Source organism: Myroides sp. 1354 (assembly GCF_030324495.1).
GTDB lineage: Bacteria > Bacteroidota > Bacteroidia > Flavobacteriales > Flavobacteriaceae > Flavobacterium.
On sequence record NZ_JACAGN010000011.1, the window covers coordinates 82,758 to 128,377 of the forward strand.

A 45,620-nucleotide genomic window follows, 5' to 3' on the forward strand; every position below is an offset into this window, starting at 1 on the left:
GGCAGATTGCCATCTGCCCCTACTTATCTCCTTGCCATTCCGCGTAAAATTGGGCTAAAAAACCTTCCATATAACGGTGTCTTTCCGCTGCAATTCGCTTTCCAGCCTCTGTATGCATTAAATCTTTCAACAGCAGTAATTTCTCGTAAAAGTGATTAATTGACGTTCCTTTATGTGCTTTGTACTCTTCTTTGGTCATACCAAATCGAGGTGCTTGCTCTGGATCGTGAATTGGGTTGTTCTGGAATCCTCCATAATTGAAAACACGGGTGATTCCAATAGCTCCTATTGCATCTAATCGATCAGCATCTTGAACGATTTCCAATTCTTTCGACGTGAACTTTTGATTGAAATTCCCTCCTTTGAAAGAGATGTTTTCAATCCCCTTGACTACATGATCTACTACTTCCGATTGATAATCCAACGATTCCAACCATTCCTTTGCTTTACGAGGGCCGACAGTTTCATCTCCGTTATGGAATTTGCTATCCGCTATATCGTGTAGCAAAGCTATCAATTGCACAACATCGGCATCGGCATCGGGTTCGAATTGTAAAATATTGAGCGCATTATTGTATACACGTTCAATGTGAAACCAATCGTGTCCTCCTTCGGCATGCTTTAGCTCTTCTCTAACATAGGCAATAGTTGCTTCAATTTTTTTATTCATGTTTTACTGTAAACTGTTCACCGTCAACTGCAAACTATTTAATAATAGCAGGTTGTACCCATTTAAAAATATGTTCTTCTTTACCAACACTCATTCTTTCCGCAATGCGCAACATACGTGCAGGTAATTTCATCAAGTATTCTCTTGCTTTTTCTGCATCATCATTTAATCCAGTAAGTTTTGCAACTTCCCAACGATCGATTAATTTCTGCATGATTTCCACATAGTCAATTGCAGTATAGACTCCAATGCGTTGTGCTGAATCAGAAAACAATTCAAAGGCATCTCCCATCTTTCCTCCTGACTCGCGAATCAAGTTAGCTGGCATCGTAATTTTGCGCTTCATCATATCGACAAAAGCCAATAACATTTCACTTGGATCAACTTTAAAAATACGGTCTACAAATTCCGAATAAGCATGGTGGTGACGCATTTCATCTCCCGCGATTAAACGACAGATCTTCGATAATTTATGATCGCCATATTGTTTGGCTAATTTTGCCACACGATTGTGCGAAATATATGTAGCTAACTCTTGAAAACTTGTAAATACAAAGTTTTTATAAGGATCTCTGTCTGTTCCTGGATCGAAACCATCGTTTAATAAATATTGGGTTGTAATTTCTACTTCACGCATATTTACACGACCTGACAAATACAAGTATTTATTCAATAAGTCACCATGTCTATTCTCTTCACCAGTCCAGTGACGAATCCACTTTGCCCAACCATTGCCACTTTCACCTTCTCTTTGGTTTACTCCATCTACATCCATCAACCAAGATTCGTACGTAGGCAATGCTTCTTCCGTAATGGTATCTCCAACTAAAACTACCCAAAAATCATAGGGTAATTCTTTGGCGTATTCTCTCAGCTCTCTGACTTCTTCTAAAAAATTTTCACTTTCCGAATTGGGTAGTAAATCAGAAGGTTGCCAAATTTTCTCCACAGGTATTAGATAATCATCGACGAAGCTATCTATATTTTTTTCCAAGAAGTGCATCACTTCTAAACGAACATTGTGTGTTGACATTTCAATTTGTTTTTACTTCGCAACTAGCTCTTCGGTTTGGTTTAGTTTGTTTGGGAGTAACTGCGAGAATTAGTATTTTTCTATTCTATTTTAGACTTTACGATGGCCTCTGTTTTAGCAAAGAGTTCTTCAAAAGAATAATCGCTAATTTTCATTGGTTTATGTGCATAAAGACTAATTTTGGCTCCTAATCCTAACGGAAATTTTCCAAATCGGAACAATTTCCACGAATTATTAATCGTCAAGGGAACAAGATAAGCATCTGGTGAAAACTTACATAACATTTTAACCCCATTTTCTGAAAAACGTTTGGGATGACCGTCTCGACTTCTTGTTCCTTCAGGGAATATTACAGCTGAGCGGTTGTATTTTGAGATATATTGACCTAATCCACGAATAACAGTTAAGGCTTGTTTTGCGTCTTTTCGATCGATTAAGACTGACCCCCCGTGTTTTAGATTATATGATACACTCGGGATGCCTTGTCCTAATTCTTTTTTACTAACAAATTTGGGATGATTCTGTTTAAAGAACCAAATAATCATCGGTATATCGAACATACTTTGATGATTGGCTACAAAGACAATAGGTTTGTCTGTAGGAAGTTCTTCTTCTTTTGATACACGATAAGATGTACCTAAGATACCGGTACATAGCATGATCCACCACACCATGCAATCTACTACTTTTTTATGGGCTTTATAACCAAAGAGATTAAATGCTACCCATTGTAATCCATGAAAGAATAGGAGTACAAGTAATAAACAGATAACAAATAGTACAGATAATGGATATGAAATTATTTTTTGCATTAGCTCAATGTATAACTTGAGCAAATATACACTTTTAAAAAAAAACCACCTTATAGAAGGTGGTCTCTTTTTAGCAATATTCTTTGTATGCGTCGATCAAATTTTCAGCGATCATCTCTGCTGGATGTCCTTCAATGTGATGTCTCTCTAACATGTGAACTAACTCTCCGTCTTTAAACAAAGCCATAGAAGGTGAAGATGGAGGGAAAGGGAACATATGTTGACGTGCTGCATCAACAGCATCTTTATCTACACCTGCAAAAACCGTTACGATTTGCGCTGGTGTTTTTTCTCCTCTTAAGCTCATGATTGCTCCTGGGCGTGCATTACGCGCCGCACAACCACAAACTGAGTTTACCACTACTAATGTAGTTCCTTCTTTACTTAAAGCAGCTTCTACTTCGTCTGCTGTATATAATGCTGAAAATCCTGCATCAACTAACTCTTGACGCATTGGTTTTACTATTTCTTCTGGATACATACTATTACCTTTAATTAAAATTGTAATAACAAAGTTACACTTTTTCTCTTATTTTGTCCACTTTCAATGCTAAAGTATTCCCAAGATGCACTACGCTTTCTTTTTGGGTTTCTTTTTCATTTTATTCAACCAAATAAAAATCCCAGTAATTGGTAAGGAGGTAGCGATTAAACAAGTGATAAAATAGATCACTTTAGAAAATAACCCATAAATATCTCCAAAGTGCAAGGCTCTAATTGAACTCGCCAACTTCTCTCCCATTGATTTATCTGCAAAGATTTCTTTTTTGATTACTTCTCCAGAGTATTGATCGATAAACACGCGATCATTTACCGTTTCATTCCATCTCGCCAAGTCATTTTTATTGATTTCATAAGCTCCCAGAGAATCTTTTGGCAAGCTTACCGCCAACGTGCGATAGTCATATGCCATTTCTTTATTAGCAATAGCAAGCGCTTCTTCTAAACTAATGGTGGATTTATCTTGCAGTACGGATTCTGGTTTTACTTCATCACGTCCTCCAAAAACTTTAGCTCCTAATACACTACTTAAACCATTTCTATACCATTCAAATGACCAACACAACCCCGTCAAGGACATAATCAATACAATCAATAAAGTATAAAAGCCAAGCGTATTGTGTAAATCGTGATTGATGCGCTTCCAATTGGCATTAAACTTAATTTTAAACCCGGGTTTAATGCTCTTCCATCCTTTAATCTTTTTAGGAAACCACAAGATTAATCCTGAAATAGAAAGGAAACAGAAAATAATCGTCGCAATTCCTACAATTGGGCGTCCAATTGAAGAATCGAGTAATAACCAACGGTGTAATTTGAAAACGGTCATGAAAAACTCATCTCCAGGTCCTTTTCCTGTACCTAGGATCTCTCCTGTAAAAGGGTTAACATGTACGGCCTCACCTCTTTTTCCTTCTTCTCCTTTACTTACGGTAAAAACAAATGGTTTTCCCTCTTTGCTCACTAAAGTAATGCGTTGTACTTTTCCTTGTGTTGATGCTTCAACAAGCTGTACCAACTCTGCAACGGGTTTAGCTTGCCTCTCATTTGGTGCAACAAACGCATAGCGATTTGGTTCAAGCCATTCTTGAATTTCCGTCTTAAACGTGTAAATGGTTCCTGTTAAACAAACTACAAATAACACAAGTGAACTCGCAATACCTAACCACAAGTGGAGGTCATTCATCAATTTGCGAAAAGGAGAGGTCTTCTTTGCTTTCATATGGGATTTAAAAACGAACAAACACGATTTTATAACATAAAACCGTGTTCGAACTTATTATTTCAATTATAATGACACTAATTAAAGGGTAATTCTAGAATCTATACGTCAATTGTGCGGCAAAATTTCTAGGTGAAATTTCGTTAATATATCCTCCTCTGAAATAAGAAGTATATCCTCTTTCATTGAATAGATTATTCATAAATACACTTAACGTAGCGTTTTTGTAAGTATAAGCTGCCTGTGCATTTACTGTAGTATAGCTAGGCATATCAAATGGTCTTACGTTTACGTTTGTATTGTGACTATCTGTTGTACGGCTGTATTCATTCACTGGACGTTTTCCAACAAAGTAAACACCTGCACTTACTGACAATCCGTTTAACGTACCTTGATCAAATTTATAGCTCACCCATCCGTTTGCTGTATGTTCTGGTGCGTTCATTGGTGCAGATCCATCTACATATTGGGGGCTGTCTTGGTATCTCGCATATAAGTTAGCATATCCCAACATTACTTCTAAGTTGTTGGTAATTTTACCATTGATTTCCAACTCAAATCCGTTGCGTTTTAAATCACCCGCTAAGATGCTTTCTGTTTTAGATTGCTCATTTGTTTCTGGGTTGATATAAGGGGCAACTAAATTATTTTGATTGATGAAGAAGTATGTAAAGTTCACTCCTAAATGATCGTTATACCAGTTTGATTTGAAACCAAATTCAAATTGTTTGATATCTGAAGCTCCTGCATATCCTCCTCCGTGTAATAATTTGTTTGATTGTCTCAAACTACTTGTTGTAGTATAGGAAGCAAACGTACTGATGTTTTCTTGTGGTTTGAAGATTAATCCCAACATTGGATTCCAACGATCCACAGTAGCATTTTCTGTTGTATTTCCATTTAAACGGCTGTAGCGAAGACCTAACATTGCACTTAATTTATCTCCAATTGCGATATAATCTTGTGCCATAAAACCAATGGTTGGAGACATCGTTCTTGTTGTTGCAATATCTCCGTAGATGATATTATCAGGCAACATATTGTCGATAGGTCCTAATACGTTGATATCACTTCTAAAGTCAACTAAAGCGTCATTTCCTGCTTTATCTTTCCCCCATACTTTACCTGCTGCAGATCCACCGATTGTTTTGGTTTGTCTGTAATCAAATCCTATTTGGAAGGTGTGTTTTAAGATTCCTGTAAAGATGTCTTTTCCGATTAAATCTGCTTGGAATACAGAGTTATAATCATCCGATTGTCCCATAGAAACCGTGCGTTTTATATCTCCATATTGACTCCAATCATCGCCAATTTCCTTTTTAGGCTTTACCGTTGTTACGTTTGTAGAACGCCCATATTCATTGTAGATTGATGCTGTATATGAAGTTCTAAAGCTCAATTTTTCTGTTAATTGTCTTTCGAAACGGGCTACATAATTTTGCATGGTAATCTTTTTAGAATCTCCTTTGAAACCTAAAAATTTATTATGTGGCATTTCATACAACTCATTTGCATAGTCAGGCCCTAAATTTACCGTTCCTTTATCATATACATAATCTCCATTTAAGTAATCCATCTCAACCGTTAACTTGGTTTTGTTATCGATTTTCCATGTTAGGGATGGATTAATGTAGAAGTGTTCGTTATTTACAAAGGTTCTCCAGCCATCATTTCTTTCGTATGCACCATTAAAACGGAAAGAAACCGTTTCTTTTTTGTCTAATACTTGCTCAAAGTCAACAGTAGGTCTCACTTGACCATAGCTTCCAACTCTAAACCCAACTTCTCTGTGGTTTTTAAAGTTTGGCGTTTTAGTTACCATATTGATTACTCCTCCAGCAGCACCTAAACCATTTCCGATTCCTTGTAATACTGCAGCAGAACCTTTGATTACCTCAACACTTTCAACACCTTGCATATCCGCAATTGCTGAAGCCGTTCTAAAATCAGAGTCCATTCCAACTCCATTTCTCAATACGGGTGTTCCTCTGAATCCACGCATAGACATACTTTCTGATGGTCCTCCATACGTTGAAAACTGGGTTACCCCAGCTACGTTACGCGCTGCATCTGTAATTGTCAACGCTCCTTGTTCTTTAATTACGTGTTCAGAAACAATACTAATAGATTGAACTTGATCTTGTAATCCAAGTGGTAAACGCGTGATATACTGAAGATTTTTTACATTCTTGTTACTTCTACCATATACAGTGATATTTTCCAATTGGCTATCAGCCACTAAAAGAAAATTCACAATTTCTTCATTTTTTGCTAGGGTAATTTCTCTTTGAGAGGTTGAATATCCAACAAAAGAAGCTTTCATCGTGTGCTTTCCTTTCTGCACATTATTCAATTTAAACTCTCCGTTTTCATTGGTTTGAACAGCTGTTTGCCCTTCTCCCAATACAACCGTTGCAAAAGGTAATGGTTTATTAACCTCATCTACAACTCTTCCTTTGATTGTGATGTTTTGAGCGAAACTTACCATTACTCCGCAAATGGTAACTAACAATGTCGTATACGTCTTCATTCTGAACCTGTGTTATTTAGACTTATTAAAAACGCCACAAATGTAAAGTGATTCTAAATAATCCACAAATTTTATTTAGACTTTTTTTATATAAGATTTTTAAAGGAAAATCAATTAATACCGAACACTTTTAATAAAGACATAAAATATCGATCAAAATTTGAGAATATCGCACTAAAACCAATAAAAAGCACGCTCAATATGCTGTATCTCAGGAATAGACTTTCTTATACTAATAGCTACTATATCGAAGCGAACCTCTTCTTTTCGCTTGGATTGTCGAACAAAAGCATCTGCTGCAGTAATCAATCGATTGATTTGAGGTTTTTTTAAAAATTCTTGAGGCAACCCAAAATCGGTAGTGCTTCTCGTTTTTACTTCAACGAAAACTAAAAAAGAATCCACCTCCGCGATGATATCTACTTCGGCATTTCTGTACGCCCAATTTCGAGCTATAATTTGATAACCTTTTTCTTGTAAAAAATCAACGGCTAAATCTTCACCTAACTTTCCTAATTCACTTGCTTTACTCATATATTGTTTTTAACTAAAAGCGACAGTCACCTGATTGTCTTGTACTTCTAGTTCAACAATAGTGCCTAACTTTAAAGCCCAATTGGAAGATCCATGTCCGGCAGGGAAATTAAAGACAACGGGGTAGTGGTATTCTTTCACTATATCTAAGATAATTTCTTGTGCATTATATCCGAAGGGAATTGAATTATCGTGCATATCTGTCATTCCGCCAACAATAAGCCCAGCTAAATCTTGTAAAATCCCGTTGCGTTTGAGGTTGTGCATCATGCGATCAATGTGATATAAATATTCATCCAAGTCTTCAATAAAGAGAATCTTTCCCTTGGTATTTATAGATGAGGCAGACCCCAATAAACTATACAGGATAGAGAGATTTCCTCCTACTAATTCACCTGTTGCCTTTCCTTGCTTATTTGCAGGATCTGCACTAATGGTATATGATAGTGTTTCACCAAACAAAGCTTTGTGAAGTGAAACCTTGGATTCTTCTTTAGCTAAAGGCACACTAAAAGCCATAATACCGTGAATGGTTGCTATATCTAAATTATGAACGTGACTGTGCAGGGTAGTTACATCGCTAAATCCAACAATCCACTTGGGTTGTTGCACTAAAAGCGAAAAGTCAATTGCATCAATGATACGCACCGTGCCATACCCTCCTCTTGCGCACCAAATCGCTTTGATTTCGGGATTTTTCAATTGTGCATTAAAATCATCTACACGCTCTTGATCGGTTCCTCCTAATTGAAAATTATCCAATCCGATGGTTTGCCCTAAAACGACTTCCAATCCCCAAGATTCTAAAAGTGCTATAGCGGGTTGAGCTTCTTGAATTGAAAATTTTCGAGCGGTACAAACAATGGCTACTTTATCGCCTTTTTGCAAATAGGGAGGTATTATATTACTCATGATAACTATATTCAGATTTAAAAATCAAAACGCAGCTGTACGGCCACGGGTTTTTTAGTTGCTTTTCTATTGTTTAGATTACTCAAAGATACACCAATCAGGCGGACAGAATTCTGCAATTTTTCTTGATAAAGCAATTCCTTTGCGCAATCGAGAATAATTCCCGCATCGGCAATAAAATACGGAAAGGTTGTACTGCGTGTTTGCTGTACAAAGTCGGCATATTTTATTTTTAACGTGATTGTTTTACCCGCCAACCCTTGTTTTTTTAATCGCAGACTCAATTCTTCAACGATATGGGCGAGTTTACTTTCGAGGTAAACTTCTGAACTCAAATTTTCATCAAAGGTGCGTTCTGTTCCCACGGATTTAATCAATCGATCTGGGCTAACAGGCGAGTTGTGAATGCCACGCACAATATAGTAATAGGCTTTTCCTGCTTTACCGAAATGTTCTTCTAGGAATTCTATGGATTTGGCCTTTAAATCTCGTCCCGTAAAAATGCCAAAATGATACATCCGATCTGCGGTCTTCTTGCCAATACCAAAAAACTTTTTAATTTCGAGAGCTTCAAGAAACGATTCTACTTCTTCGGGATTAATCGTTTTTTGTCCATTGGGTTTATTGTAATCGCTTGCTACCTTGGCTAGGAATTTATTAATTGAAATCCCAGCCGAAGCGGTTAGATGGGTGCGTTCGAAAATTTTTTGTCGAATCTCTTGTGCGATTAAGGTAGCACTTGGACAACCTTTTTTGTTTTGGGTTACGTCTAAAAACGCTTCATCTAATGCCAAGGGTTCCACTAAATCCGTATATTCATGAAATACGGCTCGAATTTGTCGGGAGACCTCTTTATAGCGATCAAAACGAGGCGGTACAAAGATTAAATGAGGGCATTTTTTTTGTGCCAATACTCCACTCATCGCACTTCTCACGCCATATTTTCGCGCCTCATAACTCGCGGCAGCCACTACGCCTCTCTCGCTACTTCCTCCCACAACAATAGCCTTTCCTCTCCATTCCGGATTATCCAGCTGTTCTACTGAAGCGTAAAACGCATCCATATCAATATGTATAATCTTTCGATTCATCTCAAGGCTAATTTGGTCAAAATTAATTGAAAAAAATCAGTTTATATTCTTAAAAAAAATATCGTTTTTTTTTAACTTTCCGATGATAATACAAGTGCTATTACGTAAATTTGTATGTATTTTAAATACTTTTTGAGTAAGTATGCGTTATTTCTAACAACTAAACGTTATAGATACTATACTGTTATTTAATTCGAAAAATACAATCATAAAATGAATGAATTTTTAGCGCAGGCCTTTATATTTTTATTTGCCGCAGTAATTTGTGTCCTCATTTCTAAGAAACTGGGAATGGGTTCTGTTTTAGGTTATTTATTTGCAGGAGTTTTAATTGGTCCTTTTGTCTTGGGATTTGTTGGAAAAGACGGGGCTGATATTATGCATGCAACCGAGTTTGGTGTAGTGATGATGTTATTTCTTGTGGGACTCGAATTGGATCCTAAAGAATTCTGGAAAATCCGAAAAGAAATTATTGGATTGGGAACCGCACAAGCCCTCGGTACAACGCTTATAACCACTGCTGTTTGCTATTTTGCCATTGGCCTTGGTTTGGGTACTTCCATTACGATTGGATTTGTCGTTACCATGTCGTCTACGGCTATTATTCTACAAACCATTTCGGAAAAGGGACTCAATAAATCCAATGTAGGAAAATCGAGCTTTGCAGTTTTGCTCTTTCAAGATATCATGGTAATCCCAGTAATGGCTTTGATTCCGCTCTTAGCTGTTTCGAAGAAAATACCGATTTCAACAACCAATAGCAGTATGCTAGATGGTCAACCCGTATTGATGAAAACCATGGCCATCCTTGGCGCAATCACAGTTATTTTCTTGGTTGGAAATTATATCGTCAATCCGCTTTTTAAATCGGTTGGGCGTTTGCAAATACGCGAAATTTACACGGCTTCGGCTCTATTATTAGTTATTGGAGTATCCTTGTTAATGCAACAAGTAGGACTTAGCCCTGCCTTAGGAGCATTTATTGCTGGGGTAGTATTAGCCAATAACCCGTACAAACATCAATTAGAAAGTGATATTGAACCCTTTAAGGCCCTCTTGCTCGGTATTTTCTTTATCGCCGTGGGATCGACCATTAACTTTGAGATTATTTCCAAAGAGCCCTTAATCATCCTTTCTTTATTAGTTGGATCCATGGCCATCAAAGCCATTGTATTATTTGCTATCGGAAAATGGAAAAAGTTCCCAAAAGATCAATCTTTCCTATTTGCTATTTTACTTTCGCAAATTGGTGAATTTGCCTTTGTCATTTTAGCTCTGGGCAAAACCATCAATATCATTGATCAAACTTGGTATGATTACCTCTTAGCAACAACCGCTTTATCTATGGTGGTAACACCGATCTTAATGTTGTTGAATGAAAAGTGGATAAGCCCGTATTTAGGATTGGCTTCCTCTCCTACCACAAACCAACCTTATGACGATTTATCGCATATCAGTGCCGATAAGAAAATCATCATTGCTGGTTTTGGGGATTTTGGAAACACAATCGGGCGTTTATTACAAGCGAATGACATTCCTACCCTTGTACTAGATAATGATGCAGAACGCGTGGATCATTTGCGTAAATTGGGTTTTAATGTTTACTATGGTGATGCTACTTCTATTAATATTTTAAAATCGATTGGAGTAGAGAAAGCCGATTATGTCATTGCAGCGATGGATCCGCCGGATGTCAATCAGCATTTGGTTGAAGTATTACACAAAAACTTCCCTGATGTAGAGGTCATTATTCGCGCGAAAAACAGAAAGAACGCCTATGAATATTTACAAGACGGCTTTACGGAAGTCTATCGTGAGAACTTCTTTACGGCGGTTTACGTTGGAACAGTCATGTTAGAAAAGCTAGGACTAAGCCACGAAGAAGCGAGAACACAGAGTGAACTATTCATCCGAAGTGACCGTGCATCGTTGAGAAAATTAGCGAAGAACATTCACAATTTAGAAGACTATATTACCGTATCCCGACTCGAATTTGAGCAGCAATCAAACTTATTAAAAGACAGTTTGCGCCATAAGAGAGAAGCAAAAGATACAACAGATTATACCGATTAATAGGAAACAAAAAGGGAGATGTATTGTACATCTCCCTTTTGTATTTTCGTTGTTTTTACTAATTTTTATCTGGTGTTTTTTCCGAAACAGTTGTCACCGTATTTCCTGTTGGAATAAAAAATTCCATTGGAAAGCTCTTAAAGTATTTCAATACAGCCCAAGCGAGTTCTCTTGTTTCTTTGAATGGTATATTACGAGAGCGGAACGCTAAGAGAATAGATAAACCAAAGCTCACAATAAAGTTCATGAATCCGATCAACCACATTCCGATGAAGGCCCATACTAACATGGAAGTTGGCGCTTCAAATCCAGATCCATAATATCCAATGGCAATATTTCCACTGACGAATGTAATATGTCGAATATCAATATCTAACCCGATAAAAGTTCCAATAGCCCCACAGGTACCCATGAATAGACCAAAACAGATATTAGATACTATTCCTGGCCATTTGGTATCAACCCAATTGGCAATTTTTGTTGAACGTTGAATCCCGAAATTATATTTTAACCACGGATGTTCTTGAATGCGATAAAAAACGCGGTTGTGTTTGTTTCTATTGGATACATTTCCTGAGATAATTCCTGATAAGAATAAGAAAATACCCGCAATACCAGCATGGAACAACGCTTTTGACTCAATCGGATCAGCGTCAATTAACATGCCTTTCCATTCTTTTTGTGCAATATTCACCTCAAATACAGAATCAAATCCCCACATCAATAACAACGCAATAGGAAAAGCCAAGATTACGTTTCCAATAAAGGCAATAAACTGAGAACGCACTAAACGCGCAAACAGTTTTGCAAAGCCGATATGCTTATCCGCACTGTCAACATGTTGTTTTTGTCCGTCCTCAATGGCTTTGATAATCGCAGCCGCCGTCATAGCCGGTTGTTTGGTTGCTAAGGTAAAGCCCAATAAATAAATTAAACAGAACCCCAAGGCATAATTCAAACTATACAACATGGCATGACCAAAGATACTAGCATCTAATTTATGTGCTAATAACTTCAGAATACACATAAAACCAACGATAATACCCGCCCCCATGGCTCCTCTAAACATATGCCAATATTCTCCTGCGGTCTTGGTAATATAGTGTTCACCTGTTTTAGCCGTATGCTGCGTAATTTCATACGATATCAATTGTGTACTTTCCTTAATCAGTCCAGACACATTGTACTTATAACAGTTATATCCTATCAACTTACGCGCCAATTGGATGGTATTTCTTTTCTTCTCTAAAGCGGTATCTTCTCCTTCAATAATAATTAGCGAAAGCAAAACATCCACTCGTTGTAATTGCTGTCTTAAACGCAATAAACTCTGGTTAACCTTAATAGAGATTCCGTACTTCGAGCTGTTCTTAAAAGCTTGATTAACGAAATCCAAACATTGTTTATGGAATATTTTAATCTGCTTGCAGTTGATATCACTAAGCGTCAAATAGTCGATATTGCCTTTTAAAATACTAGAGGCTACTTCCATAAACTCTTTTTCTAAGGCTAAAAAAGGACTTTCAAAGTGAGAATATTCAGGGACCATGCTGATAATAGAACTTTCCATAGCTCTACCACTCATGCGTTGGGTGATTAATCCAATAGAATTCAACAGCTCTCCCATCACAGATTCATCTGATATTTTAGTAAAAATATCAGCGAAATTCAATTGATCGAATAATTCTAACAATTGTTCCTCCGGAATCAAGTCTACCCATGCAGCGTCCGTATGCTTGTGAAACACTTGGTTTAACACATACTCATAGGTATCTTTTTCGGGTTGATAGGGTAAAACTTTAGCCCATAAACGCTTTTTAACCTCATAAAAGAAATCTGAATCTTGTAAAATCCCCGCATCCGATATCATTCGGCTGAAACGTCTATTAGAAAGTAACTCTTTCAAATATTCGATCAAAGCTAACCGTTCAACTTCGTGCGTTTTTAAATAAGACGTAAAAGAATCTATGGAAACTCGATTTGTTTTTTTTATATTTCGCGGTCGAAAAATATGTACAAGATCAACTAAGAAAGAAATATCTTCGCTTGTATATATTTTACCATCAACTACATATTTATTAAAAAGCTCCTCAATTCCTTGAGGTGATTGCAATATGTATCTTAATTTCATCTAAAAATATATTTTTTTCTGATTAGTTCAATAGAAATATCTATAACTTGGCATAAATTTACGCCTTTATTTTATATCCCATGATTGAAATCGAAAGAAAATTTCGTACCAAATGTACAAATTTTGAACGTTTAGCACATTCAAAAAGCACCATTGCACAAGGATATCTCAATAGTGATGCGGAGCGAACAGTACGCGTCCGTTTAAAAAATAACAAGGGATATCTAACCATTAAAGGAAAAAGTAACGCTACTGGAACATCGCGTTTTGAATGGGAGAAGGAAATAGACTACCAAGAAGCAGAAGCTTTATTAACTTTATGTGAAGACCATGTAATTTCCAAAACACGATACCTCATCCCTGTAGGTAAACACCTCTTTGAAGTGGATGTCTTTCACGGAAAAAATGAAGGCCTCGTTATAGCAGAAGTGGAGCTCCAAGATGAAAACGAAGTTTTTGAAAAACCGGAATGGCTAGGAGAAGAAGTGACAGGTCAATTGGAATATTATAATTCGTATTTGTCCAATCATCCTTTTACTACTTGGAAATAGTGAAAGATAAAAAAATAATACCCCCATTAATCAAGTGTTAATGGGGGTATTTTTCACATGGAAATCAACAATTTAAAAAAAATAACAACACGTTATTCCGTTTATCTATTTATTTGAATCCATCCAGTACGCATCTTAGCATGTGAAACTAAAACATAGTAGTATGTACCAGAAGGCAAATTATTTCCTCTTTTGTCTTTCCCAGCGAATTCATCTGTATACAAGCCATTAAAACTAAATACTTCGATTCCGCTGCGATTATATACTTTCAAATTCGTTACGCCGTACTTCGAGAGATCTAAGCGATCGTTAATACCATCTCCGTTTGGAGAGAATCCCTTCGGCAAGGGACATTCTTCATACATTACACGAAAACTCGATTGATCAAAACACGCTACTTTACCTTTGCTTGTTTTGGCATAGATGTAGATCAGCTGATCTTCTACAATCACCTCTCCTGGTTGCAACTCTCTTCCTTGTCCTTCCGCTTCTGTAAAATACTTATTTCCTCTGGGTAAAAGAGGTAAAGTATAAAGCTCACAATACAGAACTTGATCTTCTATTCTATGAGCAGCAATCAATTCGAGAATTTCAATGGTAAAACTACTCTGATAAGAACAACCCTCTTGCACAGCATAAACGTACAACAGATGCTTTCCTACTAAATCAAAAACATCCCCTGCTTCATAGCGCTCACCCTGTCCGTAAGGCTCTGTATAATAAGCTTCCCCTTCGGCCAATTCAGGTAGTACATAACTTTCACAAGCGAGAATTGGAGTTACTTTTGTTGCCATTAAAATCTTATTTACTCCTAAAGAGAAAGTAGTATACGTAAAACAATGGGTGTTTTTATTTTCCATTTTCGCATATATCATTGTTGGCTCTATAGCTGTTGTGGTGTAAACAGCAGGTAGTGGATTGACATTGCCCAACAAGTCTCCTTCTGAAGCAAAGTAACTGAGAACAAAATCCTCTGATTTAAACTTCCCTATCATTTGTTTTTCATTTTGGGACAAATCATAGGTATAAACAAATCCAGGTTCTCTATTGCACACATAGAGATTCTCTGGTTTTGTAATGGGGTGTTTCTCTTTAATAAAATGAAATTCCTTATCAATGATTTGCTCTTTGCCATTACAATGCAAATAGGTAATACGTCCTGTGTAGGTCACAGTCTTATCAATAGATACTTGAATATCCTTTTGATCCGTTAGGAATTCCCCATTCTTCAACCAGCTGAAGCTAGCGATTGATTCTCCATTAGGCACAAAGCGCCAAGCCTCATTGGCTGCAGTCCACGTACCTACATTTCGATTTGGCGGTACTGCTGCTGCCGTTCCCGTGGCATTTTGAATTCCCACAACACCTAATCCCCCGTTGAAATTGGCGCAACTCGGTCTATTCTTAATGTAGACTTCAATAATATTGGTTCCTTCATACAATACAATTTGAGAGGTCTGTGTCGTTCCCTCGATATCATTTACATCATAAGGACATCGCGTTGCATCAAACAACCCTAAATGATAAATATTAAAGACTAAGGCACGACAAGGAAAAGTTCCTAACACTTGATAATTTACCGAATAATCAGCAGGTGAATTGTTTGGCAACAAATCTTGCATCACCCCAAAAATAGTATTTACATAGGGGATGGTATTGGCATTCGCACTATTGGTTGGCAATTGAACTCTAGGATTCATCGCATACCCTGAAGATGAATTAGGAGCATACAATCCATTTTCAGTATGGCCTTTTACGCTGAATGTAATCATCCCATTGGTTCCTATTAATACTTTATTATACGACTTGCCATAAAAGCAAAAATCAAAACCTAAATCAATAACATTCGACCATTTATCATCTTCTGTTAATGGAATCAAGTCTCCACCAACAAATGGATAAGGAGGTTTGTATTCGATAGCTTCTACTATATAATCAGAGGTATCCTTAATATCATAATAGTTGGCGATTAAGTCTACGCTGACACTTTCATCCTCACAAATGACATAACTTCCATCTTCTGCTTGAGGCAAATCAATCGGTTCAACTTCAATATTGGCACAACCAGGAGGATTAAAAATATTAAATAATACGGGTGAGCTCCAACTCCCTTGATCTGACTCTGAACAGACAGCGCGTACATACACCTGATAGAAAGCGCCTTCAACAGCATCTCTAAAAATATACCTTGGATTATTTTCTACTCGAATTCCCGTGCTTAATGGTGTAGGAGCAAGCTGATTCGATTCCACAATATAAACTTCCCATTGTCTTTCTTGTCCGAGGGGTGTCCATGTAATTTCAATATTCGTCGAGTTGGACATTCGAACAGCCTCTACCTTGGTGACGTCTTTACAAGTAAAAGGCTTAATCCATACATTGTCAATAGCGGCAGGCGGTTGTTCTCCACTGCGATTATCTTGTTGCCATTCAAAAACGATTCGCACATCTTGACCGGCAAAGGCACGAATATCCATTCGCTTTTGAAATCTTTGAAATTCACTGTTGTTAAAAAATCCTCTTTCATCCACTGCAAGGGCTTGGTTAGAACTTGCCACACTGACATCTGCTTGCGGAACATACGATAATGGAACAATCCACGCCTTCACAAAATCAACTCCTATATTTTCTCCTGTTCTTCTGTCATATTGTTGTTCTCCTTTAGAACGCCAGTCAAAACTAATGTCCAACTGCTCTAAATTTGCAGGAATATGTACATTTTTATAAGCGTGTACAATTTGGGTTTTATTGAAAGTATATTTGTTGTTTACTCCATTGTCATTGGATATATACAAGGCTTTTGTTCCTCCGTTATTCACCGCGTTTCCAATCACCCACTGATTCGGTAATGAATGCGTAACCCCGATCTTCAGTGTTCCTTCAAAATCCTCATAGTAAGGCAATGGCGTTACAGATACTAAAGGTGTAGTTGCAATAAAGGGTCCTGACCATAAACTTGATTCTTCTGTACTACAAGTAGAACGCACCCAAACATAATACATCGTCCCTTCTTCTAAATTTTCAAATGTGTAATGCATGTCTGTGCTCGTATGGGTTGGTACAGTTGCATCATTAACTGTTGTATTAGGATCTGTCGTTAACAAAAGGTCATAACCCATTGGTTCACCAACCCCAATCCAGCTAAAGTCAAAACCTCCGGTTCTAATAGACCCGATAGTCCCATTGATTGGCGGTAAACAATTCTTGATAAAGAATTCGATATTGTCTATTGCAGCAGCGGGATTTTCTCCACTACTTGTATCTTGTGTCCACTCAAAAATGATACGCATGGTACGACCGAGATAGTTTCGAGCTGGAATAGTGATATGTTCTCTTTCGAAAGTTCGATTGCCTGAGTAATATTCTCTTCCCAATCGCACAGCATTGCGATTATCCGTTTGTACGAGTACACCCGCACGTGGAGTATAATCAGCAGAAACGAACCATACGCGGAAATTATCATAACTTCCTTCACCTAGATTTCGCCAATCAAAGTTCAATAGTAACTCCATACCTGAGGCAGGAATAGCAAAATCTTTGTAAATATGAGAGGTTTGTCCTCGACCTGGTACTGTTTGTAGGTAATTATTACTCAAACCGTTATCATTGGAAATATAAAGCGCCTTTGTGCCTCCATTTTGAACTGCTTGACCTATAACCCATTTATTATGGGTGTCATTTTGATATCCAAAGCTTGGGTTTCCTTCAAAATTTTCTGTATAAGGCAATGCAGCTGGGTTCAATTTGGTTTGCACGACAATTGGCCCTACCCAGAAGCTCTTCTCTTGTCCACAAACGGAGCGCACCCACATGGTGTAATAGGTTGATTCTGCTAAATCTGGAAATACAAAATTAGGATTTATTGAACGATAGTTCGCTTGTGTAGTAGCTATTGGTACTTCATTTGTTGTAGACAAAAACAACTCATAAGAGCGAGCTCCACTCCCACTCCATGAAGTAGCAATCGTATGACTTGTCACTTCTCCTGCGACAAAATCTCTCGGTGGACTACAAGTGACTACTTCTATCTTGAGGTTATCAATTGCAGCGGCGGGTTGATAGCCTCCGCTATTGTCTTGTTGCCATTGAAACACAAGTCGATACACTTGCCCTTGTAATTCACTTACCTCAACGACAAACTGTTCTCTTTTGAAAGTTGTTTGTTGACCAAACATAGCATGACCTACTGGAATTGCTCCTGCTGTACTTGTTGAAATGGTTGTGCCTCCGATTGGCGTATAAGAAGCAGGCACCAACCAAACACTGAAGAAGTCATAATCTGCTTCTCCTAGACAGCGCCAATCAAATCCAATCGCCAATTCTTCAGCATCTGAAGGAATCCTAAAATCTTTATACGCCTGTACTACTTGATCATAAGCGGTATAATAGGTATTTGACACGCCTTGATCCTCACTTATATATAGTCCTTGTGTACCTGATGCAAATGCAGCAGTACCTATATACCAACGATTATTGCGTTGTGTTGTAAAATCAAATACAGGATTGGATTCAAAATCTTCCATATAAGGTAACACAACAGGTGTATTGGGCAATCTGATTTCTTGAGGGCCAATCCAATCACTTTGATCTGAATTCGCACAAGCCGATCTTACCCAAACCCAATACGTTTGACCAGGAGTTAAACCTGTAAATGTATAGGTCGAAGTAACGGTTTGATGCGTAGGGTTTGTTGCTTGGGTTGGAGCTGGCGTTTCCATTTCACTTAAAAACAGATCGTAACTTCCTACACCTGCGACTTCTTCCCATTGAGCTTGAAATCCTTGATCGGAGACATTTTGTATAATTAGTGCTGTTGGTGTTGCACAAAAGGTTGTAGCCAATGTTAGATTATCGATTGCAGCAGGAGGATTCGCTCCACTATATCGATCTTGTGTCCATTCAAAAATCAAACGCATGGTTTGTCCTGCGTACTGTTGTCCGTCTATCGTAATTGCTTCCGTTGAAAATACGGCAGCATTACTATACGTTGCTCTACCTAAACTAATTCCACCACTATTTACAGCAGTAATTGGTACTCCCGCTTGAGGAGTAAAAGTTACAGGTACCCACCATACTTTGAATGCATCATATCGATCCTCTCCTTTACACATCCAATCAAACGATAAGGTTAAATCAACGGCACCGGTAGGAATAGCAAAGTCTTTAAAAATATGCGATGTCACATTGTGTGGTACATCTGTCGTATACGTATGGGTTTGTCCGCCATCATTGGAAATATACAAAGCTGCTGTTCCTCCATGATGGACAGCGTTTCCAATCTGCCATTGATTAATTGTATCATTGACAATACCGTAATTCTGTACTACTTCAAAATCATCAACAAAGGGGAGTTCTACTGGAATTAACGTTGTTTGTACGGACAATGGACCCATCCATCTTGACGCATCTGTTCCACAAATCGAACGAACCCAAATATAATAGTTCGTTGCTTGACTTAAATTTTCAAAGGTATAATTGGCGGTATTCGATGTGGCTGTTGCTACCGTTGATGCAATAGGCGCCTCATTGGATGTTCCTAAATATATTTCATATGCTTGTACATTCGTTCTCGCTTGCCAAGAAACGGCAATCGTATGTGCGGTAAAAGTTCCCAATTGCAGCTCTGTCGGTTCACTGCAATACATTGGACTAATACTTACATTGTCAATCGCTGCAGGATTCTGACGTCCATCTCGATCATCTTGTTGCCATTCAAAAACCAAACGCACCGTTTGTCCTTGAAATTGACTTACATCAACGTTTTTTTCGAATCGACTGAATGTGTTATTTAAATATAATTCTTCCGCATGGAGAGCCATAGCTTGTACCTGATTTTTGATCGATTCACCTGCTTGGGGCAGATAAGAGAGAGGAACTATCCATGCCGTTAAGAAATCTGAGGGATTGTAATTACCCGTATTCCAATCATATCCTTTTTCTCCTTGGGCACGCCAATCAAAGGCAACCGACAACATATCAACGGCTGGGGGTATTTCTATATTTTTATACGCATGAATAATTTGACTTCCCTCGTAACTATAGGTGTTGGTTGTTCCTCCATCTTTCGTGATATAGAGGGATTGAGTTCCTCCGTGATTCACTGCCTGACCAATATGCCATTGATTCGGTTGACTATGTGTAAATCCCCATGTGGTAGCAGACTCAAAGTCAGTCGCATAAGGTAAAGGAATACTCGATACTAAAGGTGTTTCTACAAAATAAGGTCCCACCCACTGACTCGTTTCTCCTTCTTGACAACTTGAACGAAGCCAAGCATAATACTTCGTTGTTTCGTTTAAATTCACAAAGGCATAGGTCGTAGTACTCGTTGACGCTAGTGGAGGAGTAACCGCTGTGGGAATTACATTTGGATCTTCTGTTAGGAAGACTTCGTAACTTGTGCTATTCGCTGATGTAGTCCAAGAAAGGTCAAAAGCTCCAGCTCTCACGTTGGAGATTTGCGCATTTGTTGGAGACAAACACTTAATCGCAGTGACTTGTAAATTATCGATGGCTGCTGCTGGATTATTTCCTTGACTCTCATCATTTGACCATTCAATAATCAAACGCATCGTTTGACCAGCAAAAGAGACAGCATCTACCACTACTTGCTCATGCAGAAAGTCGGTAGTTGCAGCATAACCATCGCGCCCTACGCGAATCATTGCACGATCCCTCTCGTTGATTTTCGTTCCTGCCTGGGGAGTGAATGTACTAGGTACTAACCAAAGTTTAAAATGATCATACGAACGCTCTCCTACTCCTTTCCAGTCAAAATCAAAAGCTAATTGTAAAGCATCAGCTGGAATAATCAAGTCTTGATAAACATGTGACACTTGCCTTCTTCCAATATTAGGATTGTAATCATTCGATTCTCCTTGATCTTTAGAAATATACAGCGCTTTATTCCCTCCGTGATTCACTGCTTGACCAATATGCCATTGATTCACCTCGTCATTCACAAAAACAAAAGATGGATTTGCTTCAAAATCTTCTCTATATGGCAATGTTTGCGCTATTAAGTGTGTTTCCACTTCTAAAGGCCCAATCCATATACTCGTTTCATCCGCACAAATGGAACGCGCCCATATAAAATAGGTTGTAGCGGGTTGTAATTGATCAATAACCAAATGATTGGTTGTTGCAGTATAGTTTGTTGCATTTGCACTTGAAAGAGAAGCTTCAGTGCTCATGCGAATTTCATATTGTTGACTATCATTCGCTATCCATTCTAAACGCATGGATTGAGCCCCCAAGGCATTGAGTTGAAAATCCATTGGAGGCGCACAAGACACTTCTTCCAATTTCAAGTTATCAATTGCTGCCGCTGGTTGTGCTCCACCACCGCTTTCTTGTTGCCATTGAAAGACCAAACGATACACTTGCCCTCCTTGTCCAGCAACAGGAACGATGATGGTTTCTTTTTTAAACACAGGATTCTCCTGATAGTAGACCAAACCAATTTGTCGAACTCCTACCGTATTTGCATTCATTTTCGTACGTGGAGCTGGGATATAATCCTGAGGAACCAACCAAACACTTAAATAATCTTCTTCACGCTCTCCAACCGATCGCCAATCAAAAGAAATAGCGATATTTTCCGCTTGTTGTGGCACTATAAAATCTTTATACACATGAGACACCTGATCGGAATACAAGGCGTATTCATTCGTCTCTCCCTCATTCTTACTAATATATAACGCTCGATCAGCCTCATTTTTCGCTCCCCCTCCAATTACCCATTGATTGGTTCTATCATTGCTAAAACCCACTAAAGGTGCATGTTGAAAATCTTCCGTATAGGGCAAAGAAACAGGCGTCATTGGTAAGTGAATCGCAAATGGTCCTGCCCAATTACTTTGGGCATTAAAACTATTTTCACAATTAGATCTTATCCAAACATATACGTTTACTTGATTATGGGGTAAATCCAACGTCAAAGAAGTATCTGTTACCGTATGCGTTGGATTCAGAATCCCAACGCCTTGCTCACTTGATGCACGGACAACTAAATCATACGAAATAGCATTTGAAACCACTTCCCATCCTAAAGTATAAGAAGATGTGGTAACCTCTTGCAATTGAATTTCCTCTGGGGGATAGCAAAAAGCGAATGCAGCAACCTTACGCTGCTCGATCCGCTTTAATACATCATCGATTTTCACAATCCGAAGATCCAATTTATCCCTATTTACTTCCGTATTCGCTTGTAGGTTATAGCCCCACATAACAAAAAAAAGTAACGTTACTAAAAAGGTATTACTTACCTTTATCTGGCTCATATACTCTGTGTTTTAATTTAGACCAAATATAAATAGCAATTAAAACATTACAAATAGAGCCGTTCAAGTCGTTATTAGCAGAGTAGTATAGGAATTAAACTAAAAAAAATAAAAGCATAAAAATACCAGCCATTCTCCCACTACTTCTTAGAATAATTCACTGTTTTTAAGTATAAAAACAAAGTTGTTAACGTTTTACTTTTATTTATCTTTCAAAAAAAGACAGTACACATCATAAAAACGACATCTTTTATCTTAAAATCACCCGTTATTAAATAAAGAATAACGTATAAAAAAGAAGGACGCTCTCCTTATTTGATTCATCTAGTACACAAAATAGAAGAGTGAATCCCAGTTTTTGGTCCTAACACCAATAAAACCAAGGATTATATCTTACAGATACAGCAGTGGAAAAGTCAATTTAGGTTGATTTCTTCTCAGAAAATCAGGAAGTTTAATTTTTTTTTCAAAAAAAATCATTTTTTAAAATTTAGGCCCAAAGCAAAAAAAAAGATGTGCGGTGCACATCCTCGACTTGTGGAAATTTTCCACACTTTTATTACACACTTTTCTACTAATTGAATCACAACATCTTAGGTTGAATTCGATAGGAAAAATTCTTTTTGTTCTTCAATTGGTCCTTTTTTTGTTTAAGTGGCGAGATCAAAACCCTTGTGACAAAACGAAAAAAATGAACAAAACGTTTATTAGATATCTTCGACCATGCGTTCTACCTTAACATCTAAGACACCTCGTCCTAAATTATCCGTCAGATCCATAAAGGCGCGTTTAGAAAGATCGACTGTACGTCCTTTAGTAAAAGGGCCACGGTCTGTTACGGTTAAGACCACTGATCGTTTATTTTTTAGGTTCGTCACCTTGATTTTCGTTCCGAAAGGCAGTGTTTTATGGGCTGCTGTGTATTTTGAATTATCGAAAATCTCACCGCTAGCTGTTTTTTTACCAGAAAATTTATCGTGATAATACGAAGCTTTTGTTTCATCACTAACCACTTCAAAAGAGTCATCCTCTACTTCAGCCACCACGATAGAATCCTCTTCAATACAAGGCAAATCAAGCATTGCCACAGTGTCTAGTACTTGTCCTATGCTCACAACAGTGGGTTTGTTTTTTTCTTTAAATTTCCCAGCCTCTTCAAAACTCGATAAGGTGAAGAGGATCAAGGCAAAAATTATATATTGAAAATATTTCATATGCTTCTTTTCTAAAAATAGACATTATGCCAAAACAAGAAGTATACCAAAATAAAAAAGAGAGCCTAAAGCTCTCTTTTCTTTACTATATAAGTTACTGTTATGCAAACCAAACTTTCCAAGGAATTCTAGACAAGATTAAAACTAATCCAATGGTATAGAAAACAGCAAACATTTTGAATTTTTTGTTGCTATCTGTAGCTTTCTTGTGTTTAGACCATCCAATTGTAATTAAGACAATTGCAATAATATTAATAAGTGGGTGTTCTAAAGCATACAATCTCAAGGTAGAGTCTTTCATCGCTACACCAAAGCTTTGTACCAAAGGCGAAACAAAATAAAGAATCAACCCCAATAATAATTGGATATGAGTAAAGATTAATCCAACCAAACCTAATTTGCGGTCTTTCTCTGTAAACTCTTTTTTAGAGCTTAGTCCTACGAAAGCATTAATTACTACGATTACTAAGAAAATCAATGCCAAATATGCAACGCCTGAATGCGCTGGTTGTAACATTTTATACATATTGTTGTTATTAGTTTATAGACAAATATAAATAAAACAATTGAAACTAACTGTTTTGCTTTTTGAATTACGTACTACAGTCTCAAATGCTTTTTTCAATACGAAAACCTCAGTATAAACCGTTAATCTAAGGGAAAATATGCAAATGTAAAGCTCACATATATCCAATTCCCATAATTCAAATTCTATCCTTACAATGTTATTATCTCAGTAAAAACAAATACCTTAGGTTAAAATTTGTTTGCTATGACAAAAACGATTCAAGTCCTCTATCCTTATTATCTCTTATCTTTTATAGTTACAGTAGCTCTTACTTGGACGACCGCCATTTGGTGGTATATCCCAGCCCTTTTAGGTACTTTTCTTGCGTTACTTTATTTTTGGATATTTCGCCAATATGAGCTGTACTTTTTCAAGAACAAAGGATGGCAACCCTACAGCCTTGCCTTTACTTTATTGGGCAGTAACTTACTACTCGCTTTTTTGATTTCCACATTTAAATTACGCTAACCATGTCAACCTTATACTTAGATAGTCTTGTGTATCAAATCAATCACAAAACGATACTCAACAACATCTACTTTCAAATGCAAACGGGAGAGCTAATTGAGTTAACGGGTTTCAATGGAGAGGGAAAATCAACCTTTCTCGAGGTGTTATTTGGTAGCAAGAAACCCCAACATATGCATCTCAAAATCGATCAAAACCTCATTCGCAATTCCAACCATTTACAACGTTATTTTGCATTAAAACCTCAGTTTAGCTTTTTCCCAAAACAGTTACGCTGCAAAGATGTATTACCTAAATCATATTGGAATTGGGCTGAATTTGAGGCTCATCTTAACCATCCCATCGCTCATTTTTCAACGGGCATTCAACAACTTATACAGACGCTATTTGTACTTGAGTTACCTCAACCGTTTATTTTATTAGATGAACCTTTTGCTGGATTATCACCTCTGCTGCAAGAACAGCTTCTTACTGTCTTGCAACAAAAAGTCAAAACGAAAGGAATTCTCCTTGTCAATCACATTCCCCATCTCGTAGATGAAATTCGAACGAGAGAAGTACAGCTCATCCAGGGCGTTCTCCAATCACCATAAAAGGCTTTCAAACTAGATTGAAAGCCTTTTTTATTTTATAAAATTAATATTTCAAACACCTCTCTCTTAATGCATTAAACATTCAATTAGTTCTTTTTTCTTCTCCTTTTTTCGATTTAAATTCAACTTAAAAAACAATTTAAACTGGGAACAGGGAGAAAATACTGAACAAAAAATAACATGAAAAAATTATTACTCTTACTGTGCACCGCTTTGTTTATTGCTTGTTCATCAGACGAAACTGACTTAAATAAAACGGAGTTAGATACTAAAGACATATATCTACAATCTAACCTTCCAAAAATTCTTGAATTAAACCAATCAGATATAAACCATTTTAAAGAATACATGGTCCTTAATGATGAAGGGGCTTTGATATCCTGGGACGGATATTTTTTAGAAAAGGTATATGGAAATGGGGAAGAATATAAATCAATCATGGTAAAAATATACAATGATCTAGGTATAAATCCTGTACAAATCATAATCGTTGATACAAATAATAGCGAAAGAACAATCAATCTAGCGGAGACTACAGCATCGGGGAGCAAATACTCAACGTTTAAAAGAGATGACCCTTATGTGCGTGAAGTAAGAGGAGCTGCAAATAGACAAAATAATGATGACGGATGTTTTGCACAAAAAAATAGCACATGTATCATCGTAGTTAAAGAGGAAAAAAATAAATAATAAGTGGTTGAAATTTCGAATTTTACAAACATCCAATATGATTAAAAAAATATGTTTACTATTATTCTCACTTTTACTAATAACTTGTAAAAAAGAATCATCAGAAGAAATTTATATTAAAACTTATCTGCCAAAGATTTTAAACTTAGTACCCTCAGACATAGACCGTTTCAAAAAAAATATGATTATTAATCAAGAAGGTAATCTAACCTCTTGGGATGGTGAAATATTGGAAAAAGCCTATCATACAGATGATGACTATATGTTTGCAGTCTTAGGTATATATAACAAATTAGGCATATTTCCGGAGAAAATAATTGTTGTGAATAAAGATAATAGCGAAAGGGTACTTCATCCCGGTTTTTTTGATATCCATAATACCAAAATACCTTTATCTGAAATTCAAGGTTGGGATGCGTTGTTCTATATTACTTCAACCAATTGCGGAACATGTATGCAAGACTATCAAAGAATGAATCAACTTACTACTAAATATGCGGGTAAAAAGATAAAGTTTGTTGCTCTTTTTGACAAAGTAAAAAACATAGAAAATTATAAAAAAGGAGAAATTTACAAGACAGATGGTTTTCTTAATGAGAATTGGATTATTTTACAAAAAAATAACCTCTTACCTTTCCTGACAGAAAACTATCATGATAATCTAGGAATGCCATTTATCTTTTTCAGAAAAGATAATGTAGATTTAGAAAAATATTTCACCTCTTCTCGTAACAGTGAAATTGAGGAATATATATCCAATAACTTTGAGAACAAAACTGAGGAATAATCTCTTTCCTAAAATATTCAACCTTTTGATTACTTTATCTTGAATGAATACCCAATATTACATTAATCAAACCAACTAAAGGGATACTTATTGTCAATCACATTCCTCTTCACTTAGATGAAATTCGAACGCGGGAAGTACAACTTCTCCAGGGCATTCTCCAATCACCATAAAAGGCTTTCAAACTAGATTGAAAGTCTTTTTTATTTTATAAAATTAATATTTCAAACACCTCTATCTTAATGCATTAAACATTCAATTATACCTTTTGATTTCTCCTTTTCCTACTTTAAATTCAACTTAAAAAACAACTTAAACCGGGAACTGGGAGAAAATACTGAACAACTAGAAGATGAAAAAAATTGTACTAGTCTTGTCGCTTTTTGCGCTATCTACAACAAGTTTTGCCAACTGTTTTCCTGTTTATTTTTCTTGTGGAGGTGGAACAACTTATTGTGCTGAAGAAAATTCTTCATTTGACCAAATTCAAGAAGATGTTGAATATGTAGACCATTACGTCTGCGGTTAAAAACTCGACAACTCCAGCGTGTCTTTACACGCTGTTTTTTTAATTAACCTTAAATCTACTATGATGAAAAAATCACTTTTAGCAACTCTCGCTTTTATGTTGACCATTTGTTCTTATGCTCAGCAAAAAACAATTATGCGTTATAACTATTCTGGTAAAATTGTCTCAGATAAAACACAACCTCAAAAGATAGACGAAAGCGTATTTGTATTAGATATTGATTCTACCCAATCCTCGCGTTTTCTTGAATTAGCACTATTAGAAAGAAAGCGAGCTGCAGCTACGATAAAAAGCCAAGATGAACTTATGCAAGTGCTTCATACCTATCGGCCTAAAACAAATTTTACCGTTTTTTATTCTAACGGAATCTTAGCTAGCACTAGCAAAATATGGAGAACAACCTACACGTATAAAGAATCAAAGAACGATCTAATTTGGGAAATAGAACCAGATACAGAACAGTGGAACAGCTATACTGTTCAAAAAGCGACTACGTTCTTTGAAGGCCGATATTGGAATGTTCTCTTCACCACAGCTATTCCCATAATTGAAGGACCTTATAAATTTAAAAATCTACCTGGTTTTGTCGTCAAAGCCTGGGATGATGAGAAACATTATGTATTTGAGCTTCTCAATAACGAAAAAATAAAAATGGACAACTGGGAATTAATAAATCCCAAAGAGATGGAAATAGAAATCACAGAGGCACAATACATCAAGGCCTTAAAAATTCATCAAAACAAAACCTATAAAGATAACTTAATTGAAATAAATCCAAAAAACGCAGAGACAGTTCCTGATGAGTTTGCAGAAAAAATAGGCCTTCGTTCGAATCCCATTTATAAGGTTCAATAATACTCCATCCACCTTTTCTTTCCTTTTCAATCGAAACTTCTTTTCATCCTCTTGTATCTTATGCTACATTTTATTCACAACTCTCTTATTTTATGTACCATTCTTCTGGCAAGTCTAGTTGCCGTTGGACAAGAGCGCATCCAAGGAAAAGTGGTAAATCAAACAAACACGCCTATTGAAGGCGCCATTATCTCCCTTGTAAAAGCAGAAACTGAAGAGGTAATTCAATATACGCAATCCGATACAGCAGGTGTTTTTGAAATGTCGTTACCTACACCTAGTCCAGACCTCAACCTTCGCATTCAACATCTTGATTATGCCGTATATCGTCATGCTTTAGTATTTCCTGTTTCTTATCTCACACTCACCTTAAAAAAACAGGAAACCGTATTAGAAGAAATCTTCATTAAACCTACGCCTATTACCCAACGCAATGACACACTAAGCTATAGGGTTGAGTCTTTTGCTTCAAAAACTGATCGCGTATTAGAAGATGTCTTGAAACGACTTCCTGGTATAGAAGTTAGCGCGTCAGGTCAAATCAAGTATCAAGGAGAGAATATCAATCGATTTTATGTAGAAGGGTTGGATTTGATGAAAGGACGTTATGCCGCGATTACCAAAGCGATTTCACCAGACGATATTAGTCGGGTAGAGGTCTATGAAGATCATCAACCCATCAAAATGTTGGATAGCAAGGTTTCAACAGGTAAACCTGCTTTAAATATCCGTCTAAAAAACAAAGTAAGTCGTGCAGGTACAGCCAAAATTGGAGGAGGATTTAGTCCTTTCATTTGGGATGTAAGTCTTTCTCCTATGTTCTTTAGTCGCCACTTTCAGACTTTGGCAAATTATGATACCAACAATATGGGGAATACGGTTATGACGAAAATAAATAATTTCTATTCGTTCGAAGAATATGATACTTTTTTATATTCCTCAACCAACACACCTTTTCTAAAAATAGCCACTAATCCAGATCCTTCCATCAATCAAAATCGCTTTTGGTTTAATCAAAGTCACCTAGGAAATCTAAATGTATTGCAAAAACTCAAAAACAATTGGGAACTTACAGGAACCTTGTATTATTTAAATGAACATAATGATACCGACGATAGAATACAAACCACCACTATACATTATCTAAATCCAACACTTGGTACCTCTGAGCCCATAACATATCAAAGAACAACGGCTAGTCGTGCGGCAAAAGAAATCTTCCTTGCTGAATTTACCCTAACGCAAAATAAAAAACAAAACTATACCAAAAACAAAACGACAATCCGCGTATCAAAAGATAAAACAAAGGGAGATTTGATGGTCAATACGCCAGAAAATTTGATTCAGCAAAAAGTAAACGCTCCAATTTTTCAGTTACAAAATACGTTGAGTACCCTTATTCCTTTAACAGAAAAACATTGGATTAATTTTCGTTCTCTCTTAGATTTCTCAAAAAGCAAAGAAGCGTACTTCGCATCTCCAACTGCCCTTTTTAATTTAGACAACCCAGATTTATCCTCTTACCCATCCTTATCCCAACACTATGACAATCAATCATTCTATACAAAAAATGCGGTCGCCTATGTTTGGAGGCAGCATGCTTGGACGTTTTCTGGAGCATATCATTTCACCTTTCAACAAACGCATTTCAATACGGATTTGTATGGAAGTGAAACTGATTTTTGGAATCCAATCCCCGGAGATTATCACAATCAACTGCGTTATCAAACGAGCAGTAATGCCTTACATTCCAGGATCAATTTCAAAGCCAAGCGCTGGTCCTTGAACCTGAATCTTCCCTTAGAATGGACCACAGCTTCACTGATAGACAAAGAAAACAACAAACATGATAGCAATAGCAAATTATTTCTTTCTCCTACTCTTTATGCACAATATGTTGCATCTTTATACTGGACATTCAAAGGAAATATTGCCTACACAAGTGTTTTCACACCACTAAATCAACTGTATTCTTCTACTATACTCAATGAATTAAACTTTAGCGCTTACACCAATCGCATTTTATCTAATCATCGATTTACGAGCAAATTTGATACCAACTTTAAAGATCCTTTTACGGGGTGGTTTGCTTATTTTAATCTAGAGTATATTGAACAACAAAATCCTATCTTATTTTCTCAAGAAATTGGCGAAAATGGGCAACAAGTTATTCAAGCTATTGAACAACACAACACTCAAACAACGCAACGCTTAGAACTAAATATCAACAAGTTGATTGAACCAATTAGCACAACCTTAAAAGGTAGTTTTTCACATAGTAGGAATAAAAACCCGATTCTCATTAATCAAGTGCTCAATACAGTGAAAACCCATCAAAACAATTATCGATTCAGTTTATCCAATACCTCTTTTACTTGGTTGAATATTGATTATTCCTTTGCCTATCAACAAGTCCAAAACAAAGATTTTTCTTCTTCCAAAAGTGCTAAAACAACACATGATGCGACCTTGAGTTTACTCCCTTTTAAACAGCATACTTTACTCACTACCCTTGCCTATCAACGAGATCGCATCCAACAACAATCGTTCAATAACACCTTTGTGGATTTAACCTATCGCTATACTTTTTCCAAACGCAAAATTGATTTGGAACTCGCTTGGACGAATATTTTTAATTACAAGGAATACAGTCAGGTCATCGTCAATGACATGATGACCCATATCATGCATACTCCAATAAGACCGAGACAACTCATGGTCTCGATTCGCTTTGCCTTCTAACTAAACAAGGCCTCCAACTAAAGTTGAAAGCCTTGTTTGCCTAACGTATCCAATTTAAAAGTAATAATCTATTTTTTTTTTATAATCTCAATTACTCCATTTTCACCCTCTTTTCCATATTTCCCCTTCGCCATTTCTCCTTTTAGAACATGCATACTTTCAATCTCTTCTGATTTAATTGTACTCAGCTCACTCGGTTTAATTCTCTTTCCATCTACCATGTAAAGAAAGGCATCTCCATTATCTTGTACGGATGTCACCGAAAAAGTACTTATCGTTTTCCCTTTTGCATCTATTCTTTGTTCTTGGTTTGTACCTGAGGTGACAACAATAACTCCATTTTTCCCTTTGTCCCCATACTTTTCAATACTTTCTTTTGTACTGTAGATGTTGATAGTTCCACCTCCCAATCCATTAGGGCTTATTTTTTCCAATTCTGCCAAAGACATTTCTTTTCCATTGTAGATAATTAATTTATCCTTGATTTGCTCTAACTCTTGCTTTCTCGATTTCTTCTTTTCTTTCCACGATTTTTCCATGTCTTTTCGAGAAGCTTCCATTTCCTTTCTCGATTTCTTCTTTTCTTTCAACGATATTTCCATGTCTTTTCGAGAAGCTTCCATATCTTTTCGAAAGGCTTCCATGTCTTTTCGAGAGGCTTCCATATCCTTTCGAGAGGCTTCCATTTCTTTTCTAGAACTCTCTATTGCTTTTTTCATCTCATCAGACAAGGGATCTCCTTCAAACGTATAAGTATAAGAAGTTGTTACGCCTGAATCGTTTAATCCCGCTTGTACTAATTCATCCACCGAATATTCTTTCCCATTGATAACAATACGGGTTTTCGAATCAGTTCCAGTACTTGTGAACATATAAGTTTGTTTTTTCCCTTCAGCTTTCCCTTTTTCTGTGATTAAACGATGCTCTTCCTCTGTTAATTCTTTTCCATTCAGAGTCATCTTTATATTCCTTTTAGAGCCATTTGTCGTAACGTAAATAGTACCACTTTCCGTTTGGTTAGCCTCTGCAGTTTCTGACACCACTCCTTCTTTTGCTTTTTGCACTAGTGTATCTAAGGTTTCTTTTTGGGCTGTACTCAATTCTTCTCCATTATTGCGGACAACTGTCGTACCCTTTGCTTCTTTCTTTTTTTCTGGTTCTTGCTCTGTGGCGGTTGTTTCCTGATCCACAAAGCGAATTTCTGCCTTCGTATGTACTTGAAAAAGCAAAAAGAATCCCACCGCTAAGGGTAGACATAACACAAATTTTGATTTTTTCATATTTTTAGATTTGGGTTGGTTTAACATGATAATTCTCTTTTTCAAATCCGAAGAACCAAAGGAGTTTACTAAAGAAAGGGATGGCGTTTTAGCTTGTTCAAACTGCACCAAGGTCATTTGGTAATCGTATCTATTTTGCAATGCAATAACTTGTTGATCGACGATATATTCTAAATTCAAGCGAACTACTCGCTCCAAAAGCAGTAAGAAAGGATTAAACCAGAAGACACGACGTACTAATTGAACAACTAAAAGATCAAACGTATGCTTTTGTTGTACATGGATGTATTCATGTTGGATGATGGTCTCCAATGCCTCTATTTCCTTGTAATTAAAAGGTAACACAATCCAATTCCAAAACGAATAGGCCTCTTGTGTGGTCTTGTCTACTTTAATATTGGTTTGCGCCTTCCAAAATTGCAATCGCTTAATATACCGAATCAATCCAAAAATTTTACCGCAAAAGAAGAGTCCTATTATAAAGGTAATCCCTCCAAATACATAAGGTAGTAACACAACAATGTCCAATTGTTCAAAGAAACTTGGCTGTACCCTTACCTCGGGATTCTCAGTCATTTGCTGGAGCAACAACGACCAATCTACAGCTTGCTCCACATAAACTGTTTTGGTATAGCTCAACAGTGGCAATATCAAGCTAAGTATTATTCCGATTAGAAAATAATAGCGAATTGCAGCAAAGAACGTTTCCTTTCTCAAAAACAAGAAATAAAAAACGAGGAGGAGCAACAATAATCCATTCGCTTTTAGTAGATAAAGAATAAAAGGAGTCATAGGCTTTTATTGTTTAAAGATTACTACTGTTTGTTTTTTTCGATGATAGCGAGAATTTCATTCAATTCCTTTTGTGATACCTGTTTATCCTTGACAAAAAAGTTCACCAAATTGCTAAATGAATTATCGAAATACTTGTGAAGAGTTTCTTCCATGAACATAGAGCGGTAGGCTTCCATTGTTACAACAGGATAATATTGATGTGATTTTCCGTAGGCATGATGAGCCACTACTCCTTTCTCTTCCAAAATACGCACTAACGTAGATAAGGTATTGTAATGCGGTTTGGGTTCTGGCATTTCTGCCAATATATCATTGATAAATCCTTTTTGCAACTTCCAAAGGATGTGCATGATTTCTTCTTCTTTGTTGGTTAATTTTTCCATCTTGATTGCTTTTGACTCAAACAAACATATAACTAAAAATTTAGTTATCAAACTAATTTTTTAGTTTTCAATAAAATTTTATTTGAATAGAATAAAAAAAGCACTGTAAATTGGCTTGATTTACAGTGCTTTTAAAGAAAAATAACACGTAGTCTCCTACAATGCATTCAGTAATTGAAGCATTTCTTTTGGACCAACATAAGCATACTGTTGGTATATAATTTCATAGTTTTTATTTAAAACGACCAGAGCAGGATAAGCATTTTGAGCCGTCAAGGCTTCTGCTAATTCATGCACGCCCGACTGGAGTCCTTTCTTCTTAAAGACAAAATCTTTGTTCTTAAAGCGAATATTTTCCTTTGATTCTGCATCAAACGAAATAAAATAGGCTTTTTCCTCTAGGGCTACTTGTACCTCTTCATTGGCAAAGGTTTTTTTCTTCATCAATGCACAATAGTTACACCAATTCGTATGTAGGAAAACAACGATGGGTTTTGCATTTGCTTCCATGCTTTTCTCCAAGGTTGAAAAGGTTACTTCTTGCGCTTTTACTTTCATCCCCCAAGTGAATAACAAAATCAACCCACTTAAAACGAGAATTTCTTTTCTGCTCATCCCTCTCATGACTAATTCATTTAAAAAATACTATATCTCACACCAATAAAACCTCTAATTCCTTGCAAAGCGGTATAGCTATAATCATTTGGTTCAAAAATAACATCCGTTCTTCCTGGAGGAGGCGTTACTCCATTTCCTGGTTCACCAAACGGATCCCACCATCTTGCAATAGTATCTTCTTTAGGTAGGGTATTGAAAATATTTTTCACTCCACCATACACTTGAAAATTATTTCCAAATTTCTTCGTTACTTGCACATTAGCAATAACGGTCCAAGGAGAATATTCAGGTCTATAATCATTTTCTACGCGAGGCAAACGCATAGGTCCTTTCCAATCCCCTGTCAAATCCGCAGTAAATCCGTGTCCAAAATTATAGCTCGCCAACACATTCCCTGACCACTTAGGTGAGTGATAAATTTGTTCGCGTGCCCCATCTTCTTTGCGATACACATCCATGTAAGTTACCCCTGTCATCAATTTCAATGGAAAATCAAAAGCTACATCCATATTCAACGAAATACCTTTGGAAACGGCATGTCCATCTAAGTTCGCATAGATAATTTTGTATTGATCGGTATCCGTATCAGCATCAATTTTATTGGTGAAATAAGTATAGAATCCATTGATATCAAAATTAAATGCCCCGAAATTAGTAGGAACTTTTACTGTATAATTCAAATTGACATTATATGATTTTTCAGGGTCTAAGGCTTCTGCAAATACCACCTCACGAGCCCCTGTCAACGCACGGTGATCTTCAGTAAATACATTGACTACTCTAAATCCAGTTCCGAAACTCGCACGTAAAGCGTGATTGGTATTTGGAGCAAATTTGTACCCAACGCGAGGCGAATGAATTCCACCATGGGTTTTATCATAATCAAAACGATATCCGAGCAATAGTTTATTTTGCTTGTTCAACGACCATTCGTCTTGAACAAATAACCCTGGAATTGGCGTTTCTTGAGGTTGATTTTTCACCAATCCATTTTCGTCGTAAATTCCCGTTGCACGTGTATTGTCGTCATAATAGGTATACTTGAATGATCCCCCAACTAACAGGCTGTGATTTCCGATAGTTTTGTCCCAATAGGCTTGTGCAAAGGCAACTTGTTGTTTCGCATCATACGACTCTGGTCCATACATCGAATTTTGATTGTGGTAGATATATGAAAACTGGGTATAAATATTTTCAGTCGTTGGCAATTGATACATTCCAATAGCTTCAAAGCGATTAGTAAAAATACTCTCCGCATAAACCTCTTCTCCACCTCTGTGTTTCTTGCGATTCCAATGGGTTTCTCCACCCCAACGATCTTCATACACATAGCGCAATGCTAAACTTGCGACGCGATTTTGCGGGCGTTTCAAACTAAATTTATTAAACAAGGAAACTCGTTCTTGTTGGGTTACATCCGTAAATCCATCGCCATTCTTATCCTTTCGCTCACCAAATTTAAAATAGTTTCCTCCAAATAAACCATTGACTTTTTTACCTAATTTATATCCAGCTCCTAAATCAAGGTTATTTTCTAACCAAGTTGTACTAAAAGCATCTACGCTTAATTTAGCCGCATGCTCAGGGTCTTTGGTAATTACATTAATGATTCCCCCCATGGCTTCAGTTCCATACAAAGAAGAAGCAGGTCCTTTCACTACTTCTACGCGTTCAATCATATTGGTTGGAATCCCAAATAACCCATACACCGTAGATAAAGAGGAAACAATCGGCATTCCATCAATCAAAATCATCGTATACGGACCTTCCATTCCATTGATGTGAATATCGCCCGTATTACAAACATTGCAATTCAATTGAGGCTGAACACCATTTATCATTTGCACCGCATCAAATAAATTTGACGTCGGATTTTTCTCAAAAAAAGCTGGAGTATAAATCTCTACTGGAGTTACCGCATCTGATTTCAAGACTGGTTTTAATGAACCTGAAATTACAATTTCGTCTAAACTCGAATCCTCTTCTAAGTCAAAATTCACCGTTAGCGTTTGATTTTCTTTCATGGTAACGCGCTTTGACATTTTTTTAAAACCAACAAATTCGGCTTGTACGAGATGGGATCCCACCTCTACCTTTTCAATTTTATATTTTCCATTCTCATCAGTGGTTGTCCCTTTGGAAGTATTCATTATAGACACACTCGCATAAGACAAAACCTCTCCTTTTGAGGTAATCTTTCCTTGGATAGTTTGAGCTTCAACTGAGCTAGAAAAAACCAGAAGAAACAAAAAACTTATTAGTACACGCATAAAAAAATATTTACTGTTATATTGAATTAAAATTTAGGCAAAGCTAAAAATATAATTTCAATAAAAAAAGATGTAAATTTGTATTTTATAAAAAATCACTCCATGCTTACTTATTCAGAAGAAAACTATTTAAAAACCATTTATCACCTATCACAGGGGGAAGAGGATGGAATTTCTACTAATGCCATCGCTGCCAAAATAGAAACGAAAGCTTCTTCGGTGACGGATATGATTAAGAAATTAAATGAAAAGAAATTAGTTACTTATCAAAAGTACCAAGGAGTTCGCTTAACGGCGGAAGGATTGTTAGCAGCGAAAATGATTGTGCGCAAACACCGTTTATGGGAAGTTTTTTTAGTGGATAAATTGGGTTTTAGTTGGGATGAAGTACACGATGTAGCAGAAGAACTAGAACACATTAAGTCAGAAAAATTAATTAATAAACTCGAAGCTTATTTGGGTTATCCAACGGAAGATCCGCATGGAGATCCCATTCCCAATGCAAAAGGAGAAATTAAACAGATAAAGAAAAAGCTATTAGCCGAGATTAAAGTTCAACAAGCCGTAATTTGTGTAGGAGTAAAAGATTCCTCGGCTGAATTTTTACAATATTTAGATAAGCAAAAAATTGCCTTAGGTAGTGAGATTGTTATTTTGGAAATTGAGCCCTTCGATCAGTCGTTTTTAATTGGGATTAATGACACTAAAATAACCATCACCAAGAAGATTGCCAACAATCTTTTTGTACAACTCAAATAATTTAAGGCTTACTAACTAGTAAGCTTTTTTTATTAACCTATTCAAAAACAACACTATGAATCTATTATTTAGCCCACTTCACTTAAAAAATCACACCTTAAAAAATAGAATTATTGTTTCACCAATGTGTCAATATTCAGCCACGGATGGTTTTGCAACCGATTGGCATTTGGTTCATTTAGGTCAATTTGCGACAGGTCAAGCGGCTGCGATTATTCAAGAAGCTACAGCCGTTGTTCCTGAGGGAAGAATTACTTATGGGGATTTGGGCATTTGGTCGGATGATCACATAGAAAAATTACAGCAAATTACGCAGTTTATTAAAACTCAAAATTGCCTTCCGGGTATACAATTAGCCCATGCAGGACGCAAAGCGAGTTGTGAAAAACCGTGGATTTCGCGAAATCAAATTGCGCCTAATCAACACAAGGGTTGGCAGACTGTAGCACCTTCAACCATTCCATTTAACGACAACGACCATCCACCTGTTGCTCTAACAAAAGAAGCAATTATCGAGACGATAGAAGCTTTTAAGCAAGCAACTAATCGCGCGATACAAGCAGGTTATGAAATTATTGAATTACATGGGGCTCATGGGTATCTCATTCATCAATTTTTTTCTCCTTTAATCAACAATCGAACCGATGAATACGGAGAGAATTTTGAGAATAGAATTCGCTTTCTAATGGAAATTATCGAGGCTATTCAACCTGTCTTAACTACACAAAGTTTATGGGTAAGAATTTCAGCTACCGATTGGGCCGAAGGTGGCTGGACACTTGAAGAAAGCGTTGCGCTTTCTAAAATCTTACAAGATAAGGGGGTAGAAGTGATTGACGTGAGTACAGGTGGCGGTGTAAGACATCAAAAAATCACAACAGGTCCAAATTACCAAGTGCCTTTTGCAGCAGAAATAAAAGCTCATACAGCCTTGGTTGTTGGGGCTGTTGGAGAAATTAAAACAGGTCTACAAGCGGAAGCTATTTTACAACAAAACGACGCAGATTTAATTTTCGTCGCACGCGAATTGTTGAGAGATCCTCATTTTGCCATGACAGCGGCTCACCAATTGGGAGTAGAAATTCCGTGGGCGCCCCAATACGAAAGAGGAAAAGAATAATTTAAATTTTACACTATATTCAATGAATAAAAGCTTATTAGCACTTGCTGTTGGTGGATTAGCCATCGGTATGACCGAATTTTCGATGATGGGTTTACTCCCTGAAATCGCAAAAGACTTACAGATATCTATTCCAAAAGCAGGAAATTTTATATCAACCTATGCCCTTGGTGTAGTGGTTGGTGCCCCCTTATTGGTGATGTCATCCAACAAATTTGCTCCACACAAGGTATTAATGGCATTAATGCTGTTATTCTCTGTTTTTCACGTTCTTTTTGTACTATCACCATCGTATCCAACTTTAATCGCGACGCGTTTTATGTCGGGATTACCTCATGGTGCTTTCTTTGGAGTAGGATCTGTAGTAGCAACGCAATTAGCACAAAAAGGAAAAGAGGCTCAAGCCGTTTCGATTATGTTTGCGGGACTAACCACTGCCAACTTAGCGGGAGTACCTCTAAGTACATGGATCGGTCAACATTATTCTTGGCGTGAAGCCTATACGTTAATTGCCTCTTTAGGGGTATTAACAACCCTAGCGATTTACTTTTGGATTCCCAAATTACAAGCGGATACTACAACCAACACCAAAAAACAAATGGCCTTTTTCAAAACACCGATCGCTTGGATATTGGTTGCGCTAATTTCAATTGGAACGGGTGGGCTATTTGCCTGGATTAGTTATATTGCTCCAATGATGACAAATATTGCCTTAATTCCAGAGGCAAACATTCCCATTATTATGACTTTAGTCGGATTAGGAATGTTTCTTGGTAATTTTGTAGGAGGAAAAATTGCGGATACTTTTTCACCAGCAAAGGCTGTTATTTTTTCATTCTCTTTAATGGCGATATGTTTACTAGTTGTTTACTATACCGTACACATTCAGTGGATGGCCTATGCCATGTCATTAGTAACGGGATTAGTTGCCTTTACCATTGGATCTCCTCTGCAAATGTTGCTAATTAAAAATGCCAAAGGATCTGAAATGTTAGCCGCATCAGCAGGACAAGCGTGCTTCAACATTGGGAATGCATTGGGTGCATTCTTAGGAGGTATTCCCATTACGATGGGATTCGGTTATAATTCTCCTGAATGGGTAGGTGCAGGAATGGCCCTATGTGGTGCGATGTTAGCCTATCTATTTATTCAATTCAAAAAAAGAGAGGAATCTTTGCCACAAGAAATTCAGTAGTTTACACCTACATTCTTCCAGCAAAAGACCTCCGATTCACAATAAGTTTATAAATTTGCAGAAATAATTTTTTACCATGTATAGAACTCATACTTGTGGAGCTTTAAGCGCTTCAGATATAAATACAACAGTTACCCTTTCAGGTTGGGTGAGTAAACACCGTGATAAAGGTTTTATGATTTGGGTTGATTTACGCGATCGTTATGGTATTACACAATTGATCTTTGATGCAGAGAGAACGGATAAAACAGTTTTCGAAACTGCAAAAAGCTTAGGTCGTGAGTATGTAATTCAAGTAACGGGAACGGTAATTGAACGCGCATCAAAAAACCCAAATATGCCAACTGGGGACATTGAGATTTTAGTTGAGTCACTAACGATTTTAAACGAATCAAGTGTTCCTCCTTTTACCATTGAGGATGAAACAGATGGTGGAGAAGATATTCGAATGAAATATCGCTACTTGGATATTCGTAGAAATCCCGTAAAAAACAGTTTACTTTTCAGACATAAAGTTGCACAAGAGGTAAGAAATTATCTTTCTGCACAAGATTTCTGTGAAGTAGAGACGCCTTACTTAATCAGTTCTACACCAGAGGGAGCACGTGATTTTATCGTACCTTCTCGTATGAATCCAGGTCAATTTTATGCTTTACCACAATCACCACAAACCTTCAAACAATTATTGATGGTTGGGGGTATGGACCGTTACTTCCAAATCGTGAGATGTTTTCGCGATGAAGATTTACGCGCAGATAGACAACCAGAGTTTACGCAAATCGACTGTGAAATGGCTTTCGTAGATCAAGAAGATGTTATGGATACTTTCGAAGGAATGACCAAACATTTATTGAAATCTATTCACGGTGTTGAAATTGACAAATTCCCACGTATGACCTTCGAAGAAGCCATGCGTACTTACGGAAATGACAAACCAGATATTCGTTTCGGAATGAAGTTTGGGGAGTTAAATGCTGTAGCCCAACACAAAGATTTTGGTGTTTTCAACAGTGCTGAATTGGTAGTAGGTATTGCAGTTCCAGGAGGAGCAGCCTATACAAGAAAAGAAATCGACGCTTTAATTGACTGGGTAAAACGCCCACAAGTTGGAGCTTCAGGAATGGTATATTGTAAATGTGAAGCTGATGGTTCATTTAAATCTTCTGTAGATAAATTCTATGACCAAGAAGATTTAAAACAATGGGCGAACATCACAGGAGCTGAAACTGGAGATATTATTTTGGTACTTTCAGGTCCTGCAAATAAAACAAGAGCACAATTAAGTGCGTTGCGCATGGAGTTAGGAAACCGTTTAGGTTTGAGAAAATCAGACGAGTTTGCTCCATTATGGGTAATTGATTTCCCACTATTCGAATGGGACGAAGAATCAGGGCGTTATTTCGCCATGCACCATCCCTTTACTTCACCGAAAAAAGAGGACATTGCCTTGTTAGATACGAATCCAGGTAAAGTTCGTGCAAATGCGTATGACATGGTTTTAAACGGAAATGAAATTGGAGGAGGTTCTATTCGTATTCACGATAAAACAACCCAAGAATTGATGTTTAAACACTTAGGTTTCTCTAAAGAAGAAGCAGAAAAACAATTCGGATTCTTGATGAATGCCTTCCAGTTCGGAGCACCACCACACGGAGGATTGGCTTTCGGATTAGACCGTTTAGTCGCTATTTTAGGAGGACAAGAGACGATTCGCGACTTCATTGCTTTTCCGAAAAACAATTCAGGAAGAGATGTGATGATTGACGCTCCAAGTGCCATCCGTCCAGAACAATTAGAAGAATTACACATCGCTATCAAAGCAGAAAAATAACAAAAAACGGGAACCTTTACAGTTCCCGTTTTTTTATTTCTTTATTTTGTACAAAACAGCTGCTTCATTATCAAGCGTAATATCTTGCTCATACGCAAGGTTCAGTTTTTCTAAAACGCGTATAGAAGCGATATTCGCTTTCATCGCACGACCGATAATACAATGCAGTCGAAATCGATGAAACCCCACTTGCAAACAAGCTTGTGCACTTTCCGTAGCATATCCCTTTCCCCATTCTTCTTCAAAAAAACGAAAACCGATATCCGTTTGTTGGGTACTTACATCAAACTTCAATCCACACCAGCCGATAAATCGTCCTGAATCCTTTAAGATTACAGCCCATCGTCCATATCCATGCTCTCGGTAATCGCTGTAATTCTCTAGAAATTCTCGGGCTTCTTCCACATCGCGAAAAGCAGTATTTCCTGTATAGCGAATCACATTGGGATTCGCATTCAAGTCGTAAAATGCCTGTGCATCGTTTGGATGAAGTTCTCTTAAAATTAGACGAGAGGTTTCTACAATTTTCTTCATTTAACCTATGACTAACTCCTATTTTGCATTGTACATATTCATGGCATTGTTTAATCCGCCTAAAGCAAACTCCTGAATAGCCTTAGAAGACGTTTCTAGGCGTTCTACGAGCTTTTCTTTCTCTTCCTCAGACCAATCTCCTAATACATAATCGACTTGCTGTCCTTTCTTAAATTCATCGCTAATACCAAATCTAAAACGAGGATAATTGGTATTGTTTAAAACGGCCTGAATATTCTTTAATCCATTGTGTCCACCATCTGACCCCTTGGCTTTAATGCGAATCGTTCCGAAGGGAATATTCAAATCATCCGTAACCACTAAAATATTTTCTAAGGGAATATTTTCCTTCTGCATCCAATATTGCACAGCCTTACCACTTAGATTCATAAACGTATTTGGCTTGAGCAATAACAGTGTTCTTCCTTTGATCTTTACTTCTGCTAAGCTACCTAATTTTACTGTTTGCCAATCTCCCCCTAAATCACGGGCAACTTGATCGACAACTTTAAATCCAATATTGTGACGCGTATGAATATATTCAGCACCTATATTTCCCAATCCTACAATTAAAAACTTCTTCATGGTATTATGTTACTAATTTTCTAGGTACAAAAATAACGCAAACCCAAGACATTCCATACGTTATTTCGATCAAATAAAAAAAGCGCCTGTAAAAATACAGGCGCTTTCCAATAATGTATATAGGCTATAATTATTTTTTCTTTGAAGGAGCTTTCGCTGCTTTCGCTGCTTCTTGAGCTGCTTTCATCGCTGCACGAGAAATTCTCACTTGACAAACTACAGTGTTATCTGGGTGTAACAATTTGTAATTATCTGCTGCAATATCAGTAACGTATAATTTGTTACCCATTTCTAAGTTAGAGATGTTTACTTCTACGAAGTCAGGTAAGTTAGCTGGTAAAGCTCTTACTTTTAATTTACGGTTGTTGATGTTTAATACACCCCCAGCCATAACTCCTTTAGAGTTACCTGAAATTTTGATAGGCACTTCTAACGTGATTTCTTTATCGTCGAATAATTGGTAGAAATCGATGTGTAAGATTTTGTCAGATACCGGGTGGAACTGAATATCTTGTAAAATTGCATTGATTTTTTTACCACCTTCTAATTCAATCACAACAGTGTGTACATTAGGAGTGTAAACTAAACTTTTGAATGCTTTCTCTTCTGCTGTGAAGTGGATTGCTGATTGTTCTCCTCCGTATACTACGCAAGGAACCATTCCAGCATTACGTAAGGCTTTAGTAGAAACTTTACCTACGCTTTCTCTTTCTGATCCTTTAATTGTAATTGATTTCATTACTTTAAATATTTAATATTAATAATTTACATTACGAATGTTTTGCTAATCGACATATTCGATTGCACATTGTGCATTGTTTCTGCAAACAATGGAGCACAGCTCAGTACTTTAATTTTGTCACATGGTTTTTTCAACGGAATTGAATCGGTAACGATTAACTCAGTTAATGAAGATTCTTCAATCTTCTCGTACGCACTTCCTGATAAGATAGCATGTGTACAAATAGCACGTACACTCAATGCTCCTCTTTCTAACATCATATCTGCAGCCTTAGCAAGTGTACCTCCTGTATCAATCATATCGTCAACTAAAATAACATTACGTCCTTTTACTTCTCCGATAAGTTCCATCTTTTCGATTACATTTGCTTCTTTTCTTTGTTTATAACAGATTACAACATCTGAATTTAAAAACTTAGAATACGCATAGGCTCTTTTCGATCCACCCATATCAGGTGATGCAATGGTTAGATTCTCGATATTTAAACTTTTTACGTAAGGCAAAAATATCGTAGAAGCATATAAATGATCAACTGGTTTTTCAAAGAATCCTTGGATTTGATCTGCGTGTAAATCCATCGTCATGATTCTTGTAGCTCCAGCTGATTCTAATAACTTCGCCACTAATTTAGCTCCAATTGGAACCCTTGGTTTGTCTTTTCTATCCTGTCTTGCCCACCCAAAATAAGGGATTACCGCTGTGATATGTCTAGCTGATGCTCTTTTAGCTGCATCACACATCAACAATAATTCCATTAGATTATCTGATGATGGGAATGTAGAACAAACAAGGAAAACTCGTCTTCCTCGGATTGATTCTTCAAAAGAAGGTTGAAATTCCCCATCACTGTAATGTGATAAGGTCGCTTTACCTAATTCTACACCGTATTCTTTTGCTATCTTCTCTGCTAACTCAATACTTTGAGAGCAAGCAAAAATTTTTGCTTCTGATTCAGGATTTAACATTTTTTCTAATTAGTTGTTATGTTGTTAGTTAGTGCCTCCTTATTGTAATTCAGCGATGCAAATTTATAAAATATTAATTGACTAGAGCGATTTTTTTGCTTTTTTTCTTTGATAGAATGTTTTTTTCTGTAAATTTGCACTCACAATCCAACACCAAATGCCCGGATGGCGGAATTGGTAGACGCGCACGACTCAAACTCGTGTTCCTAGGAGTGTGGGTTCGATTCCCACTCCGGGTACGAAAAAAGCCTAACTTTTTAGTTAGGCTTTTTTATTTTATCTTCTTTTTATTCTAAAATTCACTACAATCTAGAACCTGTAAACCACAACCTATTTCGCATCATCTGCAGATGGTCCATACATTCCAGGAATAGGAATATCTAGTAAACGCAAATAAACAGATAGTTGTCCTCTGTGGTGATAGATATGATTGTTTACTACAAAACGATTTGCTCCAACCTTAGGCATCTCCATAATCGTGTGATCACCGGCTTTCAACGCCCAAGTTTGCATCCATTGTTCATCAGTCATCGATTCTACGGCTGTTACAACGCGTTTCTCATAATTGTCGATCAACTGCAACAACTCTTCTGTCGTTTTTGCTTCTAATGGCTTATAATCCGTATGAAAATTTAAACTCTCTTGTTGTGTAATTATTTCTGTCCAAATAATCAATTCCACAATATGCTTAGACAAATCCCCTAAACTCATCGATTTTACATGTGGTTTCCAATCCCATTTGTCTGTAGGTACACAAGCAATAATCTTTCTCGTACTGCCTAATTCGTGTTGTAGTTCTACTAAAAAACTTCTGTTAATACTCATAATCTTCGTTGTTATTTTTCTAAGAGGAAAACTACAAAACGAAACGCATATATTCAATTTATTTGATAAATATAATTTTACTACTTTTAAACGAAACCCCCTCTACACAAACTTTCATGGAGGTTGATTATCTTTGTAAAAAAGAAAAAAATTGAATCCAGAGTCTACTTATTTATCCTTTGATGATGCTAAACGCAAATTAGAGCACTATTGCGCCTATCAAGATCGTTGTCACTCAGAAGTAATCAACAAACTATTTTCGTTGCGTATAACGCCTCAAATACACGATGATATCATCGTTCACTTAATCGAACACAATTTCTTAAATGAAGAACGCTTTGCAAAGAGTTTTGTAAGGGGTAAACACAGATTAAGTGCTTGGGGAAAGAACAGAATAACCTCAGAATTAAAATTCAGAAATATCAATAGTCGGTTAATTTCAATTGCATTAACTGAAATCACGGATGAAGAATACTATCAAACTTTTGATCGCATAAGCGAGAACAAATGGAATCAATTGACTGATTCCGATCTACAAAAGAAAAAACAAAAATTTCAAGCCTATTTATTTCGCAAAGGATATGCGATAAATGATATTATTGAAAAAACAAATGAGATTGAGACGATGAGGGGGTGAGATTTTTGTCGTTGGTTGTTCGTTGTTCGTTGTTCGTTGTTCGTTGTTCGTTGTTCGTTGTTTGTTGTTGGTTGTTTGTTGTTTGTTGTGTGGTGCTTGTTGTTTGTTGTGTGGTGCTTGTTGTTTGTCGTAAGGTGTTTGAATATTCTTAAAAAAGGAAAATATCTTTAATCGAAAAGCCTCTCAACGAACAACAACCAAAAAACCAAAATAACCTAAAACAAAAAAGCCTGACTACTTGCGTAATCAGGCTTTTCAAAAGAAGGGCGACGACATACTCTCCCACCTTACGG

At 36.9% G+C, this 45,620-nt stretch carries 36 protein-coding genes and 1 tRNA gene; 15 read left to right on the plus strand and 22 right to left on the minus strand.

Going from position 1 to position 45,620, the window contains the following annotated elements; all coding sequences use genetic code 11:
• Positions 1-19 precede the first annotated feature (19 nt).
• The 9 genes from HX004_RS12115 to dinB all read right to left on the minus strand — a co-directional run bounded on the left by HX004_RS12115 (position 20) and on the right by dinB (position 9,305).
• Positions 20-670, minus strand: a complete 651-nt coding sequence (locus HX004_RS12115) for an HD domain-containing protein (RefSeq protein ID WP_286442809.1) — start codon at positions 668-670, stop codon at positions 20-22.
• Positions 671-704: 34 nt separating this feature from the next.
• Complete coding sequence (locus HX004_RS12120; RefSeq protein ID WP_286442811.1) at positions 705-1,703, minus strand: acyl-ACP desaturase; 999 nt, start codon at positions 1,701-1,703, stop codon at positions 705-707.
• An 80-nt stretch (positions 1,704-1,783) separates the two neighbouring features.
• Positions 1,784-2,515, minus strand: coding sequence for a lysophospholipid acyltransferase family protein (locus tag HX004_RS12125; protein ID WP_286442812.1), 732 nt, complete (start codon positions 2,513-2,515; stop codon positions 1,784-1,786).
• 70 nt (positions 2,516-2,585) lie between these two features.
• Positions 2,586-2,996 carry a BrxA/BrxB family bacilliredoxin gene (locus HX004_RS12130; RefSeq protein ID WP_286442814.1) on the minus strand — a complete coding sequence of 137 codons (411 nt, stop codon included), beginning with the start codon at positions 2,994-2,996 and terminating at the stop codon, positions 2,586-2,588.
• 90 nt (positions 2,997-3,086) lie between these two features.
• On the minus strand, positions 3,087-4,238 hold the full coding sequence (locus HX004_RS12135; RefSeq protein ID WP_286442816.1) for a PepSY-associated TM helix domain-containing protein: 1,152 nt from the start codon (positions 4,236-4,238) through the stop codon (positions 3,087-3,089).
• Positions 4,239-4,332: 94 nt separating this feature from the next.
• Positions 4,333-6,768, minus strand: a complete 2,436-nt coding sequence (locus HX004_RS12140) for a TonB-dependent receptor (RefSeq protein ID WP_286442818.1) — start codon at positions 6,766-6,768, stop codon at positions 4,333-4,335.
• A 174-nt stretch (positions 6,769-6,942) separates the two neighbouring features.
• Positions 6,943-7,302: a YraN family protein gene (locus HX004_RS12145; protein WP_286442819.1), complete on the minus strand. Its 360-nt coding sequence runs from the start codon at positions 7,300-7,302 to the stop codon at positions 6,943-6,945.
• Positions 7,303-7,311: 9 nt separating this feature from the next.
• Positions 7,312-8,214 (minus strand): S66 peptidase family protein, encoded by a 903-nt coding sequence (locus tag HX004_RS12150; protein WP_286442820.1) that lies wholly within the window; start codon positions 8,212-8,214, stop codon positions 7,312-7,314.
• A gap of 17 nt (positions 8,215-8,231) precedes the next feature.
• Positions 8,232-9,305 (minus strand): DNA polymerase IV, encoded by a 1,074-nt coding sequence (dinB, locus tag HX004_RS12155; protein ID WP_286442823.1) that lies wholly within the window; start codon positions 9,303-9,305, stop codon positions 8,232-8,234.
• Between the two features lie 213 nt (positions 9,306-9,518).
• Here dinB and HX004_RS12160 point away from each other — a divergent pair, with 213 nt between their 5' ends.
• Positions 9,519-11,378 carry a monovalent cation:proton antiporter-2 (CPA2) family protein gene (locus tag HX004_RS12160; protein ID WP_286442824.1) on the plus strand — a complete coding sequence of 620 codons (1,860 nt, stop codon included), beginning with the start codon at positions 9,519-9,521 and terminating at the stop codon, positions 11,376-11,378.
• A gap of 58 nt (positions 11,379-11,436) precedes the next feature.
• Here the strand turns inward: HX004_RS12160 and HX004_RS12165 are convergent, their stop codons facing one another.
• Positions 11,437-13,509, minus strand: a complete 2,073-nt coding sequence (locus HX004_RS12165; protein WP_286442825.1) for a site-specific recombinase — start codon at positions 13,507-13,509, stop codon at positions 11,437-11,439.
• A gap of 80 nt (positions 13,510-13,589) precedes the next feature.
• Between HX004_RS12165 and HX004_RS12170 the strand changes: the two genes are divergently transcribed.
• Positions 13,590-14,060, plus strand: a complete 471-nt coding sequence (locus tag HX004_RS12170; RefSeq protein WP_286442826.1) for a CYTH domain-containing protein — start codon at positions 13,590-13,592, stop codon at positions 14,058-14,060.
• A 101-nt stretch (positions 14,061-14,161) separates the two neighbouring features.
• On the opposite strand, the gene HX004_RS12175 is transcribed toward HX004_RS12170, so the two are convergent.
• From HX004_RS12175 to HX004_RS12185, 3 genes are all read right to left on the minus strand, one after another.
• Entirely contained in the window at positions 14,162-22,342 is an 8,181-nt protein-coding gene (locus HX004_RS12175) for a fibronectin type III domain-containing protein (RefSeq protein ID WP_286442827.1), read from the minus strand.
• 707 nt (positions 22,343-23,049) lie between these two features.
• Entirely contained in the window at positions 23,050-23,556 is a 507-nt protein-coding gene (locus HX004_RS12180; protein ID WP_286442828.1) for a septal ring lytic transglycosylase RlpA family protein, read from the minus strand.
• Positions 23,557-23,656: 100 nt separating this feature from the next.
• Positions 23,657-24,082: a hypothetical protein gene (locus HX004_RS12185; protein WP_286442829.1), complete on the minus strand. Its 426-nt coding sequence runs from the start codon at positions 24,080-24,082 to the stop codon at positions 23,657-23,659.
• Positions 24,083-24,328: 246 nt separating this feature from the next.
• On the opposite strand from HX004_RS12185, the gene HX004_RS12190 reads away from it, so the two are divergent.
• The 7 genes from HX004_RS12190 to HX004_RS12220 all read left to right on the plus strand — a co-directional run bounded on the left by HX004_RS12190 (position 24,329) and on the right by HX004_RS12220 (position 30,788).
• Complete coding sequence (locus tag HX004_RS12190; protein ID WP_286442830.1) at positions 24,329-24,592, plus strand: hypothetical protein; 264 nt, start codon at positions 24,329-24,331, stop codon at positions 24,590-24,592.
• Positions 24,593-24,594: 2 nt separating this feature from the next.
• Complete coding sequence (locus HX004_RS12195) at positions 24,595-25,185, plus strand: ATP-binding cassette domain-containing protein (RefSeq protein ID WP_286442832.1); 591 nt, start codon at positions 24,595-24,597, stop codon at positions 25,183-25,185.
• A 180-nt stretch (positions 25,186-25,365) separates the two neighbouring features.
• On the plus strand, positions 25,366-25,875 hold the full coding sequence (locus HX004_RS12200) for a hypothetical protein (protein WP_286442833.1): 510 nt from the start codon (positions 25,366-25,368) through the stop codon (positions 25,873-25,875).
• Positions 25,876-25,912: 37 nt separating this feature from the next.
• Positions 25,913-26,662, plus strand: coding sequence for a peroxiredoxin family protein (locus tag HX004_RS12205; protein ID WP_286442834.1), 750 nt, complete (start codon positions 25,913-25,915; stop codon positions 26,660-26,662).
• 352 nt (positions 26,663-27,014) lie between these two features.
• A complete protein-coding gene (locus HX004_RS12210) occupies positions 27,015-27,191 on the plus strand; it encodes a hypothetical protein (protein WP_158962093.1) in 177 nt (58 codons plus the stop codon).
• A gap of 63 nt (positions 27,192-27,254) precedes the next feature.
• Positions 27,255-28,046, plus strand: a complete 792-nt coding sequence (locus tag HX004_RS12215) for a GLPGLI family protein (protein ID WP_286442835.1) — start codon at positions 27,255-27,257, stop codon at positions 28,044-28,046.
• A gap of 60 nt (positions 28,047-28,106) precedes the next feature.
• Positions 28,107-30,788 (plus strand): TonB-dependent receptor, encoded by a 2,682-nt coding sequence (locus tag HX004_RS12220; protein WP_286442836.1) that lies wholly within the window; start codon positions 28,107-28,109, stop codon positions 30,786-30,788.
• Between the two features lie 68 nt (positions 30,789-30,856).
• On the opposite strand, the gene HX004_RS12225 is transcribed toward HX004_RS12220, so the two are convergent.
• From HX004_RS12225 to HX004_RS12240, 4 genes are all read right to left on the minus strand, one after another.
• Positions 30,857-32,860 carry a M56 family metallopeptidase gene (locus tag HX004_RS12225; RefSeq protein WP_286442837.1) on the minus strand — a complete coding sequence of 668 codons (2,004 nt, stop codon included), beginning with the start codon at positions 32,858-32,860 and terminating at the stop codon, positions 30,857-30,859.
• 23 nt (positions 32,861-32,883) lie between these two features.
• Positions 32,884-33,246 carry a BlaI/MecI/CopY family transcriptional regulator gene (locus HX004_RS12230; RefSeq protein WP_286442838.1) on the minus strand — a complete coding sequence of 121 codons (363 nt, stop codon included), beginning with the start codon at positions 33,244-33,246 and terminating at the stop codon, positions 32,884-32,886.
• Between the two features lie 156 nt (positions 33,247-33,402).
• Complete coding sequence (locus HX004_RS12235; RefSeq protein WP_286442839.1) at positions 33,403-33,870, minus strand: thioredoxin family protein; 468 nt, start codon at positions 33,868-33,870, stop codon at positions 33,403-33,405.
• 11 nt (positions 33,871-33,881) lie between these two features.
• Positions 33,882-36,134, minus strand: coding sequence for a TonB-dependent receptor (locus HX004_RS12240; RefSeq protein ID WP_286442840.1), 2,253 nt, complete (start codon positions 36,132-36,134; stop codon positions 33,882-33,884).
• Positions 36,135-36,236: 102 nt separating this feature from the next.
• Here HX004_RS12240 and HX004_RS12245 point away from each other — a divergent pair, with 102 nt between their 5' ends.
• The 4 genes from HX004_RS12245 to aspS all read left to right on the plus strand — a co-directional run bounded on the left by HX004_RS12245 (position 36,237) and on the right by aspS (position 41,039).
• Positions 36,237-36,893, plus strand: a complete 657-nt coding sequence (locus HX004_RS12245) for a metal-dependent transcriptional regulator (RefSeq protein WP_286442841.1) — start codon at positions 36,237-36,239, stop codon at positions 36,891-36,893.
• A 55-nt stretch (positions 36,894-36,948) separates the two neighbouring features.
• The gene (locus HX004_RS12250) at positions 36,949-38,013 is read left to right on the plus strand and encodes an NADH:flavin oxidoreductase/NADH oxidase (protein ID WP_286442842.1); all 1,065 of its coding nucleotides are present in this window, start codon (positions 36,949-36,951) and stop codon (positions 38,011-38,013) included.
• Between the two features lie 22 nt (positions 38,014-38,035).
• Positions 38,036-39,208 carry an MFS transporter gene (locus HX004_RS12255; RefSeq protein WP_286442843.1) on the plus strand — a complete coding sequence of 391 codons (1,173 nt, stop codon included), beginning with the start codon at positions 38,036-38,038 and terminating at the stop codon, positions 39,206-39,208.
• A gap of 76 nt (positions 39,209-39,284) precedes the next feature.
• The gene (gene aspS / locus HX004_RS12260) at positions 39,285-41,039 is read left to right on the plus strand and encodes an aspartate--tRNA ligase (RefSeq protein ID WP_286442844.1); all 1,755 of its coding nucleotides are present in this window, start codon (positions 39,285-39,287) and stop codon (positions 41,037-41,039) included.
• 33 nt (positions 41,040-41,072) lie between these two features.
• On the opposite strand, the gene HX004_RS12265 is transcribed toward aspS, so the two are convergent.
• The 4 genes from HX004_RS12265 to HX004_RS12280 form a co-directional block, all read right to left on the minus strand.
• Positions 41,073-41,573 (minus strand): GNAT family N-acetyltransferase, encoded by a 501-nt coding sequence (locus HX004_RS12265; protein WP_286442845.1) that lies wholly within the window; start codon positions 41,571-41,573, stop codon positions 41,073-41,075.
• An 18-nt stretch (positions 41,574-41,591) separates the two neighbouring features.
• Positions 41,592-42,158 (minus strand): aminoacyl-tRNA hydrolase, encoded by a 567-nt coding sequence (pth, locus tag HX004_RS12270; protein WP_286442846.1) that lies wholly within the window; start codon positions 42,156-42,158, stop codon positions 41,592-41,594.
• Between the two features lie 130 nt (positions 42,159-42,288).
• Complete coding sequence (locus HX004_RS12275) at positions 42,289-42,897, minus strand: 50S ribosomal protein L25/general stress protein Ctc (RefSeq protein ID WP_286442847.1); 609 nt, start codon at positions 42,895-42,897, stop codon at positions 42,289-42,291.
• A gap of 26 nt (positions 42,898-42,923) precedes the next feature.
• The gene (locus HX004_RS12280) at positions 42,924-43,865 is read right to left on the minus strand and encodes a ribose-phosphate pyrophosphokinase (RefSeq protein WP_286442848.1); all 942 of its coding nucleotides are present in this window, start codon (positions 43,863-43,865) and stop codon (positions 42,924-42,926) included.
• A 159-nt stretch (positions 43,866-44,024) separates the two neighbouring features.
• Here HX004_RS12280 and HX004_RS12285 point away from each other — a divergent pair.
• Positions 44,025-44,104: transfer RNA gene (locus HX004_RS12285), tRNA-Leu, on the plus strand.
• Positions 44,105-44,195: 91 nt separating this feature from the next.
• Here HX004_RS12285 and HX004_RS12290 read toward each other — a convergent pair.
• Entirely contained in the window at positions 44,196-44,690 is a 495-nt protein-coding gene (locus tag HX004_RS12290) for a DinB family protein (RefSeq protein WP_286442850.1), read from the minus strand.
• A gap of 151 nt (positions 44,691-44,841) precedes the next feature.
• Here HX004_RS12290 and HX004_RS12295 point away from each other — a divergent pair, with 151 nt between their 5' ends.
• Positions 44,842-45,327: a regulatory protein RecX gene (locus HX004_RS12295; RefSeq protein WP_286442851.1), complete on the plus strand. Its 486-nt coding sequence runs from the start codon at positions 44,842-44,844 to the stop codon at positions 45,325-45,327.
• Positions 45,328-45,620: the final 293 nt, after the last annotated feature.

What these genes read in the sequence shown, in the direction of transcription:
- HX004_RS12115 (WP_286442809.1), bottom strand. Translation starts at nt 670, where the DNA reads ATGAATAAAAAAATTGAAGCAACTATTGCCTATGTTAGAGAAGAGCTA.
- HX004_RS12120 (WP_286442811.1), bottom strand. Translation starts at nt 1,703, where the DNA reads ATGTCAACACACAATGTTCGTTTAGAAGTGATGCACTTCTTGGAAAAA.
- HX004_RS12125 (WP_286442812.1), bottom strand. Translation starts at nt 2,515, where the DNA reads ATGCAAAAAATAATTTCATATCCATTATCTGTACTATTTGTTATCTGT.
- HX004_RS12130 (WP_286442814.1), bottom strand. Translation starts at nt 2,996, where the DNA reads ATGTATCCAGAAGAAATAGTAAAACCAATGCGTCAAGAGTTAGTTGAT.
- HX004_RS12135 (WP_286442816.1), bottom strand. Translation starts at nt 4,238, where the DNA reads ATGAAAGCAAAGAAGACCTCTCCTTTTCGCAAATTGATGAATGACCTC.
- HX004_RS12140 (WP_286442818.1), bottom strand. Translation starts at nt 6,768, where the DNA reads ATGAAGACGTATACGACATTGTTAGTTACCATTTGCGGAGTAATGGTA.
- HX004_RS12145 (WP_286442819.1), bottom strand. Translation starts at nt 7,302, where the DNA reads ATGAGTAAAGCAAGTGAATTAGGAAAGTTAGGTGAAGATTTAGCCGTT.
- HX004_RS12150 (WP_286442820.1), bottom strand. Translation starts at nt 8,214, where the DNA reads ATGAGTAATATAATACCTCCCTATTTGCAAAAAGGCGATAAAGTAGCC.
- dinB (WP_286442823.1), bottom strand. Translation starts at nt 9,305, where the DNA reads ATGAATCGAAAGATTATACATATTGATATGGATGCGTTTTACGCTTCA.
- HX004_RS12160 (WP_286442824.1), top strand. Translation starts at nt 9,519, where the DNA reads ATGAATGAATTTTTAGCGCAGGCCTTTATATTTTTATTTGCCGCAGTA.
- HX004_RS12165 (WP_286442825.1), bottom strand. Translation starts at nt 13,509, where the DNA reads ATGAAATTAAGATACATATTGCAATCACCTCAAGGAATTGAGGAGCTT.
- HX004_RS12170 (WP_286442826.1), top strand. Translation starts at nt 13,590, where the DNA reads ATGATTGAAATCGAAAGAAAATTTCGTACCAAATGTACAAATTTTGAA.
- HX004_RS12175 (WP_286442827.1), bottom strand. Translation starts at nt 22,342, where the DNA reads ATGAGCCAGATAAAGGTAAGTAATACCTTTTTAGTAACGTTACTTTTT.
- HX004_RS12180 (WP_286442828.1), bottom strand. Translation starts at nt 23,556, where the DNA reads ATGAAATATTTTCAATATATAATTTTTGCCTTGATCCTCTTCACCTTA.
- HX004_RS12185 (WP_286442829.1), bottom strand. Translation starts at nt 24,082, where the DNA reads ATGTATAAAATGTTACAACCAGCGCATTCAGGCGTTGCATATTTGGCA.
- HX004_RS12190 (WP_286442830.1), top strand. Translation starts at nt 24,329, where the DNA reads ATGACAAAAACGATTCAAGTCCTCTATCCTTATTATCTCTTATCTTTT.
- HX004_RS12195 (WP_286442832.1), top strand. Translation starts at nt 24,595, where the DNA reads ATGTCAACCTTATACTTAGATAGTCTTGTGTATCAAATCAATCACAAA.
- HX004_RS12200 (WP_286442833.1), top strand. Translation starts at nt 25,366, where the DNA reads ATGAAAAAATTATTACTCTTACTGTGCACCGCTTTGTTTATTGCTTGT.
- HX004_RS12205 (WP_286442834.1), top strand. Translation starts at nt 25,913, where the DNA reads ATGATTAAAAAAATATGTTTACTATTATTCTCACTTTTACTAATAACT.
- HX004_RS12210 (WP_158962093.1), top strand. Translation starts at nt 27,015, where the DNA reads ATGAAAAAAATTGTACTAGTCTTGTCGCTTTTTGCGCTATCTACAACA.
- HX004_RS12215 (WP_286442835.1), top strand. Translation starts at nt 27,255, where the DNA reads ATGAAAAAATCACTTTTAGCAACTCTCGCTTTTATGTTGACCATTTGT.
- HX004_RS12220 (WP_286442836.1), top strand. Translation starts at nt 28,107, where the DNA reads ATGCTACATTTTATTCACAACTCTCTTATTTTATGTACCATTCTTCTG.
- HX004_RS12225 (WP_286442837.1), bottom strand. Translation starts at nt 32,860, where the DNA reads ATGACTCCTTTTATTCTTTATCTACTAAAAGCGAATGGATTATTGTTG.
- HX004_RS12230 (WP_286442838.1), bottom strand. Translation starts at nt 33,246, where the DNA reads ATGGAAAAATTAACCAACAAAGAAGAAGAAATCATGCACATCCTTTGG.
- HX004_RS12235 (WP_286442839.1), bottom strand. Translation starts at nt 33,870, where the DNA reads ATGAGAGGGATGAGCAGAAAAGAAATTCTCGTTTTAAGTGGGTTGATT.
- HX004_RS12240 (WP_286442840.1), bottom strand. Translation starts at nt 36,134, where the DNA reads ATGCGTGTACTAATAAGTTTTTTGTTTCTTCTGGTTTTTTCTAGCTCA.
- HX004_RS12245 (WP_286442841.1), top strand. Translation starts at nt 36,237, where the DNA reads ATGCTTACTTATTCAGAAGAAAACTATTTAAAAACCATTTATCACCTA.
- HX004_RS12250 (WP_286442842.1), top strand. Translation starts at nt 36,949, where the DNA reads ATGAATCTATTATTTAGCCCACTTCACTTAAAAAATCACACCTTAAAA.
- HX004_RS12255 (WP_286442843.1), top strand. Translation starts at nt 38,036, where the DNA reads ATGAATAAAAGCTTATTAGCACTTGCTGTTGGTGGATTAGCCATCGGT.
- aspS (WP_286442844.1), top strand. Translation starts at nt 39,285, where the DNA reads ATGTATAGAACTCATACTTGTGGAGCTTTAAGCGCTTCAGATATAAAT.
- HX004_RS12265 (WP_286442845.1), bottom strand. Translation starts at nt 41,573, where the DNA reads ATGAAGAAAATTGTAGAAACCTCTCGTCTAATTTTAAGAGAACTTCAT.
- pth (WP_286442846.1), bottom strand. Translation starts at nt 42,158, where the DNA reads ATGAAGAAGTTTTTAATTGTAGGATTGGGAAATATAGGTGCTGAATAT.
- HX004_RS12275 (WP_286442847.1), bottom strand. Translation starts at nt 42,897, where the DNA reads ATGAAATCAATTACAATTAAAGGATCAGAAAGAGAAAGCGTAGGTAAA.
- HX004_RS12280 (WP_286442848.1), bottom strand. Translation starts at nt 43,865, where the DNA reads ATGTTAAATCCTGAATCAGAAGCAAAAATTTTTGCTTGCTCTCAAAGT.
- HX004_RS12290 (WP_286442850.1), bottom strand. Translation starts at nt 44,690, where the DNA reads ATGAGTATTAACAGAAGTTTTTTAGTAGAACTACAACACGAATTAGGC.